The following is a 56,747-nucleotide window of genomic DNA, read 5'->3' as shown; positions in this document are numbered from 1 at the left end:
AACCCAGTAAAAGGTCCAGACGGCGCGGTCGTATTTGGCTGGTATGTAGACTTCTTAAAACACTTTGCACTGCCAAACGTGGATGTGTTCAACGTCATTGTTCCTTGGGGCGAAACTTTAATCGGTTTAGGATTGATCTTAGGATGCTTAACAACAACAGCCATGTTCTTCGGCCTTGTAATGAATTTCAGCTTCTTCTTAGCAGGTACAGTATCTCATAACCCAAGAGACATCTTCCTTGGCTTCATCATTCTAACAGCAGGTTACAATGCTGGTAGAATCGGTTTAGACCGCTGGGTGGTCCCGTTCATTACTAAAATGAACAAAAAAGGCACTAGTCACACTGGTCATGAAAAAGTAAAAGCTTAACATAAAGAAAAGCAGAAGCAGCTCGAGTGAGAGCTGAACTTCTGCTTTTCTTTTTAGTTAAAATATTCATCTTCAATGGACGGTGAAATTTCGTTTAATATGGTGTCTTTATCGATTACATCTGAATGGATAAATTGGAATACTTCTTCGATCCCTGCTAGTATTTGTTCCTTTGGCAATCGGTGTATATGAGGAGACGGTCTAAAATATAGGTACAGGGGAAGCCCGCCATCGTTTGTGGGGAGTTTATAAGAGATATTTAGTCTTCTTGCACCCATTCGTTCGTAAAAGTTTATTCTTCGTATTTGTTGCTCTCGTGAGTCTGGATCTTCTTCTGGTATTTCCAATTCTACAAACGTCCCAATATACCCATCCCGCTTTGATTGAGTGATTTTATGAAAAAAGAGGGACCCATAGCCAGCATTCCGGAATTGCTGATCGATTGCCATATAATCTAGCCATATCGCTGGTAAGTGCTCAAATTCATAAATTAAGGCATAGCCAACGATTTTTTCCTGTTGCCTTGCCCAGATGAGTTTGTATTTTTCGTTAGCTAAAAGCTTTTGAAAATGCTTGTAATCTTTTAATTCATTGGCTGGGAAGTCCATTTGTAAGCGTTGATAGACGTTATGCAGCTCGCTTAAATTACCCTCCGTTATGCTAATTTCATTGACTGTCATTGGGGTTGCCTGCCTTTTTTGATGTTATAGGTAATAGTATCCTATAATGTCGAATTTGAAAACGAATTTGAAAGATTGCGCCAGTAAAAAGCTGTTATCCGCCAGTAATGTGGAGTTATCCGCCAGTAAAACCACACCACAAACCTGCATCATGGTGCCTGACACCATCATTGAATTACCAAAATTATTTAGAAAAACTAAATATTTCTTAGAATCAGTTCATTTGTCATAGTATAATAGTTTTATGAGTCTATTCGACATTTAAACTATTATATTAGGAGGAAAAATGAAGAAAGTTGTCATCTCTGTTTTGTCACTGTTACTTTTTATTTTAGTCCATCCCTCTCTTATGAGCGCAGCGGGTACAACCTATCCCAATGTGAATGATTATATCGCTTCTAAGAAACTAGTCCCTGCGAAAGTAGAGAATCAGCACCAAAGCATTTTTACAAAATTCGCTTATCGGAATGGGTATGGTGAGGTTGAGGGTGTTGTCGCCCATGAAACAGCCAACAGCAACTCGACGATTACAGGCGAAATTGCCTATATGACGAGAAACCATAGAAATGCCTTTGTTCATGCATTCGCAGATGGTTCACGTGTCATTGAAATCCATAACCCGAATTATGGCGCTTGGGGTGCAGGTTACTACGCAAACCAGCGTTTTGTACATATTGAATTAGTACGTGTGAAGACGTTTGATCAATTTGCCCGTTCAATCAATAACTATGGGAATTACATCGCCTCCTTACTCTATGAGTATAATTTACCTTTGATAAGTGCCGAAAAAACAGGTGTGGGTACTCTATGGTCGCATGGTGCAGTCACCAAGTATCTTGGTGCATCGACCCATACGGATCCACATGCTTATTTTAAAAAGTGGGGCTATAGTTGGGATCAATTTGTTCAGTTAGTGACGATGAAATATAAAGCTCTCCCTGATAAAACGGAGAATACGAATCGTTTAGGGCAAATTCCAAGCAGTAAAGTTTTGATTTATAAAGATTATAAAGATACGGCAGCCGCCTCTCCTGCAGGGGAAACGTATACGAATCAAACGTTTTTTATTAAAAAATTAGCCTTTGTAAACGGACAAACGTATTATCTGCTAAGTGAGCAGGCTAGTAGTGTAAACGGAGTAATCGGCTGGGCCAAGGCCTCGGATTTGCTTACTAATCCTGAATCAAGTCTAAAGTCAACATCAAAAACATTGTATTTTACGGGGAAGGGCAGCGCCTATAGCAAGGCATGGGGAATGACGAAAGATGTCGTCTATTCTTCTCTATCTAAATATAAAGATCAAGAATTTAAGGTGAACGCAACAGAAACGGTTGGAAATATGGTTTGGTACCGTGGGAATTTGGACGGAAAAACCGTGTGGATTTATTCGAGCAGATTAGCACCAAAGGTGGAGCGATCGACCAGCAGGTTAGGTCAGATCAAAAATGGCAGTGTCAATATTTATAAAACGGTCGGCACTGAAACTGGAGCGTTTCCAGCCGGATCCACTTACACTGGAACCGTCTATTACATTAAGAAACAAGCGACCATCAACGATCAAACATATTATTTAATTAGTACACAGCCAAGTAGTGCAACAGGGGTCATTGGCTGGGTAAAAGCCAACGATATCACTACTTATTCCCATACTTCCTATGACAAATATGCAAAAACGATGTATTTAACGGGTAAAGGTATCGTTTATAGCAAGCCATGGGGCAGTACGAAGGATATTGTCTTTAAAGACCTTTCGAAAAATAAAAACCAAGAATTTAAGATTAATTTAACAGAAAAGGTTGGCACTAACACGTGGTATCGTGGTAGTTTCGCTAATAAAACGGTATGGATTCAAAGCGCCTACCTAAACCAAACGCTTGAAAGTGCAGAGAACCGTTTAGGCAATATCAAAAAAACCGGCATAAAGATTTATAGAAAGTTAGGTTCAAGTTCCTACTTTAAGGCCGGATCTACCTATACCAATAAGGTTTACTATATAAAAAGAAAAGGTAAGCTAAATGGTCAAACCTATTATTTAATTAGTAAAAGTTCCACTGGTTCGAACGCCATCGGCTGGGTACATTCCGCCGATATTTCCGATATAAGCTATGCCGTAGTAAGCCAAAAAGCCAAAACCATGAATCTCAAAGGAACAGGCAGTGCCTACAGCAAAGCATGGGGCGGAAAGAAAGACGTGGTTTATAAAAAACTTTCTGCCTACAAAAATAAGAAATTCACGGCCGAGCTCACGGCAAAAGTAGGGAGCACGAACTGGTATAGAGGGAAATTAGCCGGTAAGACGGTGTGGTTGGTGCAGTAACTGCAATCTTACAAAGGAAAAAGGGGCTTATGATAGCCCCTTTTTTCTATTATTCTATTGAATTCACCGTTTCTTCTTTGACTACTTGTGGCAGCGGTTTTTGCTTCTGGCTCAGGAAGAAGAACACACCGAGCAGGACGAGCATTCCTCCAACAATTTGCCATGTGACGAGATGTTCATTTAAGAGAATCACTGCTAGAATTGTAGAACCAACGGGTTCACCTAAAATACTCATCGAAATCGTTGTTGCATTGACATATTTTAAGAGCCAATTATTAATCACGTGACTAACGGTTGGAACGGTGGCAAGCAGTAGAAAGATACCCCATTCCTTAGCTGGATAGCCAGTTAAAGAAACACCTGCTGATACGTTATAGATCGTAAGGACGATCGCAGCAGCGAAAAAAACACAAAAACTATAGAGCCAATGTGAGACTTTTTTGACGATGGATTGACCGATTAATAAGTATCCGACCACAGCGATGACACTAAAGAATGATAGTAAATCCCCCATCATCGCATCCGAGCTTAATCCGAAATCTCCCCAGCCTATCATCATCGCTCCGATAATGGCAATCCCCATCGTCATCAATGCAGATACAGTGGTTCGTTCCTTAAATAGAAGAAAGCCTCCGATCAATGAAACGATTGGCTGCAAGGCCAGGATGATGGTCGAACTTGCGACTGTCGTTAATTTCAAAGACCCGAACCAAAGGACAAAATGGAGAGCTAGAAAGACGCCTGAAAAAAATAAAAACAACCATTCTTTTTTTTCAATGGTCTTAAATTCTTTTCGTTTATTCCAGACGATCGGTACCATTAAGAGACTGGCAAACCACATCCGGTACATACTTAAAATCGAGGCTGGTGCGTCTGACCATTTGACAAAAATCGCCGAAAATGAAATGGTAATGATGGAAATGGTAAGCGGCAGCCCGATACCCCTTGAACCTACTTCTTGTTGTTTCATCATATCCCCCTCTGCCTTCTGACAGGTCTATTTCTTAATATAAAAATTCTTTCGCCATCCGAAATCTGCGCAAATATTGTTTATTATATCACATGGTGTCAGGCACCAGCACAGTAAATATTTTCATTAATAAAGGTTTGTTGGATTTTGCCTTCATCTACCATTGACGAATGGTGTGGTGTTCTATATGATATGAAGAAGAGATTACCCGTACTTGCGGGAGAGGTTCATAGCTGATACCCTCTATAAAAAACTATGGATACATGACTATTAGGCCATGTCCATATTGGACGTGGCTTTTTTGTTGGGTCCTGTTAGTTGAAGAGTAGAGCCACCGCGGAAACTCTTTCTTGGAAAAAGTGTGGGGCAGATTGCAAGGAGGTTTTTTTTATGTCTGGCAGAAGCCATGAGGAAGGTTTAAAAGATTTAACTTTATTAGGTAATCAGGGGACTACCTATTCATTTGAATATGCGCCGGAGGTATTGGAGGCGGTCGATAATCTTCACCCGGACCGTGATTATTTTGTGAAATTTAATTGCCCGGAGTTCACTAGTTTATGCCCGCTCACGCGCCAGCCGGATTTTGCAACGATGTATATTTCGTATGTTCCGGACAAAAAGATTGTTGAAAGTAAATCGTTGAAGTTATATTTGTTTAGTTTCAGGAATCATGGGGATTTCCATGAAGATTGTGTGAATATTATTATGAATGATTTAATTAAACTGCTTGACCCAAGGTATATTGAGGTGTGGGGCAAGTTCACTCCACGCGGTGGAATTTCCATTGACCCATGGTGCAATTATGGGAAGCCAGGGACCAAGTATGAAGAGATGGCCCATTTCCGTTTGATGAATCATGATATCTATCCTGAGAAAGTGGATAATCGTTAATTAGCAGGGGCTGGGTTTCCGGCCTCTTTTTTACGATCCGTTCTGTTTAGTAAGGGGGCTTTTCCGCCAGTTAAGCGCACTCATCCGCCAGTAATGCTGAAAAGCCACGGAGCCGTCCGTGGCTTTTGGTGTCTGGATTACCATGCGTAATCATCATGTTCTTCTTCTTGAAAGTCATCATCATCATTTAGTCGGTTGACTAGCCATTCGTCGTGGGTTATTCCGGTGAACATCATTTCGTTTTGAACTTCTTCGCTATTCCATTCATCTGCCAGCATATCCCCGCGTAAATTCGGATCTTTTGTCATCGTTTTTTCACCTCCTCTACTATCTATGCCCATTTTTTCGTGACTATAATAGAAAAAATGCGGTCATCTGAGATGAGCCGCATTTTTGTATTATCGAGAAAATTTTGTTTTCTCTATAATGGCTTTTCAGCCACTTAAACAAGTTCATAGTCAGTCACGCTGCGATCGATAACTCTCGCACCTTTAGAAGAGACAAACTTGCCGCTGCTTGTAGTGAAAACCTCAGCGGCAATAATCTGTGCCATCGATAGCTTGACGATTTCTTCGTCAATTGGATCTTTGGGATTATCAACCGTTAGACGTGCTGTCTTTCCAAGTTCAGTCGCAAATTGTAATTCTAATGTTTTTGCCATATTTATTCACCTCCATTCTTATCCTAATGTGCCTCTCTTACTAAGCGATGATCTCAGAACTGTCATTTCGCTCTACTTTGTTTAGCATGTCATTACACAAAACGGAAATGGCTATTGCTGCTTGAAAGATCTGATCTGTTGTCGCATCTTTTTTGACATTGCTAAACGTTTTGGCGTGTAAGATTGGTTCGCCATCATCGTCCATGCCTCCTTCAAACACTAAGCGAAGCTTCGTCCCTTCTAAAAGTGATTGTGCCATGTCCCTCACCTCCTTTCATCTTTTATATAGAAAAAAGTCGGTAAAAAGGACATGGTGTGGGAAAATAAATGGATAGACTTGGGCTCGTAATAAAACGGAGAGTATGCTGATTGTATGAATAATAAACGAAAAATTTCCGGCTAAATTGGGAAATGCCTATAAATAAAAGTAAACACCGCAATCAAAGATGGGTTTGCTTTGATTGCGGTGTTGTAAACAAACTTCTGGAACCTGATGCGAGTAAAATCCCGATTAGATCGATGGCTATATCAAAAATTCTCCCGTCCCGTGTGAAATATAATTGAAGGATTTCGGTTAAAGAAGCAAAGGAAATGGCCAGGAACAGAATCCATGCTTTGGAACGGAATTTGGTTTGCAGCAATATAGTCAAAATGAGAAAAGCAAGGGCGTGTCCGCATTTTTGAAGCAGGAAGTCATGGGTAAGCTCGAGCGGGAATGGTGCTAGAAGTTCAGAAAAGTTAGGATGACTGTCCCATTGAAAGTGAACTTGGCCTGATTCCTTTAATGCAGAAAAGCTGGCGGTACAGGTTAAAATAAAGATTACTAGAGCCCATAATAAAATAAAAAATCCACGCATAGAAAAGACCTCCTGTTTTCCTTCAGTGTGGTCCTGGTTTTTCCGTAATATACCGCGAGCGGAGGAATTTAAAAAACAAATAGGAAAAGACCTCTTCTGAATGATTAAAAGAGGTCTTTTGCAGGGGGAGTGCCAGGCTTTATCCATGTAAGGAGGTGGAATTTGGAAAACTCCCACTATCCATTAGACTGAATGAATCATTTGTTGATAAAGGGCAAGAATGGATTGACCATAGGTTGTACCTGGAACAGCCCATTTTCCGTTTAAAGCTGTCCATGTTGGAGCAGAACCTCTATCGACAAGATGAAAGCGGGGATCAACTAATGGATATTGATTTGGCAGAGGCTTGGTTGTCGCATACGCATATAAATGCTGAAGCTGGGCAAGGACACCTTCTTCTGCACTTTCAAACCGTGCACCGCGCGTATCTCCACCTGTTGCTCCAATTCCTGCAAAGTTGTTCTGTTCAGGATTGACGACTCCGGTAAACCGAAAATAGTCTGTTTCGTGAATGGCTTGTGCAAAGGCTACATCTCCGCGAATCCCGTAATATTTTCCAAGCGTTTGATAAAATTCACCTAATGCAGGTGCTTTTGGATTGACCTTTTTTACAAATTGGTCCATCTGTTCGGCCGAGAGGAAAGTCGGGCCTAAAATAGTAAACTGTCCGGGGTCAGCGATGATGGGGATTTCTTTGGTAGTATTGTTTGGAGTCGTAGTTGGGTTTGTACTTGTACTGCCTTTGGCACTTGTAGTTGTAGTTGTTGATGGTTTACTGGTGCTCGTGGCCGGTGTAGATGTTGATGGTTTATTAGTGCTTGTTGCAGGTTTTGCTGTTGAACTGGTGCTTGCTGCAGGTTTGGTGGTTTCCGTTTTCGTTGTCGTGGTGGTTTCTTTTTCCGTAATAATAAATGCATCGTCATAGCCTGCTTTTTCAATTGCTTTTAGGCGTTTTTCTGCATTGGCGTTGGTCGAGTAGCTCGCAACTTTCACTCGGTACCATGTAGCTCCAGAGATTTTTGTGGTAACAATGGATGATTTAATGCTCTTTTTCTTCAATTCTGCGACCCTATCCTGGGCATTCTCTTTTGATTTATACGAGCCGACATAAACCGTATAGACTGTTTTTGTGGTAGTTTGAGTGGTTTTTGGTGTAGTGGTTGCTGTTTTCGGTGTCTCCTTCACAGCTTTACGTTTCAGGCCAAAGGCTTTGGCAATCCCGTTCACATGGCCTTGGGCCACTTTTTGCTGCCACGCCGAGTCTTTCATCAGTGCAGCATCATGTTTATTACTAATAAAGCCGTTTTCCGTTAGAATAGAAGGCATTTTCGTTTCTCTTATGACATGAAAATTGGCCTTTTTTTGCCCGCGGTCTTTCAACTGATTCACCTTGATGACCTCGGCATGGATAATATCTTGGTATTTTGCTGTTTTACTAGTATTCGATGCGCCATCGTAAATAAAATCCTCATATCCTTGGGCGGAACTGTCAGCGGAATTGATGTGAATAGCTAAGAAAAAGTCTGCGTCCCATGCGTTGGCTCCACTTGAGCGCTGGGCTAAGCTTCTGGTCGTATCGCTTGTACGGCTCATCTTTACCTGAACATTTTCATAATCATTGAGGATGATTTTTCGTATTTTAAGCGCAATAGCTAAGGTAATATCTTTTTCATTCAGCCCATTCCCTTGGGCACCGGGATCCTCTCCGCCATGGCCTGGGTCTAAATATAGCTTCATACTTACTCCTCCATTTCATTTAAAATACGTTCATCTATATGTTATGGCAGAGCTAATCTTGTGGACTCCATCTGCCTAACATAAACATAAAAACCATACAAAAGACCTCCATATTGTTCGGGAATAGAAGGTCTTTTGTAGGGTATTTATTCTGCAACGAGGAATGCATCGTTTATTCCGGCTTTCTTTACTCCTATTAAACGATCTTCTGCATTTTCACGGCTGGAGAAGGCTCCGGCTTGGACTCGGTACCATGTTTCACCAGAGATTTTTGTGGTATCAACAAATGATTCAATGCCTTTTTTCTGAAGCAGCTCAACTCTCTCATCCGCATTTTCTTTGGACTTGAATGAACCAGCAATCACTTTGAATAATGTGCCGTCATTGGGTGTATCTGGTTTTTGGGGCTCAGTTGGTTTACGTTTCAGCCCAAAAGCTTTGGCGATTCCATTGGCATGACCTTGTGCCACTTTTTGAATCCAAGAGGATTGTTTCATTAATGCGGCGTCATGATCGTTACTGATAAAGCCGTTTTCCGATAAAAGTGCCGGCATATTTGTCTCACGTAATACATGGAAGTTCGCCTTTTTCTGGCCGCGGTCTTGTAGTTGATTTAATTTTTTTACTTCCGCATGGATGATATCTTGATATTGGGCTGTCTTCGAAGAGTTAGACAAGCCACTGTAAATATAGTCCTCATAACCTTGGGCGGAGCCTGGCCCGGAATTAATGTGAATCGCTAAGAAAAAATCGGCATCCCAAGCATTGGCCTCACTGGATCGTTGTGCTAAGCTTTTAGTTGTATCGGTGCTTCGGCTCATTTTTACGTCAATGTTTTCATAATCATTTTGTAAAATGGACCGTAGTTTGAGCGCGATTGCTAATGTGACATCCTTTTCATCCAATCCATGCCCTTGAGCGCCAGGGTCTTGTCCACCATGACCTGGATCTAAATAAAGCTTCATTTTATCCTCTCCATTTCCTAAAATTGATTATCTATACATGCTATGTAGCAATGGACAAGTATGTGCGGGTGCTTGTCACGGCATTGGCTGATGGATACCTACACAGTTGATTCTCTCCATTTTAATGTATCAAAAAGAACACCCCTTACCTATAGGCCAGGGGTTGTCCTGAGTATTTATATTCTTTCCTTCATGCGGTCGGGAAGATTCTGAATCGAGGTGACGACCATATCCAGCTTTGATTCAATGCGGTAAAGCAGATAAAGGGTCACGACAATGGGAAAACCAACCTCGCTGATGATCGGAATGAGCTGCTCCACTCTTTTCACCTCCTTTGTAAAAAAAGGCCGTCCCTAGGGGAAACGGCCTTTCTGTTATTAAACTAGTTCATAATCCGTTACATTTCGGTCGACGACTCTTGCCCCTTTGGCCGCTACAAACTTCCCGCTGGTAGTAGTAAAGATTTCAGATGCAATAATTTGAGCCATCGATTGCTTGATGACTGCCTCATCAATTGGTTCCTTCGGATTTTCAATTGATAAACTCGCTGTTTTTCCAAGCTCCGTATTAAAGTGTAATTCTAAGGTTTTTGCCATTTCTCTCACCTCCTATCGATTAATTCATTTACGAGCTTATTAAGCAATAATTTCTGAACTGTCGTTTCGTTCCACTTTGTTAAGCGTGTCCTTGGATAATACAGTAATTGCTTGTGCGGCTTGAGACAACTGATCTGTCGTTGCATCCTTTTTCACATTGCTGAATGTTTTTGCGCGGAGAATGGGGGCGCCGTCTTCATCCATGCCAATCTCAAAAAGCAACCGAAGTTTCGTTCCTTCTAATAATGCTTGTGCCATGATTATTCACCACCTTTCACCTTCTATATAGAAAAAAGCCGGCCAAAAGGGCATGGTCTGAGAAAATAAATAGTGATGATTTAGTAAAATCAAGTTTATTAATGCTATACTTGGGGAACGATTTAGTTCGTGGAAGGGGTTCATCATCTTATGAAGTATTTAAAATCACAAATGCAGCAGCTAATTAAGGATAATAAAGAATTGCATACACGCTTGAAAGAGTTGAAGGTGGAACACGGCCTCGAGAAAAACACAGCCCTAAAGGCGTTGTACCATTCAGAAGTAGCAGACGGCGGGAAGTATCAATTAGCCTACCAAGCACTTGATCAGCCGAAAAAATAGGGAACACAAAACACAAAAAGGGTGTCAGGCACCACACTGGTGCCTGACACCAAAAAATAACACCAAAAAAAGAACCACCCTGTGTCAAGGGATGGTTCCATTAATCTGTCTAATTATTGACTTTTGTATCGCAGAATCGACGGAGGTGTTTTTTCTTTTGTGTACAGCTTTTTCCTTGTACATCTCCTGATCGGCCAGTTCTAGAACTTCCTCAGGGGTCAGGACAGTCCCTGGTTTATAGTGATAATAACCGTAACTGGCAGAGATCGAATAAGGCTTTTGCTGCGTGAAATTGATCTCCTCGAAACTTAGTTTAATCGTTTTCATTAAATCCCGCACATCATTCATTTGCTTTTGAAAGAACACAATGATAAATTCATCGCCGCCTAGGCGGAATAATATATCTACATCTGTAATATGACGGTTGATTGTGTCACAGCAAGTCTTGATGAGGTCATCCCCAATGGAATGGCTGAATCGATCATTTGTCTTTTTTAAATCGTTAATATCGATATAGCAGATAATAAATTCTTGGGATTCTGGACCAGCGGATAATTGCTGGTTAAGGATTTCCATCCCGCTTCTTCGGTTTAACACACCAGTAAGCATGTCCAGCGAAGCTTGTTTATAAAGCTCTTCCTCGTTTTTTTTCAAATCTGTGATGTCAGTGACACCGATCAGGACACAAGGTTCATCCATGTAATCTATCAATTCTAAACTGAGCATTACCCATTTTCTTATCGTAGGTGTGATTTGCTGCTCTATACAATAGTTTTTTATGCTTTGCTGCTCCATTAGACGTTGCAGGAGATCCTGTTTTTCCTCTTGATTCTGAAACAAGAATCTTGCGTCGATCTGGGCCATGTTGTTATCATGCAAATGGTAATATCCAAGGGCATGCTTGTTCATGAGCAAAATTTCTTCATTATATAACTTTGTAAGGATGAGTGGATGGGGATTAAGGTTAAATAGGCTCCTGAAATTTTCCTCATTCTGTCGCAGTTTCAGTTTGTTCATAAAATCATTTTTTCGAAATGAATAGAAAGATAAGGCAATCATAAAGGAAATGACCGCGGTCCCTGTCGAGTTAATCAGTTTCGATAAAAATGCGAAGTGGTCTGGTTCAAAAAAATAAAGCCCGATGATAAAGAAAATATGTATAACCATAAATTGAATGAATATGTGCCTTGGCTGGATCGGTAAAAATACGGCCACCCCTAATACGATAATGATATAGGCGTAAATATTCCCGGTAAATAATTGGCTATTAATAGAAGAGACTGCACCGATCAATAGATAGATAAGGATATAACTAGAGACGATGACTCCTCTAGGAGCCTTTAAATATTTATGATAAATGAATAGAAATAGAAGGGAGACAACAAGCCCTGTGATGTGAATGGCAGAAAGATTGAATTTAAAAGTCGGGCTGCTCAGTTTATTAAACAGGAAAAAGTCAACGATAAAAAAACAGGGATAGGTGAAAATTAGCATATATGAAATAAGTTTTATTCGCTCATATAAAACAACGTAGTTATGATGAATAAACTCTCGATTAGTAATAGAATTCATTCTCTTTCTATTAAAAAAATCGATTGCAAAGGCCCTCAATTACTCCACCCCTTTTTTACCATTACCTCGAGTATTTTAGCATAATTTGGGATGTCTGTCACAAAAAAAAGGGTGTCAGGCACTCTCAAGAAGATTGGTGTCAGGCACCAGTGAAAGACACCAGTGAAAGACACCAGTGAAGGCACTAGTGAGGGAAACCACCAATAATACATAGGAAGAGCCCAATTCTGGCGGATGGAACTGTCAGAATTGGGCTCTTTTTTTGCTTGAAACTATTGGTTTAATTTTACTTCTTTTGTTTGTTTTTCGCCGTAGATCCCTTTTGATTCAAGAAATTTCTGGATTCTTTTTAGGGCTTCTTGCAGCTGCGGCATTGAGGCTGCGTACGAGCAGCGGATGTAGCCTTCACCGCTTTCTCCAAACACATTGCCCGGCACGACGGCCACCTTTTCTTGCATTAAAAGTTCTTCGGCAAATTGTTCGGAGCTGAGGCCGGTTGCCTTAATGGAAGGGAAGACATAGAAGGCTCCTCCAGGTGTATGACAATCTAAACCTATTTTATTTAAGGTTTGCACGACATAGTTTCGTCTCATCCGGTAGCTTCGTTTCATCGCTTCCACTTCCTGGAAGGTATTCTTAAGGGCTTCAATCGCACCGTATTGGAGCATAGTTGGCGCACACATGGTAGTGTATTGGAAAATCTTCAACATTACCTCGATAAATTCCTTAGGGGCTGCGAGCATCCCTAAGCGCCAACCGGTCATCGCAAAGCCTTTTGAGAATCCATTGATTAAAATGGTTCGTTCATACATGCCTTCAATCGCTGCAAAACTGGTATAGGTTTCTTCGTAGGTTAATTCTGCGTAAATCTCATCAGAGACGACGATTAAATCATGCTTTTCAACAATTGCAGCAATTTCCATTAGTTCTTTTCGATTTAAGGTGCTGCCAGTTGGGTTGTTTGGCGAACAAAACAAAATCGCCTTGGTTTTTTCCGTAATTGCCCCTTCGAGCTGTTCGGGCGTTAATTTGAACCCATTGGCAGGTGAGGTGGAAATGGCGACAGGTGTCCCCCCGGCAATTGCTACCAATGGAGCGTAAGAAACGAAGGCTGGTTCTACAATTAATACTTCATCGCCTTCGTTTAAAATGGCTCGAAAGGCGAGGTCGATCGCCTGACTAGCTCCAACGGTGACGATGATTTGATTTTTGGGATCATAGTTGACAGCGAATCTTGTTCCAAGGTAATTAGAGATTTCCTGTCGTAATTCTAATAATCCCGGGTTTGCTGTATATGCAGTATAGCCTTGTTCCATCGATAAAATGGCGGCCTCGCGAATGTTCCAAGGCGTAATGAAGTCTGGTTCACCCACGCCTAAAGAAATGACGTCTTTCATACTGGCTGCTAAATCAAAGAACTTCCTAATCCCAGATGGCTGTAATTCTTTAGCGGTGTGAGATATATAGTGGGAATAATCCTTTTTCATGGTGTAATCACCATTCTCCGGTCTTTATCATCACCACTGCCAAAAACCACTCCATCATGTTTGTATTTCTTTAACATGAAATGCGTCGTGGTCGAGATGACATTTTCAATCGTGGAGAGTTTTTCCGATACAAACGTCGCAATTTGATTCATCGTTTGGCCTTCAATGGTAATCGACAAGTCGTATGCACCACTCATGAGATAGAGAGAGGTTACTTCCGGAAAACGATAAATTCTCTCAGCGACCTCATCAAATCCTACACCGCGCTTTGGTGTTACCTTTACATCAATCATTGCGACGATATTTTCCTGACCTTCCACTTTGCTCCAATCGATGAGCGCTGGATAACTGACGATTACTTTTTCTTCTTCTAATTTTTTAATAGTCTTTCTAACTGATTCTTCACTGCTCATCACCATTAAAGCAATCGTTTCTTCAGAGATTTTATGGTTTTCTTCGATGAGCTTTAATATTTCTAGTTCTTCATTCGATAATTTCATAAGGTGCCTCCTGATTTGAATTTCATATTATTGATTTTATAGGAGGATGGCTTCTAACTCAAATGAAAGTGTTGGGATAATTCTCTCTTTTTTGACAGTAAGATTGAATGGTGTCAGGCACCACGGTATATTTCATGATGATTCTAAATTTACAGATTACAAGAAAAATATATTGACGGTAATTCTAGTTGTGTTATATAGTTTAACAATACGATGTTAGGTTATATAACATGGAGCGAGGAGCCGATTCTCATGAAAAAAATAGAAGCAATTATTCGACCAGAACGACTCACAGAGACGATTAAGGGTTTGAAAAATATGGGGATTTTAGGTTTTACGGTTTCACAAGTAGTCGGCAGAGGAAAACAAAAGGATACACAAGGAGTCTACCGTGGGAAAAATTATCAGGTAACTCTGCATCCTAAAGTGAAACTGGAGATTGTCCTCTCGGATTATTTGGTAGAATCCACGATTCGGACGATTGTGGATTCGGCACAAACGGGTGAAGATGGCGACGGCAAAATATATGTTTATCCGATTTTGGAGGCCTATAACATTCGGACAGGGACAATAGATTATGATATCGAGGATTTAGCAAATAAGGAGGGATGACTTGTGGAAATAATGTATATAAATACCGTTTGGGTCGTCCTTGCAGCCGCGATGGTTTTATTCATGGAAGGCGGTTTTAGTTTACTAGAGGCAGGGTTGGTCCGTACGAAAAATGCCGTCAATGTGACAATGAAAATTTTTGTAGACTTGACGATTGGTGCTTTAGCGTTTTGGCTCATCGGATTTGGGGTCATGTTTGGAAACGATGCGTTTGGATTCGTTGGGACCAGCCTATTTGGAAGCCCTGAGAAAATTGCTCTTTCGATTGAACTGCCAAGTGTGGCTTTTGTGCTTTTTCAAATGGGATTTGCGGTGGCATCTGTCTCGATCATTTCAGGCGCTGTCGCAGAACGAATGAACTTTAAAGCCTATGTGGTAACAGCGGCACTTATTTGTATTATTATTTACCCTCTATCTGGTCATTGGATATGGAATAGCGATGGCTGGTTAGCCAAATTAGGAATGAAGGACTTTGCTGGATCTGCCGCGATTCATGCTGTCGGTGGTTTCGCTGCTTTTGCAATGGCAAAACTATTGGGTCCGAGAAAAGGAAGATTTAATTCGGATGGAAGCTCCAATGTCTTTGCCCCTAGTAACATTCCGTTAGCTTCTGCCGGTGCCTTTATCTTATGGTTCGGGTGGTTTGCGTTTAATGCCGGGAGTACGTTGGATGCTTCCAGTTCCGCGCTAGCTCCGATTGCCATCAACACGATGCTGGCGGGAGCAAGTGGGGGAGCGGCGGCACTATTTGTGACGATGAAAAAGTTTGGAAAAGCCGATCCAAGTATGACGATAAACGGGGTGTTGGCTGGACTAGTTGCAATCACAGCGGGCTGTGCCTTTGTTTCGGAGTGGAGCGCCGTTATAATAGGCGCAATAAGTGGTGCGCTCGTCATTTATACCACCCTTTTTGTGGATTATTTGAAAGTGGATGATCCGGTCGGTGCCGTTGCGGTCCATGGTTTCAGCGGGGTGTTCGGGACGATTGCGGTTGGATTATTTGATACAACGCAAGGATTATTGACAACGGGTCATACCTCATTATTAGAAGTGCAGCTTTTAGGCGCTGTTGTAGTGATTGTTTGGGGGTTACTCGGTGGTGCTTTTATCGCAAAGGTATGCGATAAAACAGTCGGTTTCAGAGCATCAGAGCGGGAAGAAGAAGAAGGCTTGGATATGTCCTACCATGGCATTCCGGCTTACAATGAATTAGAGCGGTTTACGGATTTGCCGACTAGCCTATTTAATTTTGAAGAAACCACAGGAATTACGGTAGCTTCTCCGGCCAGTCGAAAAGAAAAGGTAGTTTGAAAGTAACTAGAAAAATAAAGGGATCCTTATTTCATCATACAAAAGTCGAAAATAGATTAGTTCTACTTTAGAACCTGTCTATTTTCGGCTTTTTATTTTGGTTTTTTACCTAAATCCATGCACCCAAACGGTAAAAAAGAAAGGACGAAATGAACTAGTCTGTTTTAATATTTCGCTAAATTATCATAAAAATTGTAAATAGTTGGTTAATGGTTGTAAAGAATCAATGATACTTCTTCTTTTTCTTGCGAATTTTTATATCGTGGGATTGTACCAAATTGGGTACAGAAGACTCTGGGAAATAATAAAAAATATACTGGATTTGAAAGACTGATAACAAGGTGACCTAAACTTTTGGGCATCTTGTTTTTTTGTTTATTTTTCCGGGCACTCCACCATAGGTGGACTGTGCTAAAACTACTAATTATGAAAAACAATACTAAAATTTTCCTGTTTTTCTTTATATTTCTTTAACTCTACTTAACTTCTAGTTTACAAAGCGGGAGTAAGATGAAGCATGTAAGTAATACATATCAAAAGGGGATGTATTTTTATGAAACGGAAAAAGATACTGGCAGTTTCGCTAGCTTCATTGATTCTTGGTTCAACGTCGGCCTATGCTGGATACACACAAATTGTCGGCCCTAAGGCAGATAGAACCGCGGTTACTTCTCATGGGTGGCCTGTTACTCCTTCTGGTCAGCAAATAACGCTTGGTGATTTCCCAATGGGTGGTGTGTTAAGCCAAGATCACCGTTATCTTATTGTTTCCAATGATGGGCAAGGTGAACAGTCTCTTCAAGTGGTGGACGTTAACACCCAGAAGGTCATACAGACCATTCCCTACAAATCTCCTGAATCGCTCTATTTTGGAGTCACATTCAGTAACGATGGAAAAACCGTCTATGCTTCAGCTGGAGGCAATAACAAAATCCGTGTCTATGGATTTGAAAATGGAACATTAACTGAAAAAGCTCCAATCATGCTTAAAGACAGCAGCAAAACTAACTTTTATCCTGCTGGAATTTCTGTTTCTAAGGATGGAAAGTCGCTCTTAGTTGCGAATAATTTAAATCATTCCGTTTCAAAAATTGACCTTGCCACAAATCAAATCGTAAATACAACTTCTGTTGGGAAACATCCTTATGCTGCAGTATTAAGTAATGATGGGAAATCCCTTTATGTCAGCAATTGGGGTGAAAGCAGCATTAGTGTGGTCGATCCAGAAACGCTGACGATCAAAAGTACCATTCCAGTTGGGCTACATCCTAATGCAATAATTGAAGATGCTGCGTCCGGCAAAATCTTTGTATCCAATTCTGATAGTGATTCCGTTTCGATTATCGATGCTAAACAACAAAAAGAAATCAAAACCATTTCACTCAGCCCATATAAAAATGCTCCTGCAGGTAGTCAGCCTAATGCTCTAACGTTAAGCGAGGATAGCAAAACTTTATACGTTACCAACGGTGGAAATAACGATTTTTCAGTCATAGATCTGCAAAAAGGAAAAGTGAAAGGGTTAATTCCAACAGCTTGGTATCCAAGCGGTATATTTTTACATGAAGACAAATTAATGGTTCTCAATGCCAAGGGCCTTGGTGCTGGATCCAACCGGGAGGGACAGTATATCGGGAATATGATGAAAGGAACCATGTCCTTTATCGACCTTCCGAGCGAAAAACAGCTGAAGAAATATACGAAACAAGTGGAAAAGAATAATGAAGAATTGAAACCAATAGGTTCCAGTGCAAGCAAAAAGTTCCCAATCCCTCGCTTTGAAGGCCAAGAATCACCGATTAAGCATGTCATTTATGTGATCAAGGAAAATCGTACGTATGACCAGGTATTTGGTGATATGGAAAAAGGAAATGGAGACCCGAGCTTAACCATTTTTGGCAAAGATATTACACCGAATATTCATAAGCTGGCTGATCAATTCGTTTTATTAGATAATTTTTATGCGAATGCTGAAATCAGTGCGCAGGGACATAACTGGTCCACGGCAGCGCAGGCCAATGACTATGTAGAGAAAAACTGGCTTGCCAACTATTCGGGTCGTAACCGCGGCTATGACTTTGAAGGGGGCAATGAAGCGGCCTATCCGAAAGCAGGATTCTTATGGACGAATGCTGCTCGTTCAGGGGTATCCTTTAGAAGTTATGGAGAATTCGTTAATTATGACAGTAAGACGGGAAAATATGTGGCTGCAGAAGCTAGCCTAGGCAATAATTATGACCCTGACTATCCTTCCTATAATCTTAAAATTTCGGATTTGACCCGCTATGATGCGTGGGATGAAGAATTTAATCAATATGTAGATAATGGGAATCTTCCGCAGCTGCAAATCGTTCGATTGCCAAACGACCATACGCTCGGAACAAGACCCGGAGAACTAACACCGCAAGCCATGGTTGCACAGAACGACTATGCACTCGGTAAGCTAGTCGATAAGGTTAGTAACTCACCTTATTGGAAAGATACAGCCATTTTTGTTACCGAAGATGATGCACAGAATGGTTGGGACTCAGTGGACGCCCACCGCACGACATCTCTTGTGATTAGTCCATATACCCAAACAGGCAGAGTAGACAGCACCATGTATGATACAACATCCATGCTTCGTACCATGGAAATGATTTTAGGGATGAAACCAATGACACAGTTTGATGCATCAGCAGCGCCAATGGTTAATTCATTTACTCATAAACCTGACTTTTCGCCATTTAAGGTAGAAGAACCAACCTACCCACTTAACAGGAAAAATGGAGAAAATGCACCGATGGCTCAAGAATCTAAAAAGCTAGATTTCTCAGGCGTTGATCATGCCAATACGGATAAATTGAACAAGATTCTCTGGAAAGCAACAAAAGGAGACAAACCTTATCCAGGCGATAAAAAGAATAATTAATTAATCTAAAGAGGGTGACCCGAAGCTGGGTGTCAGGCACTATTCGTAACATGCCGTAAATCGAAAAGAGTTCTATACAGTATTTTGTCAGTGATACCAGGTATCTTGGGTCACCCTTTTATTATTACATATGAACTTATTCTACTATTTTAAAAGGATGGTATTAAAAAATGATTCGATTTATTGAAGGATCGATGAAACGGTCGGTTTTGATCCTGACATGTGTTGCCCTGATTATCGCCTGGGGGGCCATTTCTGCAATTCAGATGCAGCGAGATTATTTACCACCGATTAACAACACTGCCTTGATGGTAACGATTCAAGCTGATAAATATCAATCGGATCAGGTCAAACAAATCCTTACCGCAAAGGTGGAGGAAGCGGTCGGATCTGTTGATAAGCTTGATTATTTGGAAACAAACTCATTTGATGGCGGTTTAATGGCCAGCCTCTATTTTCCTGGCCACACCGATATGGAAAAAGCGGAAAATGAAGTAAGGGCGGCTGTGGACAAAATTAGCTTACCAGTCGGTGTAAAAACACCATTGATTACACGGGTCAGTACGAACTCTTTCCCTGTTATGCGAGTAAGCTTGACGACTAATACAGAAAAAATCGATGAAAATCAATTGCGTACATCTATTCAAGATAAAGTGGCAAAGGAAATAAAGAGTGTTCCAGGTGTAAGAGAAGTCCGTGTCACAGGGGCAGGAAATTCCGGATACGTGTTAACATTGAAAGCAGATGCACTCCAAACATATGGGTTAACCATAAAAGATGTACAAAATGCTCTAGCATCCATTCATCCAGTATGGCCGCAGGGAACAATCAAAGAAAAGGGCGGACCCGATGGCCAAATATCCATGCCAATCCGTGTGACCGATTGGACGATCAATAGTGCAGACTTAAATGGTGTAAAGATTCCTGTTAGCGGAGGAAAAACAGTAAGTTTACAGGAAGTAGCGGAAATTAAGAGTAGTATTGTAGACTTACAGACGATATCCAGAACAGCAGGGCAGCCGAGTGTTCTGCTTGATGTCCTAAAGACACCATCTTCAAACATTACCGAAGTGACTGAACGGATCAACGAAAGGATCAAAGAAATTCCTGAAATCAAATCAGGAACAATCCATCTTTCTATCCTATTGGATCAAGGAAAAGACATAAATGCTGCTTTAAAGGGTCTGATCAAAGAGGGATTATTGGGGGTTTTGTTCTCCATTATCTGTGTATTTTTATTTTTCAGGAATGTCCGTTCCACATTGATTATTTCCTTATCCTTGCCTATTTGCCTTCTTGGTGCAACGGCGATTCTAAAAGCAATGGATGTCAGTTTGAATATCTTAACGATTTCCGGATTAATTGTAGCGATGGGTCGGGTCGTGGATGATTCAATCGTTGTCATCGATAATATGTACAGAAAACAAATGGAAAAATACAACGGACAGATCACTATTCAGGATATGGCTAGCGGGGTAGTAGAAATGATCCCAGCTATTGTTTCCTCCACTGCCACCACCGTTGCTGTGTTTCTACCTATTAGTATTATTGGTGGGATGATTAGTTCAGCTTTTTCTGGATTTGCCTGGTCGGTAGTCATCGCCCTTGTGACATCTCTTGTCGTATCTATTATTGTCGTACCGGCCTTAGCCCACATATTATGGAGAAAATGGCCAATGAATAAGTCAGTGGAAATAGAGACAAGGGCACAAAGTCTGCTTCATTGGCTGTTTTTGAAGAAAAAAATAGTAGTGGGAATTATCGTGGTGCTTTTTGCGATTACAATTACAGAAGCATTCGCTCTGCCAGTTAACTTTTTTCCAAGAGGAAATTCAAAGGATGTAGCTATCCAGGTCGAGCTGCCTGAAGGAGTACAGCTTTCTGATGTGGATGCGGAAGTGAAAAATATCGAAACCATCTTAAAAAATGATCCTGAGGTAGAAACGTATACTTCCACTCTTGGTTCGACATTTACACCGATGTTTGATGATGTCTTTGATGAAGGCGGTGGTTGGATGCAAAAGCAAAATATCGCCAATCTTTCAGTGGGGATCAAAGATAAAAGCGATATCGATTCATTCGTTAAAAAAATGCGCCAGCAGTTTGGCAGTTTATCAACATCTGCCGTCTATACTGTATCTAATCAAAATATTTCTGGAGATGATTCCCGCTTAAAGGTCATTTTAACGGGGGCTGAACAGCAAAATATTGCCAAAGCGGCGATTATGGTCAGAAGTAAGCTGCAGATGATTCCTGGTTTAAGTATTGAAGGAGCGGCAAATGATGCCGATGCAGCAATGAACCATTATCTCTCAATTAATCAGGAAAAGATCCAACGCTTGGGTATCAATGTCGATGAAGTTCTTAATCGAATCGATCACTATTTACCAAAAGACCTAAGGATGGATGTTTCTTCTAGCGACCGGAATACCCCAATTGCCATTCAGTTAGACAATGAGAAAAGTCTAGTGGCAGCGGGTGACCCAGAGCCTGAAAAAACAATTCTATCTAAAATTGGCCATGAAATGTTTACAGCAAAGGACGGTTCGAAAGTGTCTTTAGCGGAGATTACGACATTGGAGACCAGTAACCAAACGCTTATCAGTGAGCAGGATGGTCATCCCTTTGCTGCCGTGACGGGAAACATTATTACAAGGGATATCGGAAAGGTAACAAAACAAGTAAATGAAACCATGAAAGGTTTGGACCTGCCTTCAGGCATTGACTATTCGCTTGGCGGGATCTCTCAGCAACTCAAGCAAATGGTGATTGAAATGAGCCTGGCTTTGGCACTGTCTCTTTTGCTAGTCTTGATGATTGTGAGCAGCGTTTTTCGCGGCTGGTATGCACCCGTTTCAGTCATCATATGCATTCCGCTGGCATTAATCGGATCGGTATGGAGCATGGCCATTTTCGGAATGGAGTGGAATCTCGCCGCTTTGATTGGGATCTTGATGCTCGCTGGTATTGTCGTCACCAACGGAATTGTGCTTGTCGATAAAATTGAACGGAACATTTCTGAAGGGATGGAAACAAAAAAAGCGATTCTGCTAGGAACCTCTACAAGGGTTCGACCAGTGTTAATGACTGCAGGGACTACCATCTTAACCTTGCTTCCTTTAGCTTTCTCAAGTACAGGAAACACGATTATTTCACAAACGCTTGGTGTTGTCGTCGTGGGCGGAATGATTAGCTCCACACTGATCAGCCTTGTGGTTATCCCGATTCTGTACGATTGGCTCAGTGGAAAGGTTAGAAAAATTCAGGCAAAACAACAACAGTTGTCAGCATAATAACTATAAAGCAAATATCACCTGCCTAAGAAGGTTGGTGATATTTCTATTTTTAAAGAAAGCTAGATTTTAAGAAGAAATCGACAAAAGTTTACAAACAACATCAAACCTTTACAAAACTATACAAAGCATTAATACTCACTTAACAAAAAAGGATTAATCTTATACCTGTAAACAACAACAATAATAATTCTTAGGGGGATTCAAACAAATGAAAAGATTGAAAAACTTAAGCCTACTTACATTGCTAGCTGCGTTAATGGTTTTCATGGCTGCTTGTGGAGGCGCAGCATCTACAGAGAAGACAGAAGGAACTGCGAAGAAAGAAACACCAAAGACTGAAGAAACGAAAGAACTTTCCGGCTCATTAACTATTTCTGGCTCTTCTGCGATGCAGCCTCTTGTGGCAGCTGCAGCTGAAGAATTTATGGCTGCTAATCCTAAAGTTGATATACAAGTAAACGCGGGTGGATCTGGTACGGGCTTATCACAAGTTGCTGAAGGATCAGTTCAAATTGGTAACTCTGACGTTTTTGCTGAAGAAAAAGAAGGAATTCCAGCTGATCAGATTGTTGACCATAAAGTTGCTGTAGTTGGGATGACTGCTGCTGTTAACCCTAAAGTAGGGATTAAAGATATTAAAAAAGAAGATTTAATTAAAGTTTTCACTGGGAAAATTACAAACTGGAAAGAACTTGGTGGAGCAGACCAAAAAATCGTTCTTGTAAACCGTCCTGATTCTTCTGGAACTCGTGCAATTTTTAATAAATTTGCTCTTGATGGTGCAACACCAGCTGAAGGAATCACAGAAGATTCTTCAAACACAGTTAAAAAGATTATTAATGAAACTGATGGTGCGATTGGTTACCTTGCTTTCTCCTATTTCACTGATGAAACAGTAACACCTCTTGCCATTGACGGTGTTGAACCAACTGAAGAAAATGTACAATCAGGTAAATTCCCAGTTTGGGCTTACCAACACTCATATACTAAGGGTGAGGCAACCGATCTTGCAAAAGCATTCCTTGATTATCTGATGTCAGATGATATCCAAAATAAGTTATTACCAGAGCAAGGATACCTTCCTGTAACAAAAATGCAAGTTGAACGTGATGCACAAGGCAATCAGAAAAATCTTTAAGACCAGTTTATAATGTAAAAGATTGATATAAAAGTAGGTAGGATTTTACCAATCCTTTCTACTTTTTTTCTAGGAACCTTAAAATTCAACTCTGTAATGAATATTACGTGTGTTTAGTAGATGATAGAAAAACTTATATTAGGAGGATATCACAATGAATAAGATTAGCATGGTAAAAAAGGGTGCTGCTGTCGCTCTAACCCTTGCGTTAACCATTCCTGCCGTCACACCAGTGTTTGCTGCAGGTAATAGTCAAGTCAAGATTGACTCTGTTAAATTTAATGGAATGCCTGCCCCAACTACTATCGATAAAATGGTAGAAACGTATACAAGCGCTACTGTTGATGTTAAATACAGCAATGGAAAAGTTAAAACGTTCCCGCTATCATACAAACGACTTTTTAAATCAGAAGATAAAATCGCTATGAACAACGGTGAATTAATTCCAGCAGGAACTCCGATTGATTATTACGGAGATCCGATCATGGATACTAGTGTTCCTGGAAAATCAACACCATTTGTTTCAGATGCACCGGATTCAAACAGCTTACTAAAACCGATTAACGGAAAGATTTATATGGTTACACATTATGAATATCAGACATTAGATGCGGCTGGTAATTCTGCCTATGGAATCGTTCCTGCTTCCATGTCTTTAACGACTTTAGACCAAGATAAGAAGACTGGTGAATTGAAAGCTGAAGCGGTTAAGAAAATTGATTTTTCAGATGTGAATGGACTTTGGATTCCTTGTAATGGTTCCCTCTCCCCATGGAATACTCATTTAGGGTCGGAAGAGTATGAGCCGGACGCACGCAACTATGAATTTGATGCGAAGTCATCGGCAAGAACTTCCGTTGAAAGCTTTTCACAGCTTTACTTTGGTGATAAATTAAAAGCAAATCCTTATTTCTATGGCTACGTTCCAGAAATCCAAGTGAAGAAAAACGGTAAAGTAAAAGTAGAAAAACATTACAGTCTGGGCCGCTTCTCTCATGAATTAATGAAAATGATGCCTGACAATCGTACAGCCTACTTTGGTGATGACGGCGGAAATACAGGTATGTTCATGTATGTAGCCGATAAAGCAAAAGATTTATCAGCTGGTACATTATACGCTGCTAAATTCGTCCAAACTGGGACTGAAAATGGCGGTTCAGGAAATTTAGAATGGGTTAAGCTAGGACATGCCAATGATAAGGAAATTCAAGCGATCATTGAGAGCGATATTAAATTCAGTGACATCTTTGAAACGTCTGATACAGCTCAACCAGGTTTTAAAGCGATTAAACAATATTCCTACGGAAAAACAGAATATGTAAAACTTAAGCCTGGTATGGAAAAAGCGGCAGCATTTCTTGAATCACGTCGGTATGCAGCGTACCTTGGTGCTACTACAGAATTCAACAAAATGGAAGGTGTAACATATAACGCCAAAGATAACAAGGTGTATATCGCTATTTCCGACCAAAGCGGCAGCATGGAAAAAGACACCACAGGAACTGCACCTTCGGATGATATTCAATTGCCAAAAATTAAGTCCGGTGTAACTTATCAATTAGACTTAAAGAGCGCCCAAAAAGATAACAGCGGTCGCGGGATTCTGAGTAAATATGTAGCTACAACGATGTCAGGTTTACTTGCAGGTGAAGACCTTGCAACGGCTGATGCATACGGTAATACAGCAAATGTAGATAAAGTAGCTAGTCCTGACAACTTAAGCTACTCTGAAGAAATGAAAACCTTATTTATTGGCGAAGATAGCAGTAAGCATACGAATAACTATGTATGGGCTTATAATGTCGATACGAAAGAGTTAACACGCATTTTATCGAACCCAGCAGGAGCGGAATCTACTGGATTGTTCGCGGCTGATGATCGTAATGGTTTCTCTTATATTATGAGTAACTTCCAACATCCTGGTGATGAATTAGACGCTAAAGCTATTACTGCCGTTAATAAAGAAGAGTTAAAGAACGCAATGGAAAAAGAAATTGGTATTAATAAAACTGGCGGTGTGGGTTATATCTCTGGACTTCCGTCATTTACGAATATGCCAGATTTCACTGCTCCCGCTGCTCCAACGATTAACCAAGTAACGGATCAATCCACATCAGTTACTGGAAAAGCAGAAGCGAATGCGACGGCTAAGCTTTATGTAAATGGAAAATATCAAAAGAGTACCACTGTTGATAAAAATGGTAATTATAAATTTGTAATTGCTAAGCAACGTGCCGCAACAGAAATGAAGGTTACAGTGACAGATGAAGCTGGAAACGTAAGCACTGCAAAGAGTATAAAAGTTGTCGATAAGACAGCGCCCGCTAAACCTTCTGTAAATAAAGTAACCTATAAATCTACTATTGTTACAGGAAAATCAGAGATTGGCTCAACCGTCTATGTTTATAATGGAAAAAAATATGTAAGCAAAGCAGTTGTAGATGCAAAGGGAAATTACAAAGTAAAAATTAAAATGCAGAAAAAACATACAACCTTAACGATATTTGTTCTCGATAAGGCAGGTAATAAAAGCACTACTGTTACCATTAAAGTGAATTAGAAATTAACAAACAAGTTAGGTGTCAGGCACCATGTGAAATTTTTCACATGGTGCCTGACACCCTTTTTTTATCTTAAGGATATCTTAAGGAACGGACAAGATAATAGGCACATCAAATAAATCATTTTCCTGCTGGATGAGGGGTAATTACAGCGGGGAGTAAAGGAGTAGAGATTGTTGAAGAAAGTGATTTGGATACTTGTGAGTGTTTTGGTTATTGGATTTGTCGGGTTTCAGTATTATAAATCGAAAACGGTGAGTACGGAGGCAGCAGCTCAAACTCGGACAGCTGTAGTCCAACAAGGAAAGCTGGAAGTGAAGATTAGTGGTTCAGGTACGGTTGAACCTGTAACAAGTGAAGATATTAAAGCAACAGATGATAATAATGAAATCGATGAAGTGTTGGTTTCAGCAGGGGACAAAGTAAGTGAAGGAGATGAATTAATTACCTTCACGGATGATAGTGATCCAATTACAGCTCCTGCTGACGGGACGATTACCACGGTTTCTGTTTTAGAAGGAGAACGCGTAACGAATGGTCAGGTGGTCGCCCATCTAACCGACTACAAGGATCTACAAACTGTAGTTGCAGTGGATGAGCTAGATATTACAAAAATTAAAAAGAAGCAGACGGTCAGCTTAACTGTAAGTGCGTATCCTGACACTACTTATACAGGAAAGGTAACGGCGATTGCTGCTGAAGGCACATCTGCAAACGGAACATCGACTTTTGATGTCACCATTCACATTGATAAACCAACGAACTTAAAAGTCGGGATGAGTACGGAAGCTAGTATTTTAACCCAAAGTAAGGAAAATGCTCTTTATGTTCCTGTCGATGGGGTTTATATAAACAATAATGAGAAATATGTGATTGTGACTGCGGCTTCGACAGATTCAAGTTCCGATGTATCGGCACCATCGGCAGGCACAAGCCAGCAAAAGACGGTTAAAACAGGAATTTCTACGGATGAGTATGTAGAACTAACAGAAGGAGTAACCGCGGGCGAAACGATTCAACTGCCGGAACTGGCTACAAGCAGCTCGTCTAACAGCCAAGGCGGTATGATGAGAGGCAACATGGGCGGAATGGGCGGTATGACCGGCGGCGTGCCTCCGGGTGGAAATGGACAAGGAGCGCCAAGCGGAAGGGGTGGCAATTAATGAGTAAGCCGATTATTCAAATTAAAAATATGATGAAAACCTATAAGCTTGGCGGAGAAATAGTTCATGCTCTTAATGATGTGTCATTAGAAATTCAAAAGGGTGAATTTCTAGCCATCATTGGTCCGTCTGGGTCAGGGAAATCCACCTTAATGAACATGCTAGGCTGCCTGGATCGGCCGAATAAAGGGACATATCACCTTGATGGCAGAGATATTGGGAAAATGGATGAAAATAGTTTAGCGACGATTCGGAATCGAAAAATCGGGTTTATTTTTCAAAACTTTAACTTATTAGGTAAGCTTTCCGCACTTGAAAATGTGGAATTGCCTTTGTTATATGCCGGGGTACCAACTCGTGAAAGACAGGAGCGGGCATTAGACGGATTGGATAAGGTCGGCTTGAAGGATCGCGCTGGCCACCTGCCCACTCAGCTTTCTGGAGGGCAGCAGCAGCGGGTGGCGATTGCGAGAGCCCTGGTTGGCCAGCCCTCGATTCTCCTCGCCGATGAACCAACCGGTGCCCTTGATAGTAAAACAAGCAAAGAGATCCTCCTATTAATGAAGGAATTGAATGAATTAGGCCATACGATTATTTTAATCACACATGACCTGGAAATCGCAAAACAAGCCAAAAGAATGGTCAGTATTCAAGACGGCCAACTTTATGAGAATGGAGGTGTCCTCCTTGGGAATGCTGCAATCCATTAAAATGGCTATAAAGAGTATCAGAAGCAATAAACTTCGGGCGGTTCTGACGATGCTCGGGATCATTATTGGTGTTTCGTCAGTCATCGTCCTAGTTTCGATTGCCCAAGGGTCAGCGAAAAACGTCACAAGTCAAATCAATCAATTAGGGACCAACCTTTTGACGGTAAATACCTATAGTACCGATATTGATTTAACAGAGGATAAAATTAGTCAGTTAGGTGAGATCGATGGTGTGAAAGCTGTTGCACCGGTTGTTTCAGGTCGTGTCTATGTGAAAAAGGAGCGGACGTCCTCTCAGATTACCTTAACAGGAACAAATGCGGCCTATTCATCAGTACGTGATGCGAAGGTCACTCAAGGACGCTTTATTACCGATTTAGATGTCGAGTACCGCCAAAAGATTGCCGTCCTCGGTTCGGAAACAGCAAACACCTTTTTCGGCACAGAGAATCCGATTGGACAGTACATTCAGGTGTCAGGCACCTCGTTCAAAGTAGTAGGAATACTAGCTTTGAAAGGAAGCTCACTCGGTCAGAGCGGGGATAATGTAGTCATTGCCCCGTTGAGCACGGGTCAGCGTTTAGTCGGCAGCACGACGATTAGCACGGTTTATTTGCAGGGCAAAAGCGAGGATCAGATGGATTTCGTGATGAACGAGGTTAAAATGGCACTCGCTAGTATGTATCCTGGGAAAAGTGACTATTATGGTGTAACCAATCAGCAGGATGTGATGGACACGATGAGTTCTGTGTCTGACACCATGACCATGATGCTAGGCGGAATCGCGAGTATTTCCTTACTTGTCGGCGGGATTGGCATCATGAATATCATGCTTGTGTCGGTGTCAGAACGGACGAAGGAAATCGGGATTAGAAAAGCGATTGGAGCCAAACGACGAGATGTGCTCTTACAATTTTTAATTGAGGCCGTTGTACTAAGTTCGATGGGTGGCTTGATTGGAATTCTGTTTGGATTAGGGGTAGGAAAAATGGTCTCATCTCTGATGAGCTTAAGTATCGCCTTCTCACCAACCGTCATTCTATCATCGTTCCTATTCTCGCTCGTCGTAGGTGTGGTCTTCGGGGTATTCCCGGCCAATAAAGCATCTAAATTAAATCCTATTCAGGCACTTCGCTATCAGTAGGGTTTCAGACAGAATAGAGCACGCTTTACACGAAATAGTCAAATCAAATCTTAATAATGAGGAGAATGTATATGAAGAAAACAAGAAAGGCACACTTATGGATTGGTTTAATCTGCTCGATTTTTATCTTAATCGAGTCGGTTACGGGGTTATTGATGAATGAGCCATGGTTAATCGGCCAGACACAAATGGAAGGAAATAGAGGCAATTTCCAGCCAGAGCAGTTTAATCGAGGAGCCATGCAGCAAGGAACAACGACTAATTCAGGCCAAACCCAAGGCACAGCTCAAGATCAATCCCAAGCTCAAGCACCAAATGGAGCAAACTCAAACGGTCAACCTGGCCAACCTGCAGCAACTAACCAATTTCCAGGTCGCCCAGGGGCTGGCGGTGAAGGTGGATCGACTTCTATCACAGGCATCATTAGAGGACTTCACGAAGGAAAAATCGGCACAACCAATGTAAAATGGCTGGTAGACCTAGTGGCTATCGCATTGATCTTCTTAACCGGTTCAGGCATATACCTTTCAATGAAAGTCCTCAAAGCCGACAAAAAAAGAAGAAAACGAAATGCTGAGGGGCAAGTGGCGTAAAACGGAGTACAGTTAAGTTAGGGTGTCAGGCACCATGTGAAAAAATTCACATGGTGCCTGACACCCTTTTTCAATGAAGGGCGCCTGCGCTTTTCTTGCAATTTCATAAATTATGTTGTTTTTTCGACAAAATGTTATAATAGTGAAAGTAATTGAAATTCTAGCTAAGGGGAAATGAATATGATTCTCGTCGTTGGCGGAGCAGGCTATATTGGTAGCCATCTTGTGAAGGAATTAGTAGAAACAGAAGAAGTGGTTGTTCTTGATAATTTAACGACCGGTCACCGAGCGGCAGTGGACAGCCGGGCAGTCTTTGTTGAAGGTGATTTAGGTAATGAAGAAGATTTACAAATGATCTTCAAAAGTTACCCAATCAAGGCGGTCATGCACTTTGCAGCCTTTAGCTTGGTCGGGGAGTCTGTTGTTGATCCGTTGAAATATTATGAGAACAACGTGGCTGCTACTCTTACCTTGTTAAAAGTCATGATTAAAAACAATATTAAAAACTTTATTTTCTCTTCAACAGCTGCTACCTATGGAATTCCAGATGTAGAGTTGATTGATGAAACTACTCCAACTAGACCGATTAATCCTTATGGACATTCCAAACTGATGATTGAACAAATCCTGTCAGATTTCTCGAAATCCTATGGATTAAACTATGTGATTCTGCGATACTTCAATGCAGCAGGTGCCCATGCATCAGCAGTAATCGGCGAGAGCCATGACCCAGAGACTCATTTAATTCCGATTGTCCTTCAACAACTGTTAGGGCAGCGAGAAAAGATAGCTGTTTTCGGATCAGATTATGATACCGCTGACGGTACATGTATTCGAGATTATATCCATGTCACTGATTTAGCAAGTGCGCATATCCTTGCCCTTGAGGCGTTACTGGCTGGGAAGAAGTCAACTGAGATTTATAACCTTGGCAACGGTCTAGGTTATTCGGTGAAAGAAGTTATTGAAACATGTGAAAAAGTAACAGGTATAGAGGCGAACGTCGAAATGGCCGACCGCCGTGCCGGAGACCCAGCCATGCTTGTTGCTTCCTCCCAAAAGATTCATTCCGAACTTGGCTGGAAGGCTGAACGGAACTTAGAAAGAATTATTGAGGATGCCTGGAAATGGCACCAGCAGCAACAGTATTAAAATTGGTGCCTGACACCAACACCATAACTCTATTAAAAAACACTGGCCTCCAAAACTTTCGGGCCAGTGTTTTCTTTATTCAGCTAACAATACTGACCTCGCAGCCATTACCCATTGAAGTGTCAGAGTATAAATATCCGTAAAAAACCATGCTAATAACCAAATATACATAAAGAGTAACTCTCTCCTAGTGGGAGTAACCCTTTATTTTGTAATGAGATTATTTCTTCTTTAAACTTACTAACTCCATGACGGTTATTCCGTCGCGTACCGTTTTCACCTGCCCGATATTTTTCGCATAGTAGTAGATATACCCGGAATCTTCCTTTACCTCGATACAGTTTTTAAACGTCCCAGCTGGCGTTTTCACCGTCTTTTTTAAGGAGGTAATCCGAGCTTGTCCTTCTCCCTCATAGCCGATATCCCATTTCAGGCCGACCTTCGCTGGATATTTGATATCGATATAATATTCGGAGTCAATATACCCGGTATAGAGTCCTTTCCTGTCTTCGCCGACAATGAATTTTTGCTTATCAGAAGAAGTGGCGTAGTACCAAATATCCCAAGAATCATATTTTTTTCCTGTCGGGATTAATTGGTAGCTTCCTTCCGTCCCTTTATAGGTATAGACTTTGGTCTTATCGATCAAGAAGCTGGCCCGTTTGGTAATAAACTTCAAATACTTTGTGGACACATACGCTTTTTTAGACTTGTATTTAATTTGCGACCAGCCCGATTTGGTTTTCGAATAAACTGTTACTTTGGTGCCTTTTTTGAGGACGCCTTTTTTCTTGGAATGCGTCGTAGGCTTTTCACGTACATTTAGCGCTTTCGTATTTACGGTTGCAGAAGATGTAGAGGCTGCGTAGGAAACCGTTTGAAAAGGTATGAGGATCGTTAGGAACAGTGTTAGTGCAATCAATACTTTTATGAATTTTTTCAGAATAATCCCTCCATTTCTATCTTAATTGTATGGAAGGGAGTTCTATTAATAAATGAATATAAATACAAAAATATAGACAATATCCGTGCTTGTCCGTGTTCGAAATTTGTAGATTTATAGGGGATGTGCATTTTTGTTAAAGTATTTTTCGTTCATAAGTTTCAAGGTTTAGACTTAATTGCTCATTTACCTGTCCGTCGAACTTAGGTATGATTTTCATAGGTACATATTGAAGGGCTGTGAAAGGTTTGAAATTATTCTATAAAAATTATCGATTTACCCTTATCTTGCTAACTGCTATTATCGTGGGCGGGGCGGCAGGTTTGATATTTGGACCAAAGGCTGCACTTGTTAAGCCGTTTGGGGATTTATTCTTAAATTTAATGTTCATGATGATCGTCCCATTAGTGTTTTTCAGCATTGCTTCTGCGATTGCCAATATGAATGGGATGAAACGGCTTGGAAAAATCATGGGCAGTATTTTGGTTGTGTTCTTAGTAACAGCTTCAGTGGCAGCGATTTTGGGCTTAACAGGCGCCTCCATCATTCATCCGATTGAACATGCCGATATCGCTTCGATTAAAGCGGTAATGAGCCAAACATCTTTTGAGAATAATCCTGAGAAATTGTCGTTTCTTGACCATCTCGTTGCCACCTTTACGGTAGGAGATTTCAATTTATTGTTATCAAGAAGTAATATGCTGCAATTGATTGTCTTTTCGCTGCTATTTGGGATTTCCACTGCGATGGTTGGGGAAAAAGCAAAACCTGTGGCTAACTTTTTATCGGCTGCAACGGCAGTCATGATGAAGATGGTCAGTATTATTATGTACTATGCACCGATTGGACTAGGCTGTTATTTTGCTACGGTGATTGGTGAACTTGGGCCGCAAATTCTAGAGGGGTATGCCCGCTCCTTTGTATTATATCTGATACTTGCCGTGATTTATTATTTCGGATTCTTCACCCTGTATGCCTTTATTGCCGGGGGCAAGGACGGTGTGAAGGTTTTTTGGAAACATGCGATTACACCATCGGTTACAGCGATTGCCACTTGCTCAAGTGCTGCATGTATTCCGGTCAACTTGGCCACCGTTCGAAAGATGGGGGTGCCAAAGGATATCGCCGAAACGATTATTCCGCTTGGTGCGAATACGCATAAGGATGGATCCGTGTTTGGCGGTGTGCTGAAAATCGTCTTCTTATTTGCGTTGTTCGGGAAGGATTTAACGAGTATCCCGAATATTTTAAGCATCTTAGCGGTTGCCTTTTTAGTCGGTGCGGTGATGGGGGCGATTCCTGGCGGCGGGATGATTGGTGAGATGCTAATTATCAGTGTGTATGGCTTCCCGCCAGAAACCTTGCCCATTATCGCCGTAATCAGTACGATCATTGATGCCCCGGCGACACTGCTCAACTCCACCGGAAACACCGTGTGTGCAATGCTCGTCACACGCTTAGTCGAAGGGAAGAACTGGTTGAACAAAGCCTTTAAAAGCGAAGAACTTGGTGCCTGACACCATCAAATGATGAAAAAATGCTGCGAGAATGATTGGGTTCTTGCAGTATTTTTTTTGTTTCTTATGGCGCAAATGTTAATTGATGGCTAACATTTCTTAGGGTAAGATTAGGTGATATAAGGAGAAACAAAGGATGGTTTTTATGAAGAGGACGGTAAAGGATATTTTATATATTTTACTAGGGGCGCTCATTTTTGCCTTAGGGGTCAATTATTTTACGATTCCCAATCATCTTTCAGAAGGCGGCATTTTAGGGATTACGATTATTGCCCACTATTTGTTTGACTGGTCACCAGGTGTCGTAAATTTTGTCTTGAATGTGGCGCTGTTAGCGGTGGGGTATAAATTTTTTGAAAAAAGAACCTTTATATATACGCTAATTTCGATTGCAGCCTGCTCGTTGTGTTTGTATGTAACGGAGGATGCTGGGCATCGACTGACCGAGGATACATTTTTGGCATCGATCTTTGCTGGTTTGCTGGTTGGAGTAGGGTTGGGGCTGATTTTCCGGACGGGAGGAACATCGGGAGGATCAACGATTTTAGCAAGACTGACCAACCAATTGCTAGGCTGGAGCATTGGCAAGGGGATGCTGATTATTGACATTGTAGTCGTAGTGGGATCGATTTTCATTATTGGCTTAGAAAAAGGAATGTATACGCTGTTGATTGTGTTTATCGGGGCAAAAGCGATTGATTTCATTGTTGAGGGATTGGATGAAAAGGTAGCCGTACTGATTATTTCGAATACGCCTGAGCAGGTGTTGACCAATATTACGAGTCGAATGTCCCGAGGGTTAACGGTGCTAGACGGGCGCGGCGGCTACACAGGGCAGAACAGAGAAGTCCTCTACATCGTCATCAATAAGCAGGAAATCGTCCAGCTGAAAAGTATAATAAAAGAAACAGACAAGAACGCCTACGTCACCGTCCACAATGTCCACGAGATGATCGGGCATGGATATAAGGCGAGTTAAGTTTAAGTTTAATTTTAAGTTTAAGTTGGTGCCTGACACCCAAATTGGTGTCAGGCACCATTTTTATCTTTTTGATACACTTACACGCCCTGAGAAGAAGGTGGCGCCGCCGCCCATATCGGCGATTCGGTCGGGAGTAAGTGCGTTTACTAGCTGTTTCGCGTCGGCATTGGCTGTATCGGCCCAAAGACCTTGCGTCACCACGACTCCTGGCAGGACTTGCTCACCCACAGAAACCTTCAATTCACATTCACCGCGCTGGTTCCAGATTCGAACCATATCGCCATCTTCAATTCCCTCCGATAAAGCATCAAGATGATTCATATAGACTTTCGGCTCTTTTTCCAATGTCATATGTTTTTGATTGTTGGAAAAGGTAGAGTTTAAGAAATTATGATTTGGGCCCGGAACAAATTGGTATCGGTGGTCCCCATTGTCCTCTAAAGGTATGTAAGTTGGCAATGGGGGATACCCATCCTTTTTCATCTTCTCAGAAAATAATTCAATTTTTCCACTAAGGGTTGGCAGTTTGCCAGGAAATATCGGTTTTACCTTGGCCTTCATGAATGTTTGTTCCACTAATGATTCATAGCTAATCCCGTTTAAATAAGGGTTGCGTGGATTATCCAAGGCTTGTGCAATCATCACCGCTTCCGTTTCCTGAAAGAGTGGTTCCGTGAAATCCATCCCCTCGGCAAGCAATCGGAACACCTCAACATTGGATTTTGACTCAGCAAATGGTTCAATGATCGGCTGCTGCAACTGAATGTAGTGATGCCAATACGATGTGTACATGTCAGTGTTTTCAAAAGAGGATGTTGCCGGTAAAACGATATCCGCATATTTGGCTGTTTCGGTTAAAAATAAATCATGGACCACCGTAAATAAATCTTCGCGCGCTAGACCTTTTCTGACTTTATTTGTATTAGGTGCTACCACGGCAGGATTTGAGCCGTACACATAAAGTGACTTCACTGGCGGTTCTAGAGCAAGTAACGTGTCACCGAGAAGGTTCATATTGATCACGCGAGTCTGTTTATTTTTCAATAGATCCGGTCGTTGCAAGTGCACGGTATTCGGTGCCAGATAGGCCGAATTTCCTTTGATTGCGCCGCCGCCTTTGACAAGCCATTGGCCTGTAAGGGCGGGAAGGCAGGAGATTGTCCGGACGAACATGCCGCCATTGTCATGATGCTGGGGACCATTACCGATGCGAATAAACGCAGGTGATGTTTCACCGTACAAGCGGGCCAGTTTGTATATATCCTCTACTGGGACACCTGTGATCGCAGAAACGGTAATTGGGTCATATTGGATGACATGCTCACGCAGTTCCTCGTGCCCGATTGTATACTTTTCTAAAAAGTCTTGGTTGACCAGGTTTTCAGCAAATAGAATGTGCATCATTCCCAAAGCGAGGGCACTGTCCGTGCCAGGCAAAATCGGAATAAACCAATCTGCTAATCTGCCAGTTTGATTTTTGAGAACATCAATAACGATGATTTTAGCCCCGTGTTGTTTCCGGGCTTTTTGAGCAAGGGCGACTTGATGCATGTTGGTGCTCGCCGCATTAATTCCCCAAAAAATGAAGAGCTTTGAATCAATTGTATCTTCCGGGTCAATGCCGATGCTGCCGCCCATGGTGTACTTATAGCCTTCTGAGCCTGCTGCGGAACAAATGGTTTGATCTAATCGGGAAGCCCCGAGTCGATGGAAGAAACGGCGGTCCATTCCCTCGGCATTAAGCCGGCCCATATTTCCGTAAAAACTGTAGGGAAGGATGCTTTCCGGTCCGTTAGATTCTATTAAATTGCTCCACCGGGAGGTAATGGTCTCAATCGCTTCTGTCCAGCTGATTCGCTCGAACTTGCCTTCACCTTTAAGACCTGTGCGTTTTAGCGGGTATTTCAAGCGATTTTCATCATAAATCCGTTCTGCCATATTTCGGACTTTGTTGCAAATATGTCCTTTGGTGACCGGATGTTCGGGGTCACCCTCCACTTTAATAATCCTCCCATTTTCCTTATGTAGAAGTAACCCACACTGATCCGGACAATCAAGTGGGCAAACCCCATGAAAAATACCTTCCCGTTCCTGAATAAAAGAACTCATAGCCCTATCCATCTCCTTTCGTGTTTGGTGTAGGTGTTTGGTGTAAGTGTTGGTGTAGAGCTTGGTGTCAGGCACCGCTCGGAGTTTGGTGTCAGGCACCGCTCGTGGACAGCTGTCCCTCTGGGTGAGACAGACCCTCGCGTGTTAAATGCTAATTTCTAATATTGCTACTATCATAACATCAAATTCTTGGATATGAACAAATATGGTATGCTATTTTTAGTGGCCATCGAGAGGCGGGGATTGGTTTATGAAGAAATGGAGAATGCTTGGAGTGGCGATTATGCTGGTATCACTAATGGCGGCATGTGCCCAAGAGATACCTCACACCAACACATCCAAAGATAATGTCATCGTTTTAGATAAAGAAACAATCAAAGGATTTGAAAAGGGGATTCTGGTGGGAACGCCGCTGCGATTAGATAAAAAAATCCACTTAGCAGATGTCGAAAAAGTTTGGGGCAAATATGAAGAAATGCATGATCACGAAGATATCCATACCTATGTCTATACGATAAAAAATCGACGGGTCGTAATTGATGAAGATGAATTAAAAACACTTTACATGTTTCACGTCGAGATTGGAATCACCAGAGAAGAGATTTTAGCGAAAATGGGGAACCCGACAAAAGGGAAAAAGACAGGGAAAACGCTTGTGTATCAAAAAAAGGATTACCGGGTCACCTTCGGATCTATTGATGATAAAACGTGGAATTTAATCTTGTATAAGGTACCACAAGATCATTAAGCCTATTTTATTTAGGAGAATACAAAAAATGAAATGGGCCACATTGAGAAGTTCCATTCAATGTGACCACATTCATAGAATACTTAAACTAAGGGTTCGAATTCGCTGTTACTGACCAAGTTGTTTTATTTGATCAAGGATGTTGCTTATTTCTTGGACACTTTGAAAAATTTCTGTGTTTTTAAGGGTAGAAGGGTCGAGTAACCCGTTATGGATATTTTTTAAATATAGATCTATGCAAGCAGTTAATTTGTTGTTTTGGTCAACAAGTTGCTGATGTAAGTCGGCTGCTATTTCCGGTGCTTGAAGTTTATTGAATGAATTGATTTCTTGTTTCATTTCTTGAAGCATCGTTTGCAGTTTTTTTGTGGCCTGCTGATCGCTTACGGCTTGTTGCGCAATAGATGGAGCATCATTTGCAAAAGCTGTCGCTTTATTTAGATAGTCCGATGCATCATTTACATAGGAGAGAGTATCCTTCGCCTCATTTAGCATGGAGCAGCCACTCAGGATAAAAAGAATCGCCGCGGCTAAACCTAATACCTTCATTTTCATGTAGAAACCTCCGTTTTATCAGATTTTGTGTGGGAAGAGTATGCAGAGTTAGGACCCGAACGTGATACTAAGTAAATCTACGTCCGTAAATAATCTAATCATTATCATATGGTTTGAGATTTATTTCGTTGCTGATGCATAAGCAGTTTAGGAAGCTAATATCAATAAAAATAGTAAGTACTTTGATTCGTTAGAAATTCCGCTTACTTCTAAAAGCATCCCTTAACCCATTCTTTCTAAAAGTGTAAAATCCTAAACGGGTGTCAGGCACCATCGTATTGTTTTTAGTGAAAAGTACAGAATAGTAAGCACCCTAGAGTCTCGTCTCACGTAGGATATTTTTGAGATAAAATGGGGGAGGTTTTACTATGTATCCGTACACGAATTATTACGATGCTTTATATAGGCAAAATAATAAATTGATTAGAGAAGTGGAAAAAGCGATTCATGGTGAGTACAACGCTATCCATTGTTATAGCAAATTAGCAAAATTGGCTTCCAATGAGAAGGAGAAAGGTCAAATCCTTGAAATACGCCAAGATGAAATAAAACACCATAAACAATTTGAACACATTTATACTCAGCTAACCGGACGAAAGCCACAACAATCAAAGCTCAGCGAGGAATGTCCTGATGTTTACCTAAATGGACTAGAATTTGCCTTGCAAGACGAGCAACTCACGGTGGATTTTTACCTGGAAGTCGCTGATGGTACTTCGGATCCAACTATAAAAGAAGTATTTCGGAGAGCGGCCGCCGATGAGCAAAATCATGCAGTCTGGTTTTTGTACTATTATGCTAAAAATAAGTAAAATTGGTATGGTTAACGGTCAAAAAACCACCCTTGTCACTGATGGCAAGGGTGGTTTTGAGTGTGCGTATTAGTGGTTATTAATCCCCGCCGCTGTCTCCACTGGAATCCCCGCCAGAATCCCCGCCAGAATCCCCGCCAGAATCGGTATCGCCATTATCATTCGAGTAGTCTGAATCATTGTGATAATCATTTACATAATCATTGCTATCAGATCCTTTTGGTCCTTTTCCAATGCTTGGAAAGATAAAAAAGGCCGCGATTATAGCTAAGGTTCCAAAGAACTCCTGCACTCCAAAAATAAGATAAACCCCATAGATGAGAAGCAATCCACCCAACAGCCATTGAATGATTCTTACCGCGTTCAGAGACAACCACCCCCAAATAAAAAGTAAGAAAAATAAAGCCATACAAAATAAATATTACATTTTAGGTCTTTTTATACATCTTTTATGGTGTTATGGTGATAAATGGTGTCAGGCACCACCTGTGGACATCTGTCTTTACTGGGTGGACAAAAGGTGCGGTGCTGAATGTTATCTGGGATATCGTGAATTTTGGTGTGTTGTGCAGGATTTTGGGAAGTGGTGTCGAATCAATGTGTTAGTGGTATACTTTTTCGTTTCCTGTATGGGGGAGCGGTCTTTCCCACATCTTCACACATCTACCCCTATCTCCCTCGACTCCACCTGTTTTTATCCCGCCCCATTAATTTTTAAGGAGTGATTTACAATGGTTCGCAGTGTTCGCCTTTGGTACAAAGGTGCGAAGTATCATGTTACGAGCAGAGGCATTAGAAGAAGTTCCCTTTTTTTCGACAATGATGATTTTGAGAAGTATCTGGCCCTATTGAAAGAAACAAAAGAGCGTTATCCCTTTAACCTTCACACATACTGCTTAATGACGAATCATATCCACCTGCAGCTTGAAACACTAGAAACCCCGCTAAGTACAATCATGAAACATCTCAACACTAAATTCGCTAAATATATTAATAAAAAATATAATTTCTCTGGTCATGTGTTCGAAAAGCGATACGGTGATGAACTTCTTAATTCTCCTGAATACGAGATAGACGTAAGTAAATACATTCATTTAAATCCAACTTCAGCAGGGATGGTGGTAAATCCTGAGGATTATCCTTGGAGCAGCTGCCGGGCCTATATCTTCGGTGAGAGTATCCCTTTAATTGACCCCCAACCACTTCTTTCCTATTTTCCCGATCCGCCCCTTTCGCACTATGAAAATTATCTAAACGCACTACCCACAGAAAAGTTTTTTTGGGAAGATGGAAAAATTCACATGCTCGATAAGGAGGATGTGAGATGTGGGCTAAAGTAACGAGTATCGCCTTAAAAGGGATGGAAGGATATCGTGTAAATGTAGAGGTTGGCTCTTATGTAGGGAACGATTCCTTTAAAATTGTCGGTCTGCCGGATGCGGCGGTGAAGGAATCCAAGGAGCGTATCATTGCTGCGCTTCGAACATTAGGTTATCATCTATCAGGCCAGAAAATTACCATTAATTTATCACCTGCAGATCAAAAAAAGTACGGTTCCATGTTTGATTTGCCGATGGCGATAGCGGTTCTGCAGAGTTTGCATGAACTCGATATAATAGTTGCCGAGGATACAGGATTCCTGGGAGCATTATCGTTAGATGGCTCCATTCAGCCAGTCGAAGGGATGCTGCCTGCTGTCCTTGCTGCAAAGAAACTAGGGATACAAAAGCTTTATATCCCTTTTAATGAAGAATTGCCTGTATTAGAACTTGAACCAATGGAAATTATCTATGTTTCTAGTTTGCAGGAGGCAATCTCACATCTTTCAGGACAATGGGTTCCTTCTTTTAAAAAAAGACAAAAGGACGAGAGATTTACCAGCATTACTTATTTAGATATGAAGCAGATTATAGGGCATAAAGGGGCCAAGCACGCTTTAGAGATTGCAGCGGCAGGAGAACATCATGTGTTACTGACTGGCCCGCCCGGTTGTGGAAAAAGCATGTTAGCTGAATCTTTTCCTTCTATTTTGCCTTCACTAACTAAAGAGTCGTTACTTGAGGTTATCAGTTTGTATCAATTGAGTCAGAATTCTTATCCCCCATCTAATATGCCGCCTTATCGAAATCCGCATCACTCCGCTTCAGGAGTTTCTATTATCGGCGGAGGACAATACCCAAAGCCTGGTGAAATATCCTTAGCCCATCGTGGTGTTTTGTTTCTTGATGAAATCGGGGAGTTTTCGAAAAAAACTTTAGATATGCTCCGTCAGCCATTAGAAAATGGGTTGATCATGATTAGTAGAACGCATGCGACCATTACATACCCAGCATCGTTTATATTAATCGCAGCGATGAATCCTTGCCCCTGTGGCTATGAAGGTTCAAATACGCATTATTGTACTTGTACAAGGAAGCAAATAATGGCTTACCAGAATAGGCTTTCTGGCCCGCTTAGGGATCGTTTTGATATTAATCTTACTTTAGGGCCGATTGATTTTAACTCTGCTGTACATGAAAAAGAAGGTGAGTCCTCTAAAATTGTCCGGGAACGAGTGGAGGAGGCGAGGGACAGACAATATGATCGATATGGGAGAGAGGTTTGTAACGGAAGAATCCCCTATGAAATCCTATTGGACAAAAGCCCTTTAACCGGTGTACAACAATCTAGGTTACAGCGACTAGCTCTTAAAAATAACTGGAGTAACCGGACACAAATCAAAATTATCCGACTAGCTCGTACCATCTCAGATCTGCAATCAAGCCGTTCCATAACCGACCAAAGCATATCGGAAGCCATCCAGTTGAATGAGGTGTGAACGCCCAAATAAAAGGACAGTATGGAGCAGCTACCTTCATTAATTTAGGTGTCAGGCACCATGTGAAAAAAATTCACATGGTGCCTGACACCAACATCCCCAACATCCCCAACACCTGCTGACCGCAGTCTCTTATATAAACAATAACAGGCTGAGGGCCATTACTGCCATTCCTCCCATTAATCCGTAGATTGATAGATGTGCTTCGTCGTATCTTTTTGCAGCAGGCAGTAACTCGTCGAGGGAGATGAAGACCATGATCCCGGCAACCGCTGCAAAAATAATTCCGAACATGATTTCGTTTAGAAACGGCATTAAGAATAGGTAGGCGGCTAATGCCCCGACTGGTTCAGATAAACCAGACAAGAATGATAGTTTAAAGGCCCGCTTTTTATCCCCTGTCGCAAAATAGACAGGAACAGAAACGGCAATGCCCTCTGGTACATTGTGAATCGCAATCGCAACGGCAATGGCAATCCCAAGGGCAGGGTCTTGCAGCGCCGAAGTGAAGGTGGCAATCCCTTCCGGAAAGTTATGAATTCCGATTGCGAGGGCTGTAAATGTGCCCATTTTTAACAAATCTGGTTTTTCTCCAGTACTCGTACTTCCTCCCCTCGTCATGTCCTCTACTTTCTTTAGTTCATGGGGGTTACTTTGCTTGGGAATAAATTTATCAATGCTGGCGATCAACAGCATCCCAGCAAAAAATCCGCCGACCGTTAACCAGTTTCCTAATCCAACGCCCAAGGAATCTACAAGAGCTACCTTGGCCTTTACAAAAATCTCAACCATCGACACATAGATCATCACACCCGCAGAGAATCCGAGAGTTACTGATAAAAATTTAGTATTGGTATGTGAGGTAAAGAACGCAAGGAGGCTGCCAATTCCTGTTGCCAGCCCTGCAAACAATGTTAACCCAAAAGCTAATAACAGATTTTCAGTCACTGTGATCACTCCTTCATGAACTGAATTCCGTATTTATAGAAAGGGGACGTAGTCTCCGCTACATCCCCTAAATCTATAGGTTTATACCAATATATTATATTGGTGTCAGGCACCAGATTATTCCTCGTCTTTTTTCTGCTTTTTCTGTGCCTCTTGGAGGGCGAGGAGGATGTCTTGGACGTCGATTTTCCCGTCGTTATTTAGGTCTGTTAGTGTATTTTCTGGCCCTGTTTCCGGCGGTGTTGCCGTTGTCGGGGTTGGAGTAGTCAGTGCCTGAGCAACAGCTGGCTGCTTCGGTCTAAAAGCAAAGGTAAACAACAAGAGAATGATAATGAGAACTCCAGATACACCATCCACGATATAGAAGATTGTGGCGTAATCAGACCAGAGTGTCTTGCTGCTGCCCATCTTTTTCTCAGCATTCGCGATATATTGTTTGATTTCGGAATGATTTGGGTAAATCCGCTGAACCGCCTCGAATTTTTCTAACGCATGCTTATAGTAGCCGCCCCAGTAAAGATTAAGTCCTTCTTGGTAAAGTTTATCCGTTTCGCTCTTTGCATTTTTCGCCCCAGCTTGGTTTACAAATTCTTTGACCGTATTAACAGGAACGGCAAAGTTAAAGCCTTGAACTTCTTGGCCGTTGACTGTGTCTCCCCTAAAGGTGAGCAGGCCAATGATTTCCCCTTTTGTGTTGATGACCGGCCCGCCGCTATTTCCATGAGTGGCAGCCGCATTAATTTGAATGACCGGGCTTCCTTGATCTGTCTTTTTGGAAGTAGCCGAAATTTGTCCAGCATTCATCGAAGAAACCAGCGATGAATCAGGTGATAATAGATCCGAATCGGCAGCAGCAGGATATCCGCTGACCCAAACATTATCTTGGTTTTGGATATTATCTGAATCACCAAGAGGTAAAGTCGGTAGATTTTTGCCCTCAATTTTTAAAACCGCCACGTCTTTTCCTTCGTTAATTGGGGCACCATAGCTTTTTACTTCCCCATCAAGGACATCTCCGCTAGGTAAAATTACTTTTAAAACCTTTTGAATTCCCGAGTATTGTGTGTACTGGACCATATATTTATAGGCAGTTTCATAGTCGACTTTAAAATAATCCGCGATGATTGTTACTAGTTGTTCAAAGGCAGCATTGGCAATTTCTGCATCTTCCTGTTGGGTCGCTTCCACCACATGTGCATTCGTAACGATATAGCCGTTCGAGCTAATAATGGCCCCTGAACCCGAGCCTCCCACAACAGATTGGTTATTTAACTTCTCCAATATGGCGATAACTTCAGGATCATACGGATTATTAAACTGCCATTGTACAACAGCATAATCTACGATTCGAACCACTGCTGGCTTCGAGTACTCCGCAAGTTTTTGGGCTTGAGCGATTTTGCCAGCCTGTGGTTTAAGATTGATTAGGAATATAGAAGCCACCATGACCGCAATAAGCAGCAAACTGATAGGGATGGTAATAAGTGCCCTTTTTTTCAAAATATTATTCACTCCTAGGTTGGGTATTTTTCGAAATTTACTCTGCAATATATTCGCCCTAGCGAGAAAAGTAATATTGTACAAAGAAATTTTTAGAAAACAATAAGGTGACATTGGAAGGGAAAGAATATGATTTTTTCATAAATGAGCAATCTTTGGTATCATGTTAGTGAATGAAATATTATGGATTGAAGGATACTTGGAGGCCGCTATGGATAATCAATTGAAGGTAATGACTGTATTTGGAACGAGACCGGAAGCGATAAAAATGGCTCCCTTGGTAAAAGAATTAGGGAAATACCCAGATCATATTAAACCGATTGTTACGGTTACTGCTCAGCACCGGGAGATGCTTGATCAGGTGTTGCAAATTTTTGAAATTACTCCTGATTATGATTTAAATATAATGAAAGAACGGCAAACCTTGCTAGAAGTAACAACCCGGAGTTTAGAAGGGCTCAATCAAGTTCTTGCGGACGTCAAGCCGGATATTGTCCTGGTCCATGGTGATACGACGACCACCTTTGTCGCGAGCTTAGCTGCTTTTTATCATTCGATTCCGATTGGACACGTTGAGGCTGGACTCCGGACTCATAATAAATATTCCCCGTACCCGGAGGAAATGAACCGTCAGTTGACAGGGGTGTTGGCAGATCTTCACTTCTCGCCAACATCCCAATCGAAGCAAAACCTTTTGATGGAAAATAAGCAGGAAGACGGGATTTATATCACTGGAAATACGGCCATCGATGCGCTAAAAACCACAGTGAGAGATAATTATACTCACCCTGTTTTAGACAAACTTGGGAATGACCGGTTAATTCTTATGACGGCCCACCGCAGGGAAAACACAGGGAAGCCAATGGAAAATATGTTCCGTGCGATTCGACGATTGGTTGAAAAGCATGTGGATGTTCAGGTGGTGTATCCTGTCCATATGAATCCAGTTGTTCGTGAGATTGCTAATCGTGTACTGGGCGAACACGAAAGGATTCACCTCATCGAGCCGCTAGATGTGATCGATTTCCATAACTTTGCCTCAAGAGCCTATTTGATTTTAACGGACTCTGGCGGTGTCCAGGAAGAGGCGCCATCCCTAGGTGTACCCGTATTAGTATTGCGCGATACCACTGAACGGCCGGAAGGAATTGAAGCGGGCACGCTAAAACTTGCAGGAACAGATGAGGAAACAATCTTTGATCTTGCAGATGGGCTGCTGTCAGACCCAGCGGCCCATGACAAGATGGCTCATGCCTCCAACCCTTACGGAGATGGCTATGCTTCTGAACGCATCGTCAAAGCTATCCTCCACCACTTCGGAAAAGAGGAACGGCCATCGGACTTAGGAGAATGATTGATTAAGGAGATATAGTTAAATGAAGTTAAATAAGATTCATCATGTAGCGGTAATTTGTTCGGATTATGAAAAATCTAAGGATTTTTATGTACGAGTTCTTGGGCTCACCCCGATAAATGAGGTATATCGGGAGGAACGGGATTCCTATAAGCTTGATTTAGCAGTGAATGATCAATATCAAATTGAATTGTTTTCGTTCCCGTCCCCAGCTGAACGGCCAAGCTATCCTGAAGCAGCTGGATTGAGGCATCTTGCATTTGAAGTAGATGATATCGAAGAGGCGGTTCAATATATGTCCAATCATCATGTGAATGTTGAGGACGTCCGTGTAGACCCCATAACAAACAAGAAATTTACCTTCTTCGCAGACCCAGATGGGCTGCCGATTGAACTGTATGAGCGGTAGCTTTTCCTAATTCAGTTTGTGAAAACCCAATGAATTGCCAAAAAGAGCAGGACCTATGGTCTTGCTCTTTCTTTAAATGTAACGGAGTAGTTCTTGCTGTGCAGCCAGAATTAAAAACTTCCCCAGTCATACCTTGGACTAGGCAGGCCATATTCACTTGGGGACCATGTGCCATAGCCGCTTAAACTAGGAGTTGGCTGGAACGGTTGCCCATACATGTTCATATTCGGTCCAACTCCTGGGTAACCCGGGCTGCCGCCAGTCGGATAGCCTAAGCCAATACCCCCGCCAAATGCTCCGCCAGGTCCGGGGCCGTATGGATTGAAACTTTGACTAGGTGCTCCAGGGAATCCTCCGAATCCACCATAACCAGGGAATCCTCCATAACCTCCTGGATTAGCTGCATTTGCCAGCCCAGCCCCACCTAAATACCCTAAACCAAGCCCAAGCAGGCTCGAGCCTAATGACCCAAGATTTAATCCTGGGTGTCCGCCATGTCCCCCATGTCCCCCATGGTTATGGTGCCCGTCATGAATGTGATGCTGTCCCCCGGAATGATGATGCTCGTCATGATTGTGATGCACTCCGCCCCCATGATATTGTCTTTGAAAATTCAGCTCATTTCCTACACTATTTTGATACTCCATTGGCATATAATAAGGTTGATACATATCTATTCTCCTCTCTCCTCACTACCTGTATCTATCCTATGCATCTAACAAACTGACTCTTGGGCAGAAGCCTACAGTGGGGGTTCGACATCCACCACTACCTAAAAAATACGTCTCAAGTCCTAGATTTCTTTCCGTTTGAAGTCTATGGCGGGGAGGAGTTTTTTCCTGTATTGTGGAAGTAGTTAATGGAAGTAATTTTCTTTTTGGCATATATTTTAGAGGGAAATGAAACATTCCATTGCATTCATTCGTAGGAATATAAAGATGTCTTAAGTCAGGAGTCGATCCAAATATGAACCCGATTTTGTCGTTTCTTATCCGCTCATCTGCGGCCGTCCCAATAACCATCTTAACGTGGCTGATCAGCTATTTTCCTTTTGACCAAACCTTTTGGGCAGCAACGGGAATCGCCTTAACAACAGGACTGCTTACTCATTTTATTCTTGGCATTGTGATGAACACCCGCTTTTTAAAAAAGCATCAAATATCCAGAAAAGAATATCGGTACATAAGGAAAAACCTTATGGAAGCCAAACAGAAAATCAATCGCTTGAATAAAAACCTATTTTCGATTCGCGATATTTCATCTGTCAAACAAAGAATTGATCTCATAAGAATTACAAAAAAGATACACAAGATGACAACCAAAGAACCGAAGCGTTTCTACCAAGCGGAGCAGTTTTATTTTTCCCATTTGGACTCCATTGTGGAACTGACCGAAAAATACAGCTTTCTATCTTCCCAGCCGAAAAAGAACATGGAGATGGGCCAATCTCTCATCGAAACCCGTCATACTCTTGATGAACTCACAAGGGTAGTGGAAGAGGATTTGTACAAAGTGATTTCAGATGACATTGATCACTTGAATTTTGAAATTGATGTTGCAAAGCATGCTCTCAATAAGGAAAAGAGCGCTAAATTCCCGGAAGAAAATAGGTGGCTAAAATGACCGAAAACAACCCAATTCAACCAAGTAAAACTGGTAATTTATTAGATGATATCCTTGCTGATCCTTTTGGAGGTCAACTGGAGACGGCTAAAAGTCCAATCCAGCAAACAAGCGAGGTGAAACCTGTCAAATTAATTGATGTGATTCCGGAAGAACATCGGGCCAAGGCTTATCAGATTGCCGAGCAAATCGATCCTACAAACCATCAGTCGATGATTCAATATGGTACCCAAGCCCAAGGTAAGCTGCTATCATTCTCACATACGATGCTTGAACATGTGCAGAAACAGGATGTGGGGGAAATCGGGCAGATCATTAGCGATTTAATGAAGCGGCTGGATGAAGTGAATCCCGATGATTTGAAGGATGGGAAGCCATCCTTATTTGCTCGTATGTTTGGAAAAATTTCAAGCTCGGTTCAAGAAGTGCTTTCCAAATATCAAAAAACAGGTGCACAAATTGACCGAATTAGTGTAAAACTAGACCGCAGCAAGAATGTCTTGATGTCCGATATAAAATTGCTCGAACAATTGTATGAGACCAATAAGGAATACTTCCATGCCTTGAATGTCTATATTGCTGCTGGGGAGATTAAGCTGGAGGAAATGCAGGAAAAGACGATTCCTCAGCTGAAAAAAGCAGCGGAACAGACCAATGATCAAATGAAGTTTCAAGAAGTGAATGATATGATCCAGTTTGCCGATCGGTTGGATAAACGTCTGCATGATTTGAAATTAAGCCGAGAAATTACCATTCAAAGCGCACCGCAGATTCGTTTGATTCAAAATACGAATCAAGCGCTTGTGGAAAAAATCCAATCTTCGATCATGACGGCGATTCCATTATGGAAAAATCAAGTCGCGATCGCCTTAACCTTAATTCGCCAGCGTCATGCTGTTGAGGCGCAAAAGCAAGTTTCGAAAACAACGAATGAGCTGCTGTTGAAAAATGCAGAAATGCTAAAAACCAATACCATCGAGACGGCGAAAGAAAACGAGCGCGGAATCGTTGATATTGAAACCCTAAAGAAAACACAGGAAAGCTTGATCACAACTCTCGAAGAAACGATGCGAATCCAAGAGGAAGGCCGCCACAAGCGCCGCCTGGCCGAGCAGGAACTAGCATCCATGGAAAACGACCTTCGATTAAAACTACTAGAGATAAAAGGGAAATAAAAAATAGGCCCTCGCTGCAACCAAACATGTGCAGCGAGGGCCTATTTTATTAAAAATGATTTTGGTGTCAGGCACCAAAATCAAAATCAAAATATATCAGTTATTCACTTATTCACAACGGTGGCGTCTACATATTCTTCAAGTGTGATGCCGCGTTCCATGATTTCTTTGGCGATTGTTTTACCGACGTAGCGCAGATGCCATGGTTCGTATTGATAGCCGGTAATGTCGTCTTTGCCTTTCGGGTAGCGGATGATAAAGCCATATTCCGCGGCATGATCTTCGAGCCAAACCGCTTCATCAGTACCCCCGAAGCAGTCTTCGGCGGCACATTTGCCATCCCCGCCCGTTACATCAATGGCAAGGCCGGTTTCATGTTCGCTCGTTCCTGGAACAGCACTATATTTTCTTGCTGCCTCATATCCATCTTGGTTCACGTAGTGGTTGAACAACGCTGCTTGGGTAGCATGAGACCTGTAGGCCGACACACCTAACAGATTCACGCCCTGTTGTTTTGCGCCGGCAAATAATTTTTCAATTGCTGCACCGGCATCAGCTCTCATTTGCCGCTTTTCTGACTTTTGTTTAAAGGTAAAGGGGATATCTGGATAAGTTAAATCGCTTGGCTGAAATTGATCGGGCAGTTTATTGCTTTTATTCACAAGAACAGGTATAACTTCTTGGGAGGAAACCGCTTGACTGCCAGCATTTTGTTGATGATCTTCAGCACGAGGAGAACTTTTCTTCGTCAAGTTCCCTTCATCCTGCAAAAAATGAAGTGTCCCTGTGCAGCCTGCTAATGAGAGTGTAAACACAACAAGAAATAGAAAAACATACCGTATCTTAAACATAGTCATAAATTCACCCCAGTAACATCATGGACAGGAACATAGACTTTAAAACGTCCTTTTTTAACTCTTGTCCCTATAAATGGTATAAACGTGGCGTGTGAACTTTAAGATGCGTCAATCAGCCTATCTATCATTTAGCTGCAAAAAGGGAAGAATAATTTACCAAAAATTGATAGATTGTGGGTCTAAAGGCACTTTTATTTTATAAATTAGTTGCTTATATTCTAAATAAACACATAAATCGTACGAAACGGCAAAACCATTGAAAAGTGGTGACGCAAAACTATAGGGGCTAAGGTTTTAAGAACGATGCTTGCCAGTTACCGAACACGATCACTCCTGCGATTTATGTTCATCACTAATGAGGGGGATTTTTTGTGTTGAAAATGTTTATAAAGTGCAGATATTACTATCATTTACTCCAGCACCGCCACAATGAACTATTAAAGCAAGACTGTCTGGACGAGGAATTAAGGGCAAAGCTAATCGTTAGAGCAAGTTATCATAATAGTAAAGCATTTGAATTCGCGTTAAAAATGTAAATGAAACTATATATGTAGGGAAAGCCAGTATTGTGATACCGGCTTTTTTTACGTTTTATGGTATAAAATACTTCCATAGGACAACCATTACATGTAGAAACGTTAATGACTGAGAGGGGATTTTCTAAATGTACAATCGGACAAAATTTAAAATCATGAAACCTGTGAATGAGGTGTTTGAAGCTTTCGTGGACCCTGAGAAAATCAAGAATTTTTGGTTCTCATCAGCTGCAAGATGGGAACAGGGCCAGACCGTCACACTTAGATATGAAGAATACAATGCCGAAGTAGTTATTGAAGTCATCGAGGTCTTGCCCAACAAGAAAATTGTGTACCGCTGGGGCACAGATGGGAAAGGAAATATAGTAACGATTTCACTCGAAGAATTGGATTCTTCAAGCACCATTATTGAGATTACCGAAGAAGGATTTAGAGAAGATGACGACGACTTCATGAGTAATCTTCTGGATAATAAAGAAGGCTGGGTCTTTATGTTGACCTGTCTAAAGGGATATTTGGAGTTTGGTATTAACCAATTAAGAGGTGCTATCGTTAAATAATGAAAGCAGCTTGGAGAAATCCAAGCTCTATTTAGTTAAAGTGAGTCTGTTGCTACGCACATCATTTACTCAAGACTTTGAACAAACTAACAATGAAAGCAGGCTCGTTCAAACAGTTGCTATGCGACAAGAATGTTTTCGGCAAAATTCCTATAGAAATAGTTTCCACCAACATCGGGCACCCTATAAAAAAAGGGGGTGCCGCGATGAAGCAGAATGAAGAGAAAACGAGTGAAGGTTTAAATGAAATTTTTGAAATTATTAATGCAAAAGGCGATTCGGGCGAATTAAAGGAAATCGTGGATCGATATGACAGTGACCATCCGGAGGAAGACCCAAATTGATAATTACAAAGGCCTAGCCATGCCGCTAGGCCTTTTGTAATGAGAAATGTGGATAATATCCGTTGGTATTGTGGATATATTAAAGTGAATTGTGGGTAAACTTGTTAATTTTGTGGATAAATCTGTGAGTTTTGTGGATATTTTCATCCATTGGTCAATATTTTTGGAAAACTCAAAATTTATTCACACAATCTGTGTATAAAGGTTGAAAGACTGTGGATATCTCCATCGATTGTGTGGATATAACCAGTATTAATGTTGATAAGTTGTTATTATCCTCGAATAAGTCCACCAACATCGCTAAACAGGCAGGCTGAGTTTATATTTGGATAACAAGACCATAAGGACCTATTTGGTCCTTTATTGCTTTTGGTTTTGTTAAACTTGTCTGTGATTTCCGCTCCTATCAACAGAGTGGAAAAATCAACAATAACCTTTAACAAATTCTTCCTTAAAAAAATTTCTTGCCAGAGGAATATTTTTTGAGACAAGTTTTGTCAAAATAGCAGGAGTCCGCATATAGTAATACGAGGTGTTGCAATTTGGATGTAATGGAAACTGTTTTGCCAGGAGTTAAAATTATTGATCCTAAGGTTTATGGCGATCATCGCGGCTGGTTTATGGAGACGTATAGTTATCAAATATTTCAACAAGCCGGGATGGACTGCAATTTTGTCCAAGATAATCAATCTTTTTCCGCAGCAAAGGGGACTTTAAGGGGCTTACATTATCAATTGAATCCTAAAGCACAAGCCAAGCTTATTCGTTGTACGAAAGGGGCCATTTTTGATGTAGCGGTTGATATTCGAAAGGGAAGCCCGACGTTTGCCCAATGGTTTGGGATAACTCTCAGTGCAGATAACAAAAAGCAGTTATTCATTCCAAAAGGATTTGCCCATGGATTTATGACATTGATGGATGATGTGGAAGTCCAATACAAGGTTGATGAGTTATATGCACCAGAATTTGACTGTGGAATTAGTTGGAATGATCAAGTGATTGGCATTAAGTGGCCTCATGATCTTACCCCAATATTATCGGTAAAAGATGAAAATGCCCCACCCTTATCAAAAGCTAACAATAATTTTATCTATGGAGTGTAAACCATGAAAATTCTAGTAACCGGATCTACTGGCCAGCTCGGATATGATGTTGTTCGTGAAGGGGTGAAACGTGGCTTAGACATGATTGGTTTTGGTTCTAAGGATTTAAACCTTGTGAATGACCAGGTGGTGTATGAGCGAGTAAACGCAATTAAACCTGATGCTATTATTCATTGTGCTGCCTATACGGCTGTTGATAAGGCAGAAGGTGATCAGGAAAACTGTTGGGATGTTAATGTGAACGGTACGAAATATCTAGTAAATGCTGCAAAAGCAGTAAAGGCTAAGTTTATGTATATAAGTTCAGATTATGTTTTTGATGGAATCGGCGAGGTCCCGTTTAAGGAAACAGATGAACCCAATCCTGCAGGCTATTACGGACTAACAAAATATGAAGGAGAAAAAGTGGTAAAGTCCTTATTAACTGATTGGTTCATTGTCAGGATTTCATGGGTTTATGGGATAAATGGACACAATTTTGTTAAAACGATGCTTAGGCTTTCGGAAACCCGGAATGAATTAAATGTAGTAGGGGACCAAGTTGGTTCGCCTACGTATACATTGGATTTAGCCCCTTTATTATTAGATATGATTCAAACAAACAAATTTGGAATCTACCATGCAACGAATGAAGGGTATTGCAATTGGGCGGAATTTGCGGAAGAAATTTTTCAAATCACTGGAAAAAAGGTAAGAGTCCATTCTATTCGAACCGAGGAATATCCTACTGTGGCGATTCGTCCAAAAAATTCACGTCTATCTAAACAAAAATTAATGGAGCAGGGATTTAATCCATTGCCAACATGGAAAGATTCATTAAAACGTTTTTTACACAATTTATAAGCTGAGGTGAAATCTATGGAAAGGATTAAAATTCTTGTTACTGGTGGAGCCGGGTTTATTGGTGGAAACTTTGTCCAATACATGGTGAATAAATACCCTCATTACAAAATTTATAATTTAGATGCATTAACATATGCTGGTGATTTAACTAAACATCGTGAATTAGAAAAAAAAGAAAATTATCATTTTTTTAAAGCAGATATAACAGAACGGAAGCAAATTTTTTCTATCTTTGAAAGTGAAAAATTTGACTACGTTGTTCACTTTGCTGCAGAAAGTCATGTCGACCGTTCGATTGCAGATCCAGAGAGCTTTGTCCGGACCAATGTGTTAGGAACACAGGTGTTATTAGATGCAGCCAAACAATATGGTGTGAAGAAATTTAGTCATGTTTCCACTGATGAAGTCTATGGTGAACTAGATTTTGAGCCGTCCTCCTTCTTTACGGAAGATACCCCACTAAAACCTAATAGTCCCTATAGTGCGAGTAAAGCATCATCCGATCTATTGGTACGAGCTTATTTTGAAACCTATGGTCTGCCAATCAATATCACTCGTTGTTCCAATAACTATGGCCCCTTCCAATTTCCTGAAAAATTAATTCCGCTAACGATTTTACGAGTATTAAATAACGAAAAGGTACCGGTTTTTGGGCACGGTCAAAATATTCGTGACTGGCTCCATGTCGTCGATCATTGCGCGGCCATCGACCTTATCCTTCATCAGGGTACGAACGGGGAAGTTTATAATATCGGCGGACATAATGAACGAACAAATATAGAAGTGATTAATACGATTATTAACTTTTTAGGAAAGTCTGAAGAATTGATTGAATTTGTACCAGACCGCTTAGGTCACGACAAGCGTTACGCGATTGATGCAACAAAATTGGAGAAGCTAGGCTGGAAACCGACCTATGTTTTCGATACAGGAATTGTAGAGACGATTAATTGGTACCTTGATAACACCTGGTGGTGGGAGAAATTAGTAAGTGAGTTGGAAAACAATCCCTCTAAAAAAACAATCGAGTAAATTGACTATTTTTAACTATAAACGTCGAAAACTGTTCCCATTACGGTACATTTTTCATAATTTGAATAGATTAGAATATCTTTTAAAAGGAGTGTAGTGATGAAAGGAGTAATACTGGCTGGAGGAAAAGGCACCCGCTTGGAGCCTTTTACGAAGGTGGTGAATAAGCATCTACTCCCTGTTGGCCCATACCCGATGATTTATTGGCCCATTAATAGGTTAAAGGAGGCTGGAATCACAGAAATTTTAATCATTACTAATGGACAACATATAGCCTCATTTAAGGACATTTTTGGTAAGGGTGAGGAGTTAGGCGTTCACTTATCCTATAGCATTCAAAATGAAAAAGGCGGGGGAATTGCTGATGCCTTGGAATGTGCAAAGGATTTTGTAGATGATAAATTTGTCGTCTTATTAGGTGACAATCTTTTTGACGAAGATTTAAGTCCGGTGATAAAAGAGTTTCTAAAAGAACCAAATATGGCGAGAGTACTTTTAAAAGAAGTAACCGATCCAGAACGATACGGCATTGCGATATTGGATGAAAAAAATAGTACAATCCTATCGATTATTGAAAAACCAAAAAATCCAAAAACCAATTACTGTGTAACAGGAATTTACCTTTATGATAAAAATGTATTTGAATACATTCGTACCTTGCAGCCCTCAAGTCGAGGAGAAAAGGAGATTACTGATTTAAATAATCTCTATATTAATAGAAAAGCATTGAAATATGATATTTTAACTAGCTGGTGGATGGATGCAGGAACTCATGAGGCATTATATCAAGCTAATAAACATTTCTATGAAGGATGAGACTATTTTTTCTTAATGGACAAACTTATCGATTCGATCCTTTGTGCTGGTACAAAAATTTAAAATCCGTGAGAGTGATATAAAAAGGGGTGGGAATTTTGCCGAAGGTGTCAATCATCTTAACAAGTTTTAATAAACACGAATATGTTGCTAAGTCTATTCAGTCCATTTTAAACCAAACATATGGTGATTTTGAATTATTTATCATGGACGATAATTCAAATGACGCAACTTTAAGAGTAATAGAACCATTTTTAAAAGATAAAAGAGTAAAATTTTATAAGAGTGAAATTAAAACAATAAAGGAAAGAGTAGAAAAAACAAGATACGCAGTTTTAATCAATCAGGCATTAGAATTAGCCCAGGGAGAATATGTGATGTATGCAACGGATGATATCGTATTTCACGTGGAAAAAGTAGAGAAAATGGTAGATTATTTGGACAAAAAACCGGAAGTGATGGTTGTATATACAGCATCCAAAACCAGTTATCTGAATGAACAGGGCGAAATCACGCGCACGGCTGTTAGACCTGCCAATACTGTTTCTTGGCTTGCACCTTGTATGACAGACCATTGTTCTATTATGCATCGAAAGTCCATTCTTCCTAAGATAAAAAAACAGTTTGGCTCCAATTGGGACGAGGATCCACAATTCTATCGATTGGGAGACGCCAGATTCTTTTGGAGAATCAATCACTTTTGGCCATTTTACCCTCTAAATGAGATATTAGAATATAATTTTATCACTCCTAAATCAATCCATGCTCAATTATTTCAACAGGAACCCAATGAATTTGCCAAGCTGATGCCGCAACAGAGAACCTGTAAGGAACTGAGGGAATCTCTGAAAGTGATGAGGCGGGTGAGAAAAGAATGAGCATTTATTTAAATAATTATTGGACTCTCTATCAGGAGTTTATGGATACATTTCATGAGCTTACATTCAGAGGAATTCCAGTTGCGATGGTAACAAACTTTTATCAACAAATCGATGATGCCCTAAAGGCAAAAATGGAGAAGGATGATTTTTACACAGAATTAAAGACTCCCTTCATGAAGCAGACGATGATTCAGCCTTACTTTGAATCATTTTTAGAAAATGTTAGGGCGCCTATAGTTAGTCAGGAGAATACGGGGAAAATTTTAATAAATGCAGATTATACGCGAATGACCGCACTAACGTATAAAAGGTGGTTTAATCCCCAAAGTACGCTCATTCTTACTCGTTCGAAAAATACACATGTTTTTGGGATTCCAACTGAACATATTGAAAGTTACCAGGAAGACAATGCTAAAATTTTAAAAGAACTCGAAACCAATGCCGCCCTGATATTTAAAAAATATAAGGGCCATCCTGCATTTGGAAATGAATACTTTCAAAAGACCTTTTTAAACCGAATTTCCTTAATTGTTAAAACGATTAGTTCCGTATTCAACCTTTTTAATAAGAGTAATATTTCTATTATCGTTGTAGGAACAACTGAAGATATTCTGAGTCGTTGTCTTGCCATTGTCGGAGCGGCAAAAGGGATCAAGAGTATTTGTTTACAGCACGGGATATTAATGGGGGAAGAAGCATTTATGCCTGTGTTTACAACATTCGTGGGTGTATATGGAGAGTATGAGAAAACGTGGTATTTACAAAGAGGGGTTACGGCAGAGCAAATTGCGGCAGTGGGCCATCCCAAATATGATGATATTTTTACCTATTCTCCTGGGAAAAAAGAAGCTTTTTTAAAAAGTTTTGGATTAAACGCAAATAAGCTGACGTTATTAGTGATAACTGGACCCAATATTGATTTGATTAAATTCAATAAGTTGATTAAAAATATTGCGGATAATCCTAGATTCCAAATCATCATTAAACCCCATCCATGGGAGATCGGAAAGAGGAAATATGATGCATATTTGGATCTTGAAAAACAATACGAATCTGTTAAAGTACTAACGACAAGAGTAAATAACCTATATGAATTAATTTCTCATGCGGATGGGGTGGTTTCATCTCTTTCTACCGTGGTTTCAGAAAGTATTCTATTCAATAAACCTGTGTTTATCTTTAATTTTTTAATCAGCAATCGGACCTATGATTATTACGACTGTTTTGGAGATTACATTCAAACTGACCCTGACATACTTTTGAAAATTGTGAATAGATATTATAACTCTAATCAGGAGAGAGTAAAATATCAGTCTATTAGAAACCAATATTTATCCCAATTCTATAATGATGGCTCTTCCGGGAAGAAATTAATTAATTTAATAAAACTCGCTACTAAGTAAAGTTTGTACCGCTTTAGTTGATATATGCTCCATTAAAAAAAGTAAGATATCAAAATAGATATCTTACTTCAGACTGTCGACAAATC

The 56,747-nt window shown here is 41.0% G+C and carries 56 protein-coding genes and 2 riboswitches; of the genes, 34 read left to right on the top strand and 22 right to left on the bottom strand.

Annotated elements, in window-relative coordinates:
• The coding region (locus COJ96_RS17475) for a Crp/Fnr family transcriptional regulator (protein WP_098575087.1) at positions 1 to 369 on the top strand (369 nt) is incomplete at its 5' end.
• A gap of 53 nt (positions 370 to 422) precedes the next feature.
• On the opposite strand, the gene COJ96_RS17470 is transcribed toward COJ96_RS17475, so the two are convergent.
• A complete protein-coding gene (locus COJ96_RS17470; protein ID WP_098575086.1) occupies positions 423 to 1,049 on the bottom strand; it encodes a GNAT family N-acetyltransferase in 627 nt (208 codons plus the stop codon).
• Between the two features lie 286 nt (positions 1,050 to 1,335).
• Here COJ96_RS17470 and COJ96_RS17465 point away from each other — a divergent pair, with 286 nt between their 5' ends.
• Positions 1,336 to 3,366 carry a peptidoglycan recognition protein family protein gene (locus COJ96_RS17465; RefSeq protein ID WP_098575085.1) on the top strand — a complete coding sequence of 677 codons (2,031 nt, stop codon included), beginning with the start codon at positions 1,336 to 1,338 and terminating at the stop codon, positions 3,364 to 3,366.
• Positions 3,367 to 3,415: 49 nt separating this feature from the next.
• Here COJ96_RS17465 and COJ96_RS17460 read toward each other — a convergent pair whose 3' ends face one another.
• Positions 3,416 to 4,336: a DMT family transporter gene (locus tag COJ96_RS17460; protein WP_098575084.1), complete on the bottom strand. Its 921-nt coding sequence runs from the start codon at positions 4,334 to 4,336 to the stop codon at positions 3,416 to 3,418.
• A gap of 216 nt (positions 4,337 to 4,552) precedes the next feature.
• Positions 4,553 to 4,599, top strand: a riboswitch (PreQ1 riboswitch).
• 127 nt (positions 4,600 to 4,726) lie between these two features.
• Between COJ96_RS17460 and queF the strand changes: the two genes are divergently transcribed.
• Positions 4,727 to 5,227 (top strand): preQ(1) synthase, encoded by a 501-nt coding sequence (gene queF, locus COJ96_RS17455; RefSeq protein WP_026564093.1) that lies wholly within the window; start codon positions 4,727 to 4,729, stop codon positions 5,225 to 5,227.
• 137 nt (positions 5,228 to 5,364) lie between these two features.
• Here queF and COJ96_RS28750 read toward each other — a convergent pair whose 3' ends face one another.
• The 9 genes from COJ96_RS28750 to COJ96_RS17410 form a co-directional block, all read right to left on the bottom strand.
• Positions 5,365 to 5,535 (bottom strand): hypothetical protein, encoded by a 171-nt coding sequence (locus COJ96_RS28750; protein ID WP_180230161.1) that lies wholly within the window; start codon positions 5,533 to 5,535, stop codon positions 5,365 to 5,367.
• A 134-nt stretch (positions 5,536 to 5,669) separates the two neighbouring features.
• Complete coding sequence (locus tag COJ96_RS17450; RefSeq protein ID WP_098575083.1) at positions 5,670 to 5,888, bottom strand: DUF2922 domain-containing protein; 219 nt, start codon at positions 5,886 to 5,888, stop codon at positions 5,670 to 5,672.
• A 40-nt stretch (positions 5,889 to 5,928) separates the two neighbouring features.
• On the bottom strand, positions 5,929 to 6,147 hold the full coding sequence (locus tag COJ96_RS17445) for a DUF1659 domain-containing protein (protein WP_098575082.1): 219 nt from the start codon (positions 6,145 to 6,147) through the stop codon (positions 5,929 to 5,931).
• Positions 6,148 to 6,328: 181 nt separating this feature from the next.
• On the bottom strand, positions 6,329 to 6,745 hold the full coding sequence (locus COJ96_RS17440; protein ID WP_098575081.1) for a VanZ family protein: 417 nt from the start codon (positions 6,743 to 6,745) through the stop codon (positions 6,329 to 6,331).
• A gap of 183 nt (positions 6,746 to 6,928) precedes the next feature.
• Positions 6,929 to 8,482 carry an N-acetylmuramoyl-L-alanine amidase gene (locus COJ96_RS29285; RefSeq protein ID WP_251461117.1) on the bottom strand — a complete coding sequence of 518 codons (1,554 nt, stop codon included), beginning with the start codon at positions 8,480 to 8,482 and terminating at the stop codon, positions 6,929 to 6,931.
• Between the two features lie 146 nt (positions 8,483 to 8,628).
• Positions 8,629 to 9,447 carry an N-acetylmuramoyl-L-alanine amidase gene (locus COJ96_RS17425; protein WP_098575080.1) on the bottom strand — a complete coding sequence of 273 codons (819 nt, stop codon included), beginning with the start codon at positions 9,445 to 9,447 and terminating at the stop codon, positions 8,629 to 8,631.
• Between the two features lie 176 nt (positions 9,448 to 9,623).
• A complete protein-coding gene (locus COJ96_RS17420) occupies positions 9,624 to 9,767 on the bottom strand; it encodes a YvrJ family protein (RefSeq protein ID WP_026564087.1) in 144 nt (47 codons plus the stop codon).
• Between the two features lie 57 nt (positions 9,768 to 9,824).
• Positions 9,825 to 10,043 (bottom strand): DUF2922 domain-containing protein, encoded by a 219-nt coding sequence (locus COJ96_RS17415; RefSeq protein ID WP_098575079.1) that lies wholly within the window; start codon positions 10,041 to 10,043, stop codon positions 9,825 to 9,827.
• 39 nt (positions 10,044 to 10,082) lie between these two features.
• Entirely contained in the window at positions 10,083 to 10,301 is a 219-nt protein-coding gene (locus COJ96_RS17410; protein ID WP_098575078.1) for a DUF1659 domain-containing protein, read from the bottom strand.
• Positions 10,302 to 10,451: 150 nt separating this feature from the next.
• Here COJ96_RS17410 and COJ96_RS17405 point away from each other — a divergent pair, with 150 nt between their 5' ends.
• Positions 10,452 to 10,643: a hypothetical protein gene (locus COJ96_RS17405; RefSeq protein ID WP_026564084.1), complete on the top strand. Its 192-nt coding sequence runs from the start codon at positions 10,452 to 10,454 to the stop codon at positions 10,641 to 10,643.
• A gap of 84 nt (positions 10,644 to 10,727) precedes the next feature.
• On the opposite strand, the gene COJ96_RS17400 is transcribed toward COJ96_RS17405, so the two are convergent.
• The 3 genes from COJ96_RS17400 to COJ96_RS17390 form a co-directional block, all read right to left on the bottom strand.
• On the bottom strand, positions 10,728 to 12,254 hold the full coding sequence (locus COJ96_RS17400) for a sensor domain-containing diguanylate cyclase (RefSeq protein ID WP_098575077.1): 1,527 nt from the start codon (positions 12,252 to 12,254) through the stop codon (positions 10,728 to 10,730).
• Positions 12,255 to 12,487: 233 nt separating this feature from the next.
• Entirely contained in the window at positions 12,488 to 13,702 is a 1,215-nt protein-coding gene (locus tag COJ96_RS17395) for an aminotransferase (protein WP_098575076.1), read from the bottom strand.
• A complete protein-coding gene (locus tag COJ96_RS17390) occupies positions 13,699 to 14,202 on the bottom strand; it encodes an Lrp/AsnC family transcriptional regulator (RefSeq protein WP_098575075.1) in 504 nt (167 codons plus the stop codon). The genes COJ96_RS17395 and COJ96_RS17390 overlap by 4 nt, the downstream gene beginning before the upstream one ends.
• A gap of 252 nt (positions 14,203 to 14,454) precedes the next feature.
• Between COJ96_RS17390 and COJ96_RS17385 the strand changes: the two genes are divergently transcribed.
• The 11 genes from COJ96_RS17385 to galE all read left to right on the top strand — a co-directional run bounded on the left by COJ96_RS17385 (position 14,455) and on the right by galE (position 30,793).
• Positions 14,455 to 14,814 carry a P-II family nitrogen regulator gene (locus COJ96_RS17385; RefSeq protein WP_098575074.1) on the top strand — a complete coding sequence of 120 codons (360 nt, stop codon included), beginning with the start codon at positions 14,455 to 14,457 and terminating at the stop codon, positions 14,812 to 14,814.
• Positions 14,815 to 14,817: 3 nt separating this feature from the next.
• Positions 14,818 to 16,125, top strand: a complete 1,308-nt coding sequence (locus tag COJ96_RS17380) for an ammonium transporter (protein ID WP_180230160.1) — start codon at positions 14,818 to 14,820, stop codon at positions 16,123 to 16,125.
• 553 nt (positions 16,126 to 16,678) lie between these two features.
• Positions 16,679 to 19,036 (top strand): glutaminyl-peptide cyclotransferase, encoded by a 2,358-nt coding sequence (locus COJ96_RS17375; protein ID WP_098575073.1) that lies wholly within the window; start codon positions 16,679 to 16,681, stop codon positions 19,034 to 19,036.
• Positions 19,037 to 19,206: 170 nt separating this feature from the next.
• On the top strand, positions 19,207 to 22,329 hold the full coding sequence (locus COJ96_RS17370; RefSeq protein WP_098575072.1) for an efflux RND transporter permease subunit: 3,123 nt from the start codon (positions 19,207 to 19,209) through the stop codon (positions 22,327 to 22,329).
• Between the two features lie 211 nt (positions 22,330 to 22,540).
• Complete coding sequence (locus COJ96_RS17365; RefSeq protein WP_098575071.1) at positions 22,541 to 23,470, top strand: phosphate ABC transporter substrate-binding protein; 930 nt, start codon at positions 22,541 to 22,543, stop codon at positions 23,468 to 23,470.
• Positions 23,471 to 23,624: 154 nt separating this feature from the next.
• Positions 23,625 to 26,030 (top strand): Ig-like domain-containing protein, encoded by a 2,406-nt coding sequence (locus tag COJ96_RS17360; protein ID WP_142333016.1) that lies wholly within the window; start codon positions 23,625 to 23,627, stop codon positions 26,028 to 26,030.
• Positions 26,031 to 26,216: 186 nt separating this feature from the next.
• Entirely contained in the window at positions 26,217 to 27,194 is a 978-nt protein-coding gene (locus tag COJ96_RS17355; protein ID WP_257148549.1) for a biotin/lipoyl-containing protein, read from the top strand.
• On the top strand, positions 27,194 to 27,904 hold the full coding sequence (locus COJ96_RS17350; RefSeq protein ID WP_098575069.1) for an ABC transporter ATP-binding protein: 711 nt from the start codon (positions 27,194 to 27,196) through the stop codon (positions 27,902 to 27,904). The genes COJ96_RS17355 and COJ96_RS17350 overlap by 1 nt, the downstream gene beginning before the upstream one ends.
• Positions 27,882 to 29,048, top strand: coding sequence for an ABC transporter permease (locus COJ96_RS17345; RefSeq protein WP_098575068.1), 1,167 nt, complete (start codon positions 27,882 to 27,884; stop codon positions 29,046 to 29,048). The genes COJ96_RS17350 and COJ96_RS17345 overlap by 23 nt, the downstream gene beginning before the upstream one ends.
• A gap of 71 nt (positions 29,049 to 29,119) precedes the next feature.
• Positions 29,120 to 29,641 (top strand): PepSY-associated TM helix domain-containing protein, encoded by a 522-nt coding sequence (locus COJ96_RS17340; RefSeq protein WP_098575067.1) that lies wholly within the window; start codon positions 29,120 to 29,122, stop codon positions 29,639 to 29,641.
• A gap of 180 nt (positions 29,642 to 29,821) precedes the next feature.
• Positions 29,822 to 30,793, top strand: a complete 972-nt coding sequence (gene galE, locus COJ96_RS17335) for a UDP-glucose 4-epimerase GalE (RefSeq protein WP_098575066.1) — start codon at positions 29,822 to 29,824, stop codon at positions 30,791 to 30,793.
• 220 nt (positions 30,794 to 31,013) lie between these two features.
• On the opposite strand, the gene COJ96_RS17330 is transcribed toward galE, so the two are convergent.
• A complete protein-coding gene (locus tag COJ96_RS17330) occupies positions 31,014 to 31,715 on the bottom strand; it encodes an SH3 domain-containing protein (protein WP_180230159.1) in 702 nt (233 codons plus the stop codon).
• A gap of 269 nt (positions 31,716 to 31,984) precedes the next feature.
• Between COJ96_RS17330 and COJ96_RS17325 the strand changes: the two genes are divergently transcribed.
• Together COJ96_RS17325 and COJ96_RS17320 are read left to right on the top strand one after the other, a co-directional pair.
• Entirely contained in the window at positions 31,985 to 33,253 is a 1,269-nt protein-coding gene (locus tag COJ96_RS17325) for a dicarboxylate/amino acid:cation symporter (RefSeq protein WP_098575090.1), read from the top strand.
• A 145-nt stretch (positions 33,254 to 33,398) separates the two neighbouring features.
• Complete coding sequence (locus COJ96_RS17320) at positions 33,399 to 34,232, top strand: YitT family protein (protein ID WP_098575089.1); 834 nt, start codon at positions 33,399 to 33,401, stop codon at positions 34,230 to 34,232.
• 63 nt (positions 34,233 to 34,295) lie between these two features.
• Here COJ96_RS17320 and COJ96_RS17315 read toward each other — a convergent pair whose 3' ends face one another.
• Positions 34,296 to 36,344, bottom strand: coding sequence for a molybdopterin oxidoreductase family protein (locus tag COJ96_RS17315; RefSeq protein ID WP_098575064.1), 2,049 nt, complete (start codon positions 36,342 to 36,344; stop codon positions 34,296 to 34,298).
• 250 nt (positions 36,345 to 36,594) lie between these two features.
• Between COJ96_RS17315 and COJ96_RS17310 the strand changes: the two genes are divergently transcribed.
• The gene (locus COJ96_RS17310) at positions 36,595 to 37,092 is read left to right on the top strand and encodes a hypothetical protein (RefSeq protein WP_098575063.1); all 498 of its coding nucleotides are present in this window, start codon (positions 36,595 to 36,597) and stop codon (positions 37,090 to 37,092) included.
• 108 nt (positions 37,093 to 37,200) lie between these two features.
• Here COJ96_RS17310 and COJ96_RS17305 read toward each other — a convergent pair whose 3' ends face one another.
• Positions 37,201 to 37,647 carry a DUF6376 family protein gene (locus tag COJ96_RS17305; protein WP_257148547.1) on the bottom strand — a complete coding sequence of 149 codons (447 nt, stop codon included), beginning with the start codon at positions 37,645 to 37,647 and terminating at the stop codon, positions 37,201 to 37,203.
• A 368-nt stretch (positions 37,648 to 38,015) separates the two neighbouring features.
• Here COJ96_RS17305 and COJ96_RS17300 point away from each other — a divergent pair, with 368 nt between their 5' ends.
• Positions 38,016 to 38,459 (top strand): ferritin-like domain-containing protein, encoded by a 444-nt coding sequence (locus COJ96_RS17300; protein WP_098575062.1) that lies wholly within the window; start codon positions 38,016 to 38,018, stop codon positions 38,457 to 38,459.
• A gap of 79 nt (positions 38,460 to 38,538) precedes the next feature.
• On the opposite strand, the gene COJ96_RS17295 is transcribed toward COJ96_RS17300, so the two are convergent.
• Positions 38,539 to 38,832 carry a hypothetical protein gene (locus tag COJ96_RS17295; protein ID WP_098575061.1) on the bottom strand — a complete coding sequence of 98 codons (294 nt, stop codon included), beginning with the start codon at positions 38,830 to 38,832 and terminating at the stop codon, positions 38,539 to 38,541.
• Between the two features lie 358 nt (positions 38,833 to 39,190).
• Here COJ96_RS17295 and COJ96_RS17290 point away from each other — a divergent pair, with 358 nt between their 5' ends.
• Both COJ96_RS17290 and COJ96_RS17285 read left to right on the top strand, forming a co-directional pair.
• Positions 39,191 to 39,799 carry a transposase gene (locus tag COJ96_RS17290; protein ID WP_098575060.1) on the top strand — a complete coding sequence of 203 codons (609 nt, stop codon included), beginning with the start codon at positions 39,191 to 39,193 and terminating at the stop codon, positions 39,797 to 39,799.
• Positions 39,784 to 41,277, top strand: a complete 1,494-nt coding sequence (locus COJ96_RS17285) for a YifB family Mg chelatase-like AAA ATPase (RefSeq protein WP_098575059.1) — start codon at positions 39,784 to 39,786, stop codon at positions 41,275 to 41,277. Before COJ96_RS17290 ends, COJ96_RS17285 begins: the two co-directional genes overlap by 16 nt.
• A 132-nt stretch (positions 41,278 to 41,409) precedes the next feature.
• Here COJ96_RS17285 and zupT read toward each other — a convergent pair whose 3' ends face one another.
• Positions 41,410 to 42,225: a zinc transporter ZupT gene (gene zupT / locus COJ96_RS17280; protein ID WP_098575058.1), complete on the bottom strand. Its 816-nt coding sequence runs from the start codon at positions 42,223 to 42,225 to the stop codon at positions 41,410 to 41,412.
• Positions 42,226 to 42,342: 117 nt separating this feature from the next.
• Positions 42,343 to 43,725, bottom strand: a complete 1,383-nt coding sequence (locus tag COJ96_RS17275) for a S1C family serine protease (RefSeq protein ID WP_098575057.1) — start codon at positions 43,723 to 43,725, stop codon at positions 42,343 to 42,345.
• A 211-nt stretch (positions 43,726 to 43,936) separates the two neighbouring features.
• Here COJ96_RS17275 and wecB point away from each other — a divergent pair, with 211 nt between their 5' ends.
• Together wecB and gloA2 are read left to right on the top strand one after the other, a co-directional pair.
• Positions 43,937 to 45,079 carry a non-hydrolyzing UDP-N-acetylglucosamine 2-epimerase gene (gene wecB, locus COJ96_RS17270; protein WP_098575056.1) on the top strand — a complete coding sequence of 381 codons (1,143 nt, stop codon included), beginning with the start codon at positions 43,937 to 43,939 and terminating at the stop codon, positions 45,077 to 45,079.
• 22 nt (positions 45,080 to 45,101) lie between these two features.
• The gene (gene gloA2 / locus COJ96_RS17265) at positions 45,102 to 45,488 is read left to right on the top strand and encodes an SMU1112c/YaeR family gloxylase I-like metalloprotein (protein ID WP_098575055.1); all 387 of its coding nucleotides are present in this window, start codon (positions 45,102 to 45,104) and stop codon (positions 45,486 to 45,488) included.
• 110 nt (positions 45,489 to 45,598) lie between these two features.
• On the opposite strand, the gene COJ96_RS17260 is transcribed toward gloA2, so the two are convergent.
• On the bottom strand, positions 45,599 to 46,159 hold the full coding sequence (locus COJ96_RS17260) for a hypothetical protein (RefSeq protein WP_098575054.1): 561 nt from the start codon (positions 46,157 to 46,159) through the stop codon (positions 45,599 to 45,601).
• Between the two features lie 295 nt (positions 46,160 to 46,454).
• Between COJ96_RS17260 and COJ96_RS17255 the strand changes: the two genes are divergently transcribed.
• Positions 46,455 to 47,111: a 5-bromo-4-chloroindolyl phosphate hydrolysis family protein gene (locus COJ96_RS17255; RefSeq protein WP_098575053.1), complete on the top strand. Its 657-nt coding sequence runs from the start codon at positions 46,455 to 46,457 to the stop codon at positions 47,109 to 47,111.
• Positions 47,108 to 48,286 (top strand): toxic anion resistance protein, encoded by a 1,179-nt coding sequence (locus COJ96_RS17250; protein WP_098575052.1) that lies wholly within the window; start codon positions 47,108 to 47,110, stop codon positions 48,284 to 48,286. Before COJ96_RS17255 ends, COJ96_RS17250 begins: the two co-directional genes overlap by 4 nt.
• Before the next feature lie 104 nt (positions 48,287 to 48,390).
• Here COJ96_RS17250 and COJ96_RS17245 read toward each other — a convergent pair whose 3' ends face one another.
• A complete protein-coding gene (locus COJ96_RS17245) occupies positions 48,391 to 49,137 on the bottom strand; it encodes a M15 family metallopeptidase (protein ID WP_257148548.1) in 747 nt (248 codons plus the stop codon).
• Positions 49,138 to 49,379: 242 nt separating this feature from the next.
• A riboswitch (cyclic di-GMP riboswitch) is annotated at positions 49,380 to 49,465 on the top strand.
• A gap of 49 nt (positions 49,466 to 49,514) precedes the next feature.
• Here COJ96_RS17245 and COJ96_RS28745 point away from each other — a divergent pair.
• The 9 genes from COJ96_RS28745 (at position 49,515) to COJ96_RS17210 (ending at position 56,661) form a co-directional block, all read left to right on the top strand.
• Positions 49,515 to 49,679: a hypothetical protein gene (locus COJ96_RS28745; protein ID WP_180230158.1), complete on the top strand. Its 165-nt coding sequence runs from the start codon at positions 49,515 to 49,517 to the stop codon at positions 49,677 to 49,679.
• A gap of 128 nt (positions 49,680 to 49,807) precedes the next feature.
• Positions 49,808 to 50,239, top strand: a complete 432-nt coding sequence (locus COJ96_RS17240) for an SRPBCC family protein (protein WP_098575050.1) — start codon at positions 49,808 to 49,810, stop codon at positions 50,237 to 50,239.
• 206 nt (positions 50,240 to 50,445) lie between these two features.
• The gene (locus COJ96_RS28740; RefSeq protein WP_180230157.1) at positions 50,446 to 50,583 is read left to right on the top strand and encodes a hypothetical protein; all 138 of its coding nucleotides are present in this window, start codon (positions 50,446 to 50,448) and stop codon (positions 50,581 to 50,583) included.
• Positions 50,584 to 51,125: 542 nt separating this feature from the next.
• Positions 51,126 to 51,686, top strand: coding sequence for a dTDP-4-dehydrorhamnose 3,5-epimerase (gene rfbC / locus COJ96_RS17235; protein ID WP_098575049.1), 561 nt, complete (start codon positions 51,126 to 51,128; stop codon positions 51,684 to 51,686).
• A gap of 3 nt (positions 51,687 to 51,689) precedes the next feature.
• Complete coding sequence (gene rfbD / locus COJ96_RS17230; RefSeq protein ID WP_098575048.1) at positions 51,690 to 52,529, top strand: dTDP-4-dehydrorhamnose reductase; 840 nt, start codon at positions 51,690 to 51,692, stop codon at positions 52,527 to 52,529.
• A 15-nt stretch (positions 52,530 to 52,544) separates the two neighbouring features.
• A complete protein-coding gene (gene rfbB, locus COJ96_RS17225; protein WP_098575047.1) occupies positions 52,545 to 53,561 on the top strand; it encodes a dTDP-glucose 4,6-dehydratase in 1,017 nt (338 codons plus the stop codon).
• Between the two features lie 99 nt (positions 53,562 to 53,660).
• A complete protein-coding gene (locus tag COJ96_RS17220; RefSeq protein ID WP_098575046.1) occupies positions 53,661 to 54,377 on the top strand; it encodes a sugar phosphate nucleotidyltransferase in 717 nt (238 codons plus the stop codon).
• Between the two features lie 98 nt (positions 54,378 to 54,475).
• Positions 54,476 to 55,255 (top strand): glycosyltransferase family 2 protein, encoded by a 780-nt coding sequence (locus COJ96_RS17215; protein ID WP_098575045.1) that lies wholly within the window; start codon positions 54,476 to 54,478, stop codon positions 55,253 to 55,255.
• Positions 55,252 to 56,661: a CDP-glycerol glycerophosphotransferase family protein gene (locus COJ96_RS17210; RefSeq protein ID WP_098575044.1), complete on the top strand. Its 1,410-nt coding sequence runs from the start codon at positions 55,252 to 55,254 to the stop codon at positions 56,659 to 56,661. The genes COJ96_RS17215 and COJ96_RS17210 overlap by 4 nt, the downstream gene beginning before the upstream one ends.
• Positions 56,662 to 56,747 lie beyond the last annotated feature (86 nt).

It is taken from the genome of Bacillus sp. AFS073361, from assembly GCF_002567005.1.
In the GTDB taxonomy this organism is placed as follows: domain Bacteria; phylum Bacillota; class Bacilli; order Bacillales; family Cytobacillaceae; genus Neobacillus.
The sequence above is the reverse complement of the archived record's forward strand: the minus strand, read 5'-3'. Positions and strand labels throughout refer to the sequence as shown.

Coding starts and splice junctions, on each gene's coding strand:
- COJ96_RS17370 (WP_098575072.1), top strand. CDS start 19,207: ATGATTCGATTTATTGAAGGATCGATGAAACGGTCGGTTTTGATCCTG.
- COJ96_RS17285 (WP_098575059.1), top strand. CDS start 39,784: ATGTGGGCTAAAGTAACGAGTATCGCCTTAAAAGGGATGGAAGGATAT.
- COJ96_RS17350 (WP_098575069.1), top strand. CDS start 27,194: ATGAGTAAGCCGATTATTCAAATTAAAAATATGATGAAAACCTATAAG.
- COJ96_RS17220 (WP_098575046.1), top strand. CDS start 53,661: ATGAAAGGAGTAATACTGGCTGGAGGAAAAGGCACCCGCTTGGAGCCT.
- COJ96_RS17445 (WP_098575082.1), bottom strand. CDS start 6,147: ATGGCACAATCACTTTTAGAAGGGACGAAGCTTCGCTTAGTGTTTGAA.
- COJ96_RS29285 (WP_251461117.1), bottom strand. CDS start 8,482: ATGAAGCTATATTTAGACCCAGGCCATGGCGGAGAGGATCCCGGTGCC.
- COJ96_RS17365 (WP_098575071.1), top strand. CDS start 22,541: ATGAAAAGATTGAAAAACTTAAGCCTACTTACATTGCTAGCTGCGTTA.
- COJ96_RS17255 (WP_098575053.1), top strand. CDS start 46,455: ATGAACCCGATTTTGTCGTTTCTTATCCGCTCATCTGCGGCCGTCCCA.
- COJ96_RS17360 (WP_142333016.1), top strand. CDS start 23,625: ATGAATAAGATTAGCATGGTAAAAAAGGGTGCTGCTGTCGCTCTAACC.
- COJ96_RS17405 (WP_026564084.1), top strand. CDS start 10,452: ATGAAGTATTTAAAATCACAAATGCAGCAGCTAATTAAGGATAATAAA.
- COJ96_RS17410 (WP_098575078.1), bottom strand. CDS start 10,301: ATGGCACAAGCATTATTAGAAGGAACGAAACTTCGGTTGCTTTTTGAG.
- COJ96_RS28750 (WP_180230161.1), bottom strand. CDS start 5,535: ATGACAAAAGATCCGAATTTACGCGGGGATATGCTGGCAGATGAATGG.
- COJ96_RS17390 (WP_098575075.1), bottom strand. CDS start 14,202: ATGAAATTATCGAATGAAGAACTAGAAATATTAAAGCTCATCGAAGAA.
- COJ96_RS17210 (WP_098575044.1), top strand. CDS start 55,252: ATGAGCATTTATTTAAATAATTATTGGACTCTCTATCAGGAGTTTATG.
- COJ96_RS17470 (WP_098575086.1), bottom strand. CDS start 1,049: ATGACAGTCAATGAAATTAGCATAACGGAGGGTAATTTAAGCGAGCTG.
- COJ96_RS17395 (WP_098575076.1), bottom strand. CDS start 13,702: ATGAAAAAGGATTATTCCCACTATATATCTCACACCGCTAAAGAATTA.
- COJ96_RS17320 (WP_098575089.1), top strand. CDS start 33,399: ATGAAGAGGACGGTAAAGGATATTTTATATATTTTACTAGGGGCGCTC.
- gloA2 (WP_098575055.1), top strand. CDS start 45,102: ATGAAGTTAAATAAGATTCATCATGTAGCGGTAATTTGTTCGGATTAT.
- COJ96_RS17260 (WP_098575054.1), bottom strand. CDS start 46,159: ATGTATCAACCTTATTATATGCCAATGGAGTATCAAAATAGTGTAGGA.
- wecB (WP_098575056.1), top strand. CDS start 43,937: ATGGATAATCAATTGAAGGTAATGACTGTATTTGGAACGAGACCGGAA.
- COJ96_RS17340 (WP_098575067.1), top strand. CDS start 29,120: ATGAAGAAAACAAGAAAGGCACACTTATGGATTGGTTTAATCTGCTCG.
- queF (WP_026564093.1), top strand. CDS start 4,727: ATGTCTGGCAGAAGCCATGAGGAAGGTTTAAAAGATTTAACTTTATTA.
- COJ96_RS17375 (WP_098575073.1), top strand. CDS start 16,679: ATGAAACGGAAAAAGATACTGGCAGTTTCGCTAGCTTCATTGATTCTT.
- COJ96_RS17385 (WP_098575074.1), top strand. CDS start 14,455: ATGAAAAAAATAGAAGCAATTATTCGACCAGAACGACTCACAGAGACG.
- COJ96_RS17425 (WP_098575080.1), bottom strand. CDS start 9,447: ATGAAGCTTTATTTAGATCCAGGTCATGGTGGACAAGACCCTGGCGCT.
- COJ96_RS17450 (WP_098575083.1), bottom strand. CDS start 5,888: ATGGCAAAAACATTAGAATTACAATTTGCGACTGAACTTGGAAAGACA.
- COJ96_RS17460 (WP_098575084.1), bottom strand. CDS start 4,336: ATGAAACAACAAGAAGTAGGTTCAAGGGGTATCGGGCTGCCGCTTACC.
- COJ96_RS28740 (WP_180230157.1), top strand. CDS start 50,446: ATGAAGCAGAATGAAGAGAAAACGAGTGAAGGTTTAAATGAAATTTTT.
- COJ96_RS17305 (WP_257148547.1), bottom strand. CDS start 37,647: ATGAAAATGAAGGTATTAGGTTTAGCCGCGGCGATTCTTTTTATCCTG.
- COJ96_RS17440 (WP_098575081.1), bottom strand. CDS start 6,745: ATGCGTGGATTTTTTATTTTATTATGGGCTCTAGTAATCTTTATTTTA.
- galE (WP_098575066.1), top strand. CDS start 29,822: ATGATTCTCGTCGTTGGCGGAGCAGGCTATATTGGTAGCCATCTTGTG.
- COJ96_RS17245 (WP_257148548.1), bottom strand. CDS start 49,137: ATGTTTAAGATACGGTATGTTTTTCTATTTCTTGTTGTGTTTACACTC.
- rfbD (WP_098575048.1), top strand. CDS start 51,690: ATGAAAATTCTAGTAACCGGATCTACTGGCCAGCTCGGATATGATGTT.
- COJ96_RS17310 (WP_098575063.1), top strand. CDS start 36,595: ATGAAGAAATGGAGAATGCTTGGAGTGGCGATTATGCTGGTATCACTA.
- COJ96_RS17300 (WP_098575062.1), top strand. CDS start 38,016: ATGTATCCGTACACGAATTATTACGATGCTTTATATAGGCAAAATAAT.
- COJ96_RS17415 (WP_098575079.1), bottom strand. CDS start 10,043: ATGGCAAAAACCTTAGAATTACACTTTAATACGGAGCTTGGAAAAACA.
- COJ96_RS17290 (WP_098575060.1), top strand. CDS start 39,191: ATGGTTCGCAGTGTTCGCCTTTGGTACAAAGGTGCGAAGTATCATGTT.
- COJ96_RS17465 (WP_098575085.1), top strand. CDS start 1,336: ATGAAGAAAGTTGTCATCTCTGTTTTGTCACTGTTACTTTTTATTTTA.
- COJ96_RS17315 (WP_098575064.1), bottom strand. CDS start 36,344: ATGAGTTCTTTTATTCAGGAACGGGAAGGTATTTTTCATGGGGTTTGC.
- COJ96_RS17250 (WP_098575052.1), top strand. CDS start 47,108: ATGACCGAAAACAACCCAATTCAACCAAGTAAAACTGGTAATTTATTA.
- rfbB (WP_098575047.1), top strand. CDS start 52,545: ATGGAAAGGATTAAAATTCTTGTTACTGGTGGAGCCGGGTTTATTGGT.
- COJ96_RS17240 (WP_098575050.1), top strand. CDS start 49,808: ATGTACAATCGGACAAAATTTAAAATCATGAAACCTGTGAATGAGGTG.